Genomic DNA, 57,671 nt, shown 5'->3' with positions numbered 1-57,671 from the left:
ATAAAAATTCTTATCACTATCATTATTCATAGCTTCATATAATAAAGGCAATAACTCACCATCAGCACGATAAGATTTCTCATATGATTGTCTAATTCCTGTAAATTTCTTATAATCACAACGATTAGCATAAGCCAGTGCCACGTTTGCCCATTGACCTGAAGTCTCTTGATTAGAAAGCCAATATGTTTTATAACCTGCTTTTTTCATGATATCAAATAAATTATTACATTCATACCATTTATTTGTGGCTTCATAATTGTGAAAAGTAAATACTTCACGAAGTGAACCAATAGTATAAGCATGGGGACTGATTACATCTTTAAAAACATAGAGCTCATTATTTTTAGCCATCTTCTCCATCTTTGGCGTTGTTTCTAATGGATAACCATATAAACTCATATGACCTTTTGATGTTGACTCACCTAAAATAAATACAATATTTGGTATATCTCTGCCCTTATCCACTATCTGCACATTATTTTGCATATTTGTATAAATTTCACGAAAAGCTATCGCATCCTCTACAGCTTGCTCTACAGGTGCTATAAGCCTTGTAAAAGTCAAACATTCTGTGAGATTTTTCCCAGGTATGATTACATAAAATAAACTATATAAACAAAAATAAGGTAAAAATAAAATAACTAATTTATTATTTAAGTTTACTTTTCTACTTATATAATTTAATAAATAAATGATTAAAGCTAAAGCAAATATAAAAATCAAATAGCTCCAGGAAAAATACATAGTGATAAATTCTATCGTTTCATGAAGATTTGTACCAATGATTACACTTATTATCCCTGCTGTAGTAAAAGTATAATATTTACCAATTATAAATAATTCCATCAAAGATAAAATCATGCTTATACTTAAAATAAAATACTTCAAGCATTTTTTCAATTTACCATGTAGAAAATTTATAATTAATCCCATGAAAATAATCACGCTAAAAGGCTTAAATAAACCACCTATGGCATTTTCATATTGATTATATAAACAAAACAAATATAAATATGGCATAAAATTGAATATCATCATTAAACTAATAAAGAAAAACTCTTGTTCTATGACTTTAAATATTTTTTGCCAACATAAATCTATTATTTTTGCAGGGTTTAATATTATATTTTTTAAACCATTATATATTTTTTTCAAATTTAATTTAAATTTATCTATTAAAATCAATTATAACGTCCTCTTATAAAAATCAAAAAATCCTTAGTATACTGTTTTATTATACTAAGGATTTTAGATTTTGCTATATATTTTTTAGTTTTTTATTATTTATTATTAAGAAATTCTGCTACTTTTTTCATTGCAACTTCTGCAGCATCAATAGTTTTTACAATATCATCATCACTATGAGCGCCAGACATAAACAATGTTTCAAATTGAGATGGAGCAAGATATATTCCCTGTTCAAGCATAGACATGAACCATACGCCAAAAGCTTCTTGATCAGAGCTTTCAGATGTAGCATAGTCATATACATCATTTTCATTGAAGAATACACCAAACATTGAACCTGCTTGATGAAGTTGTACTTTTACACCTGCATCTTTAGCTGCTTTGGCAAAACCTTGTAAAACATGTTTTGTTTTAATAGATAATTCACGTGTATAATCAGCTTTACCCCATGCTGGGTCAGCAGAAATTATATCAAGTGTAGCAATACCAGCAGTCATAGCAAGTGGATTTCCACTCAATGTACCAGCCTGATAAACTGGGCCTTTTGGTGATACACAATCCATGATTTCACGTTTACCACCATAAGCTGCTACAGGAAGACCGCCACCTATAATTTTACCTAAGCAAGTCAAATCAGGTCTAATTCCATAAGCTGCTTGAGCACCATTTAACGCTACTCTAAAGCCACACATTACTTCATCAAAGATGAGTACAGTGCCATGTTTTTCTGTTTCTTTGCGAAGTGTAGATAAAAAGCCTTGTTTTGGAAGTACAAGACCCATATTACCTGCAACTGGTTCAACGATTACAGCTGCAATTTCATCGCCTTGTTCATTCATCAAATTAACAAAAGCTTCGATATCATTATATGGAACTGTAATTGTATCTTTAGCTGTCCCTTTTGTTACCCCTGGGCTATCTGGTTGACCAAAAGTAGCTGCACCAGAACCAGCTTTTACAAGTAAGCTATCAGCATGACCATGATAACAACCGATGAATTTTACAATTTTATCACGACCAGTATAACCACGAGCCACACGAAGAGCGCTCATTGTAGCTTCTGTACCTGAATTTACCATGCGAATTTTTTCAATAGAAGGCATTAATTCTATTACTTTTTTAGCAAGTTGTGTTTCTAATAATGTAGGTGCACCGTAACTTGTACCACGAGTTGTTGCTTCTTGAATTGCTTTCACTACATTTGGATGAGCATGACCAACTATCATTGGACCCCAAGAACCTACATAATCAATATATTCATTACCATCAATATCATAAATTTTACTGCCACTAGCCTTAGCTATAAAAGGTGGATCACATTTCACTCTAGCAAAAGAGCGTACAGGACTATTTACCCCACCTGGCATAACTTCTTTAGCCTGCGCAAAAGCTTGAGAAGATTTTTCTAAATTAAGCATATATTCATCTCCAATACTTATAAAAATTTTATCAAATATAAGCTATTACTAAGCAAATATTATATCATAAAAGCTATAAACTCGCTTTACTTTCTTATCTATCCTCTATTTATAAAAAATTTTCATTCAATCATTTACTTCACGTGCTGTCAAAAAAATCATAACTTCTGTATCACTTTTACTCTTTTGTATATGTTTAAATAAATTGCCTAATATTGGAATATCTCCTAAAAAAGGAATTTTACTCATTTGTTTTGCTTCATCACTGCCAATCAAACCGCCAATTACCATAGTTTGACCATCTTTTAGGCGAACTATCGTATCTGCTGAACGCTTTTGAAAACGATATGCTTTCATATCTTCTACATACATTGGTGAACTTACTTCTGTATGTACTTTTACTGTGATTATGCCATCTTCATTTACTCTTGGTGTACATTTTAAAATAATACCAGCTTCACGATATTTTATCGAAGTTGTAGTCGTTGAATTTGTCGTTGATACAGTAGGCACAGGAACTTCACTACCTATATTTATAACAGCTTCTTTTCCCTGTATTGTAGTAATATTTGGACGTGCTAAAATATTCGCCTTGCCATCACTTATCAAAGCATCAATCTTAGCAGCATAATAAAATTCATAAGGATAGCCATCTACACCTTTGCCAAAGCGAATCACCCCAGGAGTATTTTCATCATCATTCCATTTACGCGTTACTTCATCTACAGGTAAATAATCTGTTATTTCTTCTTTTGTACCATCTTCATTTATTACTGTATGCTTTACTGTATCATAAGTTATTTCATGCTCTGGTGATTGAGGAAGTTTTGACCATTCCCAGCTCACACCTAAATCTTTAGCAGCATCTTTTTGAATAGCAGTTACTTTTGCTTCTAATGAAACTTGTTTTTGCGGTTTGTCTTGTTCTTGTAAAAAATTTTTTATCTGTTCATATTGTTTCAAGGTTCCATAAAAACTTATTGTATTTTCGCTTTCATCAATCATCACTTTATTATTTATGGCTGTTTTTTTATCTTTATCATCTATTTTATCAGGCAAATTACCTGTTAACATCAAATTTATAGTTTGTGCTATTTTATCTAATTCTAAATAATTTACCTGCACTGTATATAAATTTATATCTTTATCTCCCTTACTTATATAAATGACATTATCTTTAAATTGATACGTATAATTATTATTTTCCGCGATAATCTTTATCATATCTTGAGCATTTATATTACTCAATTTTACAGATACATTTCCTTGTACTTCATCACTTATTACTATATTTAAATTATTTGTTAAAGCTATACTTGTGAGTAAATTTCTAATATCTACATCTACTGCTTCTAATTCATTAGCACTTACAGATATTATATTGCTACAAATTATCCCTAAAATTACAGTCAATAGTATCAAATATTTTTTAATTAAGTTTTTCATCATTAACTCCTAAGCTATTACACTAAACTCTTTAGCTTTAAGTTAAAGGGCATTTTACTTCTTTTCCTGTGTTTTCTTGCAAAATTAAATTATTTTGTCCAATCGCTAAAATTTTTATATCATTTACCATATCACCTTGTCGCACTCTATATATTTTGTCATTTATACTAAATAAAGCTACTTTCTCTTGATTAAAATCCAAAATAGCTTTTAATTTATATACATTTTGCTCATTTTCTATTGATTTTTTTACCTTCTTTTCATTTTTATTTATCGTTGATATTTGCTGTTGCTGTGTTTTCATTTCTATATTTTCATTATTTGTATTTACTTTATCTTTATTTTTTTGTTTTTCTTCAATTGTCATTATTTTACTATCTGATTTTTCTTCATGTTCAAATGAAAAAGGATTTTTTATTACTGATATATCTTTATCCATGCTATAAATCATCTTACTATTTTTATTTTTTTCCTCATCTTCACCATTTGCTGAAATAATCGTATTTCCATTTTCTACTTTTTCACTTACAGCTATTTTTGTTTTTTCTCCACCACTAAAACAATAAATAATAGCTACTATTATTACTAATATACATATTATTACCTGTTGCCATTTCTTTGGTAAATTATTCAATTTTTGAAGTTTTTCTCGTATAAATTCTTTATATTTCACCATAATAAACCTCTTTAAAAATGACAAAAAGAGGATACAAATGTATCCTCTTTCTAAAATCAACTGCAAAAATTAAAAATTATTGTTTAGCTTTTAATTCTTGAAGTTTAGGTCCCATTATGCGTTTATAAGCTTCTACACCTGGTTGGTCAAATGCGTCAACATTTGCAAATTCACCTTCGTAAGCAACGGACATAGCAAGCATGTATAAGAGTTCACCTAAATGATAAGCATTCATTTCAGGTAAGCTGAATAATGCATTGAAACGTTTGTTAGAAGCAAGAGCATCAGCATTGGACTGACGAGCAACTTCTAAAGCGTCACCCATTGTTACGCCAGAGATATCAGCAAGTTTTTTAACTTCTGGGAATACGTTAGGAATTACTAAATCATTTTCCCATTTTTCTACACGAATAAACTGAACAACTTTATCAAGCATACCTTCTTGATGTTGTTGAGTCTGAGAGTGCATGTCACGTGTACCAAGAGCAACAACTGGAGTACGACCATAGCATACTTCATTGCCTTCTTTGTCGAATTGTTTTCCTAAGGATTCAGCTAATAACTGAATGTACCACATGGATAAGGATTCAAGATAATCGCCATATGGCATCATAACTTCAATATGACGACCATATTTTTCAGAAGCGATGTATTTTAAAGCAGCATTTAACATTGCTGGGTTTTCCCAAACATCGTCAGATTTACAAGCTTCGTCCATATCTCTTGCACCGCGTAAGAATTCATCAATATCAAAGCCAATGCAAGCAGCTGTTGTAAGACCTACATCTGTAAATACAGTGAAACGTCCGCCAACTCCGTCTGGTACAGAGAATTGTGGCCAGTTATGGTCAATAGCCATCTGTTTTAATAATGTTGGTTTTTCAAGATTAGGGTCAGTTACTGCTACAACTTCTACTTCAATCTGTGGATTTTTCTTCAATGCATCATAAACTACCATGAAGTTAGACATAGTGTCGAGTGTTCCACCAGATTTAGAAATTACGATGAGCATTACTTTATAGTTGCGTTTGTAATGAGTTTTTGTAATTTCTGCACAATCTTCAAGATTATCAATTAAATCTTTTGTACGACGTGGGTCAATATTGTTACCGCTGAAATAGAATTTTGGATAACCATTTCTTTCTTCAGTGGATTTGCTATTCCAGAATTCACCACATTGAATATCGAATAACACTTTGTTACCAAGATAAGAACCACCGATACCTAAAGAAACAACTGCATCTACACGATTTCTTACAGATTCACGTAAATCTTGAAGACGTTTCATAGATTCAGGAGAATTCAAAGGTCCTTCTTGAATATATGGGCACTGGCTGAATAATACTTTTTCAGGTTCACCATCTTTGGATAAATGACCTTTGATTACGCCAGTTTCACGCATTACATTCATTGCTTTATGAGCTTCTTTTAATTTTTCACCAAAAGCTTCAATATCAGCTTTAGTTACTTTACCTTCGCCAAATAAGTTATCATAGTCAAAAGTAAAGCCAGATTTCAATTTGATACTCATGTTTTTATTTCCCCCTTAACTAAAACATATAGCCTATCATAAAATAGAACTATCCAAAATATCAAAAAAAATATATTTGAATAGTCCTATTATATCATATTTAGTTTTTATTGACGATTAATTATGCACTTATAAATATCAAATATACTTTATATATTTATTAGCCACGAATAACTGCTAAAACTTCTGCTGTTTTTTCTTCAAGAAGTTTTTTATCGCCACGAGTTTCTACATTAAGACGAACAACTGGTTCAGTATTGGAAATACGAACATTGAATCTCCATTCAGGATAATCTACACTGAAACCGTCCATTTTGCAAACTTCGCCAGTAGAACCATATTTTTCTTCAATTGCAGCCATAACAGCTTTTGCATCTGCTACTGTGCTATTGATTTCACCGCTGATTGGATAACGTTCCATGCGTTCTTTGAGCATTTCAGACATTTTGCCTTCAGCCTGGCATAATAATTCAGCAACTAAAAGCCATGTAATCATACCGCTATCGCAGAAAGAGAAATCTTTGAAGTAGTTATGTGCAGACATTTCGCCGCCATAAACAGCATCTTCTTTACGCATGCAATCTTTAATAAATGCATGACCGCTCTTACACATAACAGGTACACCGCCAGCTTCTTCAACAAGTTCAATTGTGTTCCAAGTGAGGCGTGGGTCATAGATGATTTTAGCACCAGGATTTTTATTTAAAAATGCTTTTGCTAAGAAACCAACGATATAGTAACCTTCAATCATGTCGCCATTTTCATCAAAAATAAAGCAACGGTCAAAGTCACCATCAAAAGCAACACCTAAATCTGCTTTTTCTTCACGAACAACTTTTGCAGTAGCTTCGCGGTTTTCCATTAATAATGGATTTGGTACGCCATTAGGGAATGTACCATCTGGATTGTTATTTACTTTTACAAAGTTGAATGGTAAGCGTTTTTCGAGTTCATCGATAGCTGGGCCAGCTGCACCATTACCAGAGTTTACAACAATTTTTAATGGTTTTAAAGCACTCATATCTACATAAGTTAATAAATGGTCGATATAATCTTTCATAATATCAACTTCGATAACTTTTGCAGGTACTTCAGCAGGTGTACCTAAATCGCCAGCCATAACTTTAGCTTCAATATCTTTAAGACCAGTATCACCACTGATAGGACGAGCTTCTTTACGAACTAATTTTAAACCATTGTATTCTTTTGGATTATGACTAGCAGTAATCATGATACCGCCATCTAAACCAAGATGAGCTGTTGCAAAATAAATCATTTCAGTACCACACTGACCGATATCTACAACTTCACAACCCATTTCAGTAAGACCGAGTTCTAAAGCTTTTTGAATATCTGGACCAGAAAGTCTGATGTCATGACCTACTGCAACTCTTTTAGCATTAAATAATGTTGGAAATACACGACCAATTCTATAAGCTAATTCTTCATTAACTTCTTCTGGGAATTTTCCACGAATATCATATGCTTTGAATGCTGATGATTTTAATTCCATATTCTTCACCTCAATAAATTTATAAATCTATAAATATAATATTATTATTTATCAAAATTGGCAATCTATTTTTATTTTTTTTCAGTTTATATAAATATAAAAAAATATAGAAAACTTTTTCCTATGCAAATCAAACTGATAATTTGTGTTCATAATACTTTTTCAATAAAGATTTTCTTGTAATATAAAAAGTTATCATAAGTGGCACACAAGAGCCAATCCATGCCATAGGATTTGCCCAACATGCACCGATATAACCAAATGCATCAACTAAAAATAGACCAGCTGCCGCTCTCATCACCAATTCCATGATACCTGCAAAAGTAGGAATAATGCTTTGTCCCAAACCTTGCAATGTATAACGATAAATAAATAATAAAGATAAAATTAAATAGCATGAACCATTTACAATCAAATAAATATGACCATATTCCACTACTTGTTCTTGCCCATCACCCACAAATAATCTAATTAAGATTGGACCTAAACAAATATTCATCATTCCTGCTAAAATACTAAAACCACCTGACATTAAAATACATTTATTAACGCCAGTCTTTATTCTATCCATACGACCTGCACCATAATTTTGAGCTGTATAAGCTGCCATTGCCATGCCAAAAGACATAAGTGGCATAACAGCTATCATATCTATTTTTTGAGCTGCTGCATATGCTGCTACAGCGACTTCACCTAAATTATTCAAAGGGACTTGCAAAATAATAGCACCGATAGCGATGATTGAAGCTTGAAATCCCATAGGAAGAGCTACTTTTAAATGTTGTATAGCTATTTCTCTAGAAATCTTTAAATCTTTTAATTCAAAATGTAATAGAGGTATTTTCTTTTTAATATAATATACACAACAACCACCATTGATTAATTGTGCTAATACAGTTGCAAAACCTGCACCTTGAATACCCCAGTTAAATACACCGATAAAAACTACTTCTAAAATGATGTTTAATACACAACCTAAGATTAAAAAATAAAGTGGTGTTTTACTATCTCCTAAAGCGCGAATTAAATTAGAAGACATATTAAACATCATTGTAGCTACAATTCCTAAAAAAATTACAGTTAAAAAAGTACATGCCATATCCAATACTTCTGGTGGTGTCTGTAAAAAAATAAGTGCAGGGCGAACCATTATCACGCCAAAAATAGTTACAATAACAGTTGTAATAGCACTCAAAACTACACAAGCTGCTGCACTTTTTTTCATTCCTTCTTCATCTTTTGCCCCGAAACGCTGTCCTGTGCAAATAGATAATCCAGCTGTAAAACCTATTACAAATCCAATCATAAAGAACATCAAACAGCCACTACAACCTACAGCTGCTAATGCACTTACACCGAGTAAACGACCTACAATTAAAGTATCACTTAATAAATATAATTGTTGAAATACATTACCTACAATAAGTGGCAAAGTAAACATCAAAATTAATTTGGCAGGGCTACCTGTAGTTAAATCTTTTACCATAATATCACCGTCCTTATGTATCAATCCATTTGAAAAATTTCAAATGGATTATAGCTATCTATTCTATATATTTAGTTACAAAAGTTCGTAAATTTTCTTGCAGATAAATTGCTGTAAATTCTAAAGCCTGCGATGATGGTGCTAAGCGATTATAGTGAAAAACTTTTTCTTTATTCACCATATAATCGCAAGGATATGGTATTACATCTACACCTAATTTATTAAAATTAACAACTGCTCTTTCCATATGAAAAGCTGATGTTACAAGTAAAGGCTGTTTATACTTTCTTGATTTTAAAATATTAGTACTATACTCTGCATTTTGTGTTGTATTTAAGCTACGATTTTCTAATAAAATCATATCTTCAGATACACCGAGTTCTTTCAAAATACGTCTGGCAATATCTGCTTCTCTACCACTATCTTCATAAATTTGTCCACCAGATACAATAATTGGTATACCTAATTTCTTCTGTAAGCGAACAGCTGTAAGTAATCGATTTGCTGGTATACTGCATAAAGTCCCTGTTCCAGTAACATCTGGTGTATCGCCTGTAGCTCCACCACCTAAAACAATAATTACATCTGCATTAGGTAAATGTTTTGGTGGGTCATAAGCATCTTCTAATCTACCAATTAACATACTTGCTACATAAGAAGTTGATGCTAAATAAAAAATAAATGTAACAAATGTAATAGCTATTGCTAGTCTTGTTTGTTTTCTTTTTTTACAACAATAAGCTATAAATAAAAATAAAACAAAAAATATACCTGGCGGTAATACCCAACTAGCACCAAATTTTAAAAACTCAATCATAAAATTCCTTTCTTTTCTAATAAATTGTCACAATTTTTTTTAATCTATGATAAAATATTAATAAATAATATTTTATTTTTGGAGGGTTTTACTATGATTTTCACAGAACATGAAATTGTCCGCAAAGAAAAAGCAAATGGTGGTAAAGGTCATATCATTATTGAACATTTACTCACTAAAAACGAATTAAAAGAACAATGCGGTATGTTCGCTCATGTTACTTTAGAGCCAAATTGTTCTTTAGGCTATCATGAACATCACGGTAACGGCGAAGCTTATTATATCACTAAAGGCAGTGGTCTTTACAGTGATAACGGAAATATTATTGAAGTTAAAGCTGGTGATGTTGTCTTCTGTCCAGATGGAGAAGGTCATGGCATCGAAAACACATCTTCTTCTGAAAATCTAGAATTCACAGCTCTTATTATCAATACAGTTAAATAAAAATATTGTAGCTACTAAATTAATCAATTTAGTAGCTACTTTTATTTTAACACAATATTTATTTTCGTACACCAATTTGATAATAATTTAAGCCATGACTTTTTACTGTTTTTGCTTTATAAATATTTCGTCCATCAAAAATATCATTGCCCTTCATTCTTGCAGCAATTTCCATGAAATCTGGACTTTGGAATTCTTTCCATTCAGTGACAATCACTAAAGCATCCACATCATTTAGAGCATCATATTTATTATTTATATACTCTACTTCTACATCTTTAAGATAAAAAGATTTTGCCATATTCATAGCTTGAGGGTCGTATGCTTGTACTTTTGCTCCACGTTGTTTCAATTCTTCAATCAATCTGATTGATGGAGCTTCTCGCATATCATCTGTTCCAGGTTTAAAAGCTAATCCCCAGATTGCAATTTTTTTATCACTTAAATCTTCACCTAAAACTTCTGTGATACTATGCACTAATACCATCTTTTGACGAGAATTTACATTTTCTACAGATGATAATAATTCTGGTTCATAATCATGTTCTTTACTTGTTTTAATCAAAGCTTTTACATCTTTAGGGAAACAACTTCCACCATAACCACAACCTGGATTTAAGAAACTATACCCAATGCGAGAATCACTTGCGATGCCACGTCTTACTTTATTGATATCAGCTCCTACGCGTTCACTGATATTAGCGATTTCATTGATAAAAGAAATCTTAGTAGCAAGCATAGCATTTGCAGCGTATTTTGTGAGTTCTGCACTTTTGATATCCATAGTTACGAAAAATTCACTAGAACGAATAAATGGTTCATATAATTCTTGCATAACTTCTATTGATTTTGCATTTTCAGAGCCAATAACCACTCTATCTGGATGCATAAAATCTTGGCAAGCATTACCTTCTTTTAAAAATTCAGGATTAGATATAACATCAAATTTTAAATCACTACCACGTTTATCTAATTCTTCTTGAATTACAGCTTTTACTTTATCTCCAGTTCCCACTGGTACTGTTGATTTATCCACGATATACATATCATGAATCATATATTGACCGATTTCACGTGCTGCATTCATTACATATTGTAAATCAGCACTGCCATCTTCGCCCATAGGTGTTCCCACTGCGATAAAACAAATATCACTTTCTTTTAAAGCTTCTTTTATATCAGTTGTGAATTTCAAATTGCCTCGCTGTTGAGCTGATTTTACCATTTGTTCTAGACCTGGCTCATATATAGGAATTATTCCCTTTTTCAAATTTTCAATTTTTTGCTCTGCCACATCAACGCAAATAACATTATTTCCTGTAGCGGCAAAACAAGTTCCTGTAACAAGTCCTACATAACCTGTTCCTATCATTGCAACTTTCATTAATATTTACACCTCTATATATAAAATCGCTCACAAATTTATTTATACTTAGTATATTTTGCCTTATTTATGTCTAAATATCAAGAAATTATTTACAAATAACGAATTGTCATTTTATAATAGTACAAATAATAATAAACAATATATATACTATAAAATAAAGGATTGTGATTTTCTATGAAAAAATTTTCTTATACAACTTCTGGTACTTGTTCAAAACTTATAAATTTCAGCCTTGATGAAAACAATATCATTCATGATGTAGAATTCATCGGTGGTTGTAACGGAAATCTTCAAGGTATCAGCAAGTTAATCGAAGGTCAATCTGCTCAAAATGTCATTGATAAATGTCAAGGTATACATTGTGGTATGCGTCCTACTTCTTGCCCTGATCAATTATCTAGAGCTTTAAGTGAAGCTATTCAAAAATAATAAATTATAAAGGGTGATTTTTATGCTTTTTGATACTCATCTGCATACAAAATTTTCTGCTGACTCTAAAATGTCTATCGAAGATGCCATCTTAAGTGCTAAACAACAAAATATAGGCTTAGTACTCACAGAACATTTAGATTATGATTTTCCTGGTGATGATATCTATGAGTTTAACCCCCAACAATATTTTCAAGAATATTCTAGCTACCAATCAAAAACACTCTATTTAGGTGTAGAAGTTGGTATGCAAGAACATACTCTTATTCAAAGTAAAAAATTTGTCGAAAGTGCTCCTTTTGACCAAGTTATTTGCTCATTGCATTTATTAGATGGTAAAGATTTATTTTATGAATCCTGTTATACTGAAGATAAGCATACTGTATATCTAAACTATTTAAACACAATGATAAAATTAATCAAACAACATGATTTTGCTAATATACTAGGTCATGTAGATTATATTTGTCGTTATGCTCCATATGCAAAAAAAGATATTTGCTATGAAGAATTCCATGACACTATTGATATTCTTTGGCAGACAATCATTGACAAAGGTATTGTGCCTGAACTAAATACTAGACGTTTTGATAACTCTAATAATATATCTATTTTATTAAAATTATATGAACGCTATGCTATGCTTGGTGGTAAATATGTAAGTATAGGCTCTGATGCACATAAACCAGAAAATATAGGTTTTGCCTTTAAAGAAGCTTATGCATTACTTGATAAATTAAATTTACAACCAGTATATTTTGTCAATCGTCAAATGCAACTCAGTAAAATTTAAAATAAACATTAGAAAGAAGGGTTTGTATGTCCTTAAAAAAAGCTATTTCTACAGGATTGTGTATTTCTTTACTATTTACATCTGGAACTCCTGCTCTAGCTGGCAGTTTAAATAGTACAAATACAGCTCAGCCTCCATCTTATAATTATAATGTTTTAGACTCTACTAATCTCCAATCAAAATTATTATTAGTTGAGCAATCTGTATATGGACAAGAGCAAACAGGTGCCCTATTAGATAGAATTAGTCGCCTAGAAACAGATTTTTATGGTAAAACATCTAGTTCTAAAACAGCGCTTAGCGACCGTATAAATACATTATATTCCACTATGTTTGATAATAGCGTTCGTCCTTCTGCTATTACACAAATGAATGGTATTGAATGGTTTTTAAGTCGCCATGTTTCCATAAAATCTATTACTGATAGATTAACTACATTAGAAACTCAAATCTATGGTAAACCAATAACTGGCACATTACAAAAACGTATGAATGATTTGGCTATGCTTGCTTATGGCAATTCAGATACTAAAACACCTCTTATAGCCACTACTATTCCTGTAGATACATTAGTTAAAATAAAATTAGTTACACCACTCAATACAGAAACTTCTAAAGTTGGTGATAAAGTAAAATTCCAAGCAGCTGAAGATGTTATTTATAATGGTCAGTTAATCATCGCAGCAGGTGCTCCTGGTGAAGGTGTTGTCACTAAAGTAAAAAGCGCTAGAAACTTCGGTCGCAATGGTGAAATTGATGTAGACTTCCAACAAATTCAAGCATTTGATGGAACATATATTCAAACAACTTTAGGTGATAAAGCAAAAAAAGAAATTGAAAACTTAGCTATGGCTGCTGGTGCAAGTATAGCAGGTATTGCGCTTTTAGGGCCAATAGGTATTGTCGGCGGAATTTTCGTCAATGGTAAAGATATTGACTTACCTACAGGTACAGAATCTTATATTCAAACTAAAACAGCAACTAATATCTATGCTATTCAAACAAATTTAGATGATAATTTCAAAGTAAATACACCGCCAATTACTGAAGAAGAATCCTACTCTAGCTCAACAGATACTTCATCTAATTCAGATGTTAATACTTCTACATCTACAACTACAGAAAATAATTCTTCTTCCAGTAGTACAGATTATAATACAAATACTTCATCTTCAAATAATGATATTTCTGCAGAAAACAATATTTATGATTATGAATATTAATTTTTTATAGAGACCAGATAATATCTGGTCTCTTTTTCTAAGGAGGATTTTATTTTGGACGAGGCTCAACTTCGCTTTCTATTTGTATTTACAGATTTAATTGCTCCACTTGTTGCTGGTTATTTATGTTATCGCTATCAAGTAATCACACAAGATTTTTGTAATAAACTTATAAAAATCAATATTCGTTTAGTCGTTTCCATCTTATCTTTTTTAAGCTTTTGGACTTTAAAAATAAGCACAGATTTATTATGGCTTCCTTTATTTGGTTTTTTAGCCTGCATTATTCCTGGATTGATTGCCAAATATACATTTGCTTCTAGTTATAAAAATCTAAATGACCGCGGTGCTTATATGATGGCATCTATGCTATCTAATATTGGTACTTTATCTGGTCTATGTGCTTTTATAGTTTATGGTATTCAAGGCTTTGCCTATCTCCAAATTGTAGCCATGTTCCAAACTTTATTTACATTAAGCGTATGCTTTCCTTTAGCTAATTATTATCATTCAAAAGCTAGCCGTAGACATCATCAAAAAAATCAAATCAGTATTCGCAAATTATTATTCAATCTCAATCAATTACCAGTTTTAGCAATGATTATCGGTTTTGGTTTAGCTTTAAAAAATATCCCTACACCACAAATTGGTTATGATATTTTTAATTATTTAGTACATATAGGTGCTTGGGCAGGTCTATTTCCTGTTGGTTATATCACTAGATTTGATAAAGCCAAATATTTTTTACGTAAAACAAGTGATATCATTGTAGTAAAATTTATTGTACTTCCTTTAATCGCCTATTTTGTTGTGATTTATCTTTTCAACGACCCTATTTTAATTGGCAGCATGATTATCGCCTTTTCTGCTCCAACTGCAATCAATGCTGTACTTGCTTGTAGCATATATAAATTAAATGTAAACATCGCTATTTCTTCATTTCTTTCCACAACAATCATCTTCTTACTGATAATATTCCCTCTATATTTCTTTGTAATTAAAGATTTAATCATACCTTAATCAATAATAAAAAAGTAAATAAGTAGTTTATAACTACTTATTAAAAATAATTTTAAGAAAATTTATTTTTGTCTTTACATGTACATTGTATACATGATACAATATGCATATAGAGAAGATAAATTTTCGCGGAGGCGATTTAAATGCGTATAGAACATGATTTTTTAGGTGAACTTGAAGTTCCTGATAATGCTTATTATGGTGTACAAAGTCTTAGAGGTTCTCATAATTTTAACATCACTGGACAAAAACTAGATTCCGATTTTATCATCGCACTTGCTATGGTAAAAAAAGCTGCTGCTATGGCAAATTTAAAAACAGCTCGTCTTGATAGTAAAATTGCAAAAGCTTTAATAGCAGCTGCTGATGAAATTATTGCTGGAAAATTACATGATAATTTTATTGTTGATCCTATTCAAGGTGGCGCAGGTACTTCTATCAATATGAATATGAATGAAGTACTTTGTAATCGTGCCTTAGAAATTATCGGAAAGAAAAAAGGCCGTTATGATATTATTTCTCCAAATAATCATGCTAATATGGCTCAATCTACAAATGATGCTTTTCCAACAGCTATAAAATTATGTATTATTTTAAAATCTCGCAAATTAAAAATTGCTTTAAAACGTTTATCTTGGGAATTAGAACGCAAAGCTCAAGAATTTAAAGATGTTCTCAAAATGGGTAGAACACATCTTCAAGATGCCGTGCCTATTACTTTAGGGCAGGAAATGTCTGCTTATGCTTCCGGTGTAAATCGCGGTTTACGTCGCATCGAACATGCTTTAATCAATTTGCACTATATCAACATGGGCGGGACAGCTATCGGCACTGGATTAAATGCTGAACCTAATTACATTCCTGAAGTTGCTAAAATTTTATCTGTATTAGCTGAAGAAGATTTCCATGTAGCTGAAAATTTAATTGATGCTACTAATAATACAGATGGATTTGCTGATATGTCTTCTGCTTTAAAAAATACAGCACTTATGCTCATAAAAATGGCAAATGATTTCCGTTTAATGGCTTCTGGCCCTCGTTGCGGTTTAAATGAATTAAAATTACCAGCTCGTCAACCAGGTTCTTCCATCATGCCAGGAAAAGTAAATCCTGTTATCGCCGAAGTTTTAAATCAGACTTGTTATCAAATCATCGGCAATGATACTGCCATCTGCCTTGCTGTTGAAAATGGTCAATTTGAATTAAATGTTATGGAACCTGTAATTGCATTTAACCTCTTTAATTCCTTAAAATATATGACAAATGCTGTTAATACTTTTGTTGATAATCTCTTAATAGATTTAGAAGCTAATAAAGAACAATGCTACACTTGGCTCAATCATAGTGTAGGTACAATCACAGCATTACTTCCTCATATTGGCTATGAAAATGCTTCTATGATCGCTAAAGAAGCTTATCAAACTAATAAACCTGTACGTGAAATCATCTTAAGTAAAAATCTATTAACTGAAGAAGAATTAGATATTATCTTATCTCCAAGTGAAATGACTCGTCCTGGTATTGCTGGTGATAAATTATTAAAAGAAAATCTTCGCAAAAGAGCTTAATATAAAAATTACCCCTAGTAATAAAATTTACTAGGGGTTTATTTTATTTTGTATTTATTTTTGCCATTAATGCTGGTAATTCTTTAATATCATTGATTATATAAGCTGGATTTTCTACTTTGCCGAAACCATAACTTGCAAAAATCATAGGAATGTTTGCCATTTCGCAAGCTTCAAAATCGCCTTGTGTATCGCCTACATAAATAGCTTCATCTATATTATTTTTTTTCATCAATAATTTAATAGTTTCGCCCTTATGCAATCCTGTATCACCATAACATAAATGGTCTTTTACTTTATTTGTCATATTTGCATATCTTAAAGTTGTTTCAATATAACCTACCTGACAATTACTTACGACATATAAATTATAATCTTTTGCCAATTCGTTTAAAGTATCAATAACACCATCATAAAAAACGCCTGAATTTTTTTCTAAATAAGCATCTTCATAATCATAACAAGCCTGACAAACTTCAGCACGTTTTTCATCATCTAAATCTGGTAACATAAGTCTACCAATTTCATCCATGGTTTTACCGAATAATTTTTTTAATTTATCGCCATCTAAATTTGCTTTAATTCCTGCTTTTTCCCAAATAGCTTCATTCCAACTTTCAGCTACTACATCAGTAGAATCCCACAAAGTACCATCAATATCAAAAATAATATTTTTCATAGAAATCTCCTTATTATAAAAGTATTTATTTTCATTTTAAGAAAAATTTTGAAATTAATCAACAATAATTTATCTAAAAAAGAAGACTTTTATTTTAATTATAAACACGAATAGATAATAAAAAACATACTATTTACAACTATACAATTATAAAATCATATTTATAAAAATAGTATTGACAAAAAAAGATTTTATGTTTATAGTATTAGACAAAGACAAATGCAATGAACAGGAAAAGTATATTTGTGAAGTTTTCAGAGAGTTATGGTTTGGTGCGACATAATAATATAGCAAATAGAAATACACCTGTGAGCTACTGGCTGAACATTTATTTAGTAGGCTTAGTCGGAATGCCACCGTTATCATAGGCTAGGGTATGTTAGTACCTGAATAAAGTGGCTTGCTAATAGCAAGAAGGGTGGTACCACGGGTTAATTACAGCTCGTCCCTATTTTAGGGACGAGCTTTTTTGCATTTATTTTTAAATAATAAAACTACTCAATTACTTAGCAATTTAGGAGGAATATATATTATGATTATCGTTATGAAACCAGAGGCTACAACTGCTGAATTAGAGGCTGTAAAAGATAAAATTACTGATGCAGGTTTAAATTTTCACCTTTCTCAAGGTTCTTCTCGTACTATCGTAGGTGTTATTGGTGATAAGAAAAAAATTGCTACACTACAAATGAATAGTTTCGGTGGTGTAGAAAAAACTGTTTCCATCACTGAAAAATATAAATTAGTAAGCCGTGATTTCAAAAAAGAGGATAGCATTATTGATGTAAATGGTGTTAAAATTGGTGGTGGTCATCTCGCTATCATGTCTGGCCCTTGTGCTGTTGAAAGCAAAGAACAATTGCTTGAAGCTGCTAAATCTGTAAAAGCTTGTGGCGCACAATTTTTACGCGGTGGTGCATTTAAACCTCGTACTTCTCCATATGATTTCCAAGGATTAGCTGAAGAAGGTTTAAAAATGCTTCGTGAAGTAGCTGATGAAGTAGGTCTTAATGTTGTAACTGAAATCGTAAATATCAACGATTTAGATATGATTTGCAAATACGCTGATATGCTTCAAATCGGTGCTCGCAATATGCAAAACTTCCAATTATTAAAAGAAGTCGGTCATACAAATAAACCTGTACTTTTAAAACGCGGTCTTAGTGCTACAATCAGTGAATGGTTAAATGCTGCAGAATACATCGCTAGCGGTGGTAATTACAATATCGTACTTTGCGAACGTGGTATTAGAACATATGAAACATTCACTCGTAATACTTTAGATTTAAGTGCTGTAGCTGCTGTTAAAGAATTATCTCATTTGCCTATCATCGTAGACCCAAGTCATGGTACTGGTCGTTGGCAAATGGTTCGCCCTATGGCTCGTGCTGCTATCGCTGCTGGTGCTGATGGCTTAATGATTGAAGTACATCCACATCCTGAAGTAGCTCTAAGCGATGGCGACCAATCACTTAAACCAGATAATTTTGCAGTTGTTATGCAGGAAGTTCGTCAGATTGCACAAATGATGGGGAAAACATTATGAATACAGAAAAAACACCAAAATTACATTTAGCCATTTTAGGTGTAGGTCTTATCGGTGGTGCTTTCGGTATGGCACTAAAAGATAAATTACAAGATGATATCTTCATCACTGGTAATACTCGCACTGAAAAATCTTTACATGAAGCAAAAGCTCTAAAGGCAATTGATGAAGGTTTTTTAGACCCAATAGAATGTGTACAAGGTGCTGATATTATTTATCTCAGCACTCCTGTATTACAAATTGTGCCTTTAGTAAAAAAAATATTACCATATTTAAAACCAGGTGCAATTTTAACAGATGCAGGCAGTACAAAATCCTTTATTGCCAAACAAATCATGGATTTACTTCCTGAAAATATTTATTATGTAGCTGGTCATCCTATGACAGGACGTGAAAAAAGCGGTGTAACAGCTGCTCATAAGGATTTATTCAATAATAAATGTTATGTAATCGTCAAAGATACAGGTGCTCCAGCCAAAATAGTTGAAAAAATCGTCAATCTAATAAAATTAACTAATGCTAATATTACAACTCTCACTTTAGAAGAACATGACAGATGTGCTTCTATCATCAGTCATATTCCTCATATCACAGCAGCTGCACTAGTTAATCTTTTAGATAAAAACCCTAACGATTTAGAATCTTGCATCACTCTTGCTGGTGGTGGATTTAAAGATACTACGCGCATTGCTTCCTCTAATGCTGATATGTGGGCAGATATATGTATCTCTAACAGTGAGCCTATTATCGAACATCTATCACAACTTCAATCACTACTAAGCGGAGTAATCACTTCTATTGCCAAAAAAGACCGCCAAGCCATTCATGATTATTTTGTTGAATCAAAAACAAGACGCGATATGATACTAGAAGAAACAAAGGACAAATATGATTTAATTTAGGTGAAAAATGCAACACAAAGCTTATAGTTTTCTAATTATCGCTTGTCTTCTATGGGGATTTCAACCTGTTACTATAAAAATAGTAACGCAAGAAATGAATATCTTAACGATAATTCCTCTTAGATTTCTTATTGTCAGTATAATCTTATTCATTATCATGAAAATAACAAATGAAAAAAATTTTTTACCACCAAAAAAATGTCTATTAACTTTATGTTTAATGGGCTTTTTTGGTATTACAGTAAGTAATGGTATTCAATTCACAGGACTGCAATATTCCTCTGTTGGTAATATGACATTAATCAGTACTACAGCTCCTGTCATCACTGTTATTTTAGCTAGAATTTTTCTTAATGAACGCTTAAATTTAATTCAAATAATAGGTATAATAATTTCTTTTTTTGGTACCTTATACCTATTGAGTGGAGGTACGCTTTCCACATTTACCCAAATGAATTTTAACAAAGGAGATATTTATTTCTTCATCGGTGAAGTAGCTTGGGTCATATATATTTTACTTAGTATTCCTATACTCAAAAAAATATCAGTATTATCAGCCACTGCTTGGTCTGGATTGTTCGGCTCTATTTTAACAGCACTATTTGCCCACTATAGTGTAGGCTTACAAATAGTGCCATTATCCACTCTTGGTATTTATTCATTCTTATTTATCATTTTAGGTGGCGGTATAACTGCTATGATTTGCTGGAATTTAGGCACTAAAAAAGTAGGTGCTAGTAATTCTGCTATATTTTTAAATCTATTGCCTGTAATTGGTATTATCTCTGCATATTTTACATTGAATGAACCAATTACCATGCAAAAAATTATAAGTGGCATTTTTATTATATTTGGCGTATATGTAACAACTCACAGTCATAAATTTGTAAAAAATGCTCATTAAAAAAGACGATATCAAGATGATTTTTCATCAAGATATCGTCTTTTTTTATTTAGATTTTATTAAATACCTTTAAATTCAAAGGAGAAGTGTTTATCTTCATTTTTTGTGATATATTCATCAAGAGTAGGTGCACCCCAAGAATCATCACCGCCAACACCGTACATACCAGCAGAAGCTCTGAGAACTGTATGATGTGGTCTAGCTAAATCATAATGATGTCTAGCATTTTCAATTTCATGTGGATTGTATGGAAGAGCAGAAGCTTCAAATGGAGTTGCAGAAGAAATTCTAACACCTCTACCGCGTCTATCTGTTACTTCAAACCAACGAACATCACAATGGTTTCCACATTCTTGTGGTACTAAATATGGCTGAATTTCATCTTGTGTTGTAGTAGTGAAGATGCCTAATTTGCCACCTTCTTTACGGTCGATATAATTATCACATGGACCTAAACCATAGTATTTAATTTGGTCATAATCAACTGGAAGTGTAAAGAGCATACCAAAATCAGGAATAGCAGGAAGACCTTCTACTTTTTTGTAATCCATATCAACTTTAACAACGCCATCACCTGTAACAGTATAAGTTACTACTACATGAGCTACTGGTCTTGTTGCAAGTTCATAAGTGTATTTTACAGTTGCAGATTCATTACCATTTTCAGATACTTGCATATCTACGCATTTAGTGTACATGCTTGCTAATTTCCATTGAGCTGTATCAAATGGCATACCACAACCATTATCATTGTCGATAGGTGCTCTCCAGAAATTCATTTTAGGGAATTCTTCAATGAGTTCTACGCCATTATATTTATAAGAAGTAAGCATTTTTCTATCAGCTGAGAACATAACGCTGAAGCCTTCGCCTTTTACGCCAATATTGAAATCGGATTTAACGACTTTAATTGGAGCTACTGCTTTTTTATCTGCTTTGCCTTCTTTTGTGAATACATATTGACCGAAAGCTACTTCATGACCACAATTTGCCCAAATAGTTGCTTGTTTCAATACTAAAGAAGCTGTAACTACATATTCACCTGCGCCAAATGTAGGTAATGTATAAGCCACTTCACCTGTTTGACCTGCATTGATATCAGCAGTTAATTTTTTCTGCCAAACATTTTTGCCATTTTTAGCTAAAGCAATAATTAAATCATAATCACTTGTATTTGTGAATAAAGATTTATTGATGATTTTTACACCAGTTTCACTTGGAACGAGTGTGAAGTTTTGATAATTGAATTTAACTTCTTGTAATTTAGAAGTTGGTGCATGATCTGCAAATACGATACCATTACCAGAGAAGTTATAATCACATGGTCTATCGCCAAAATCGCCACCATAATTCATTACATCATTGCCATATAAATCTCTAGTCCAGATAGCTTGGTCTGCAAAGTCCCAAATAAATCCGCCTTGATATAATGGTTCTTCATCAGTTAAATCAGTGTATTTATGCATACCACCATTACTGTTACCCATGGAATGAGTATATTCACAGCAAATAAATGGTTTTTCTCTATATTTAGATAAGAATTCTTTTATCTGTGCTACTTTTGTATACATCTGGCTTTCCATGTCGCTTGTACCATCATAACGACGTTCATCAGGCATAGCCAACAATACCATTTTTCCACTTGCTTCATTAACACGGTCCCAGCAAATGCTTTCATAATGAACTAAGCGAGATGGGTCAGCTTTACGGAAGTATTCAGACATATCATAGATATTTTTACCACCATAAGATTCATTACCACAAGACCAAATAATGATACTAGCATGGTTTTTATCGCGTTCAAGCATGGATTTTGCTCTATCCAATACTGCTTCATGCCAATGTGGATGATCATTTGGTACAGTATTTTTATCACAGCGTACACTTCCGCGAATTTGCCAAGAACCATGTGTTTCCATATTTGTTTCATCAATTACATAGAAACCATAGATATCGCAAAGTTCATATAATTTACTGTTATTTGGATAGTGAGATGTTCTGATAGCATTGATATTATTTAATTTCATAATATCTAAATCGTGAGCGATTTTGCTTTCAGGAATAGCACGACCATAGTAACAATCGAATTCATGGCGGTTAACACCTTTAAATACAATGCGTTTGCCATTGATTTTCATGATATTGCCGTCCATTTTAAATTCTCTAAAACCAATGTTTTGTGGAATGATTTCTACTACATTATCATTTTCATCTTTTACAGTGAAAGTAGCTTTATAAAGATTTGGATATTCTGCACTCCAAAGTTTTACGTTTTCAACATCTGCTGTAAATACGCTTGTAGCACCTGTAATTTCTTGAACTGTATCAATTACTACATTTTCTTCATTATCTACTAATTTAACTGCTAATTTTTTAGCATTTTCATTGTTCCATTTGAAATCAATAGATAATTTACCATCTTTATAATCATTGCAAGGAGTTGCATGAATAAATAAATCATCAACATGAACTTGTGGTTTTGTATAAAGATATACATTGCGATAAATACCGCTAAAGCGCCAGAAATCTTGGTCTTCAAGCCAGCTAGCAGAGCTGAAACGATAAACCTGTACTGCTAATTTATTTTCACCTTCAACGAGATAAGGTGTTAAATCAAATTCTGATGGTGTACAGCTATCTTCGCTATAGCCTACAAATTTGCCATTGAGCCATAAAGCCATTGCACTATCTACGCCCTGGAAAGATACAAATACTTCATTCCAGCCTTGTGGCACTGTAAAATATTTTACATAAGATGCGATTGGATTATTTTCTGTAGGAATTTCACCTTCGTTTAATTCTTCATGACCGTCCCAAGGATAAGCTACATTTGTATATTGAGGTTTGCCGTAACCTTCCATTTGAATATGTGCTGGAACACGAATTGTATCCCAAATTTTACAGTTATAATCTGTTTTTTCAAAACCTTCAATACGAGATGCTAAATTTTTTGCATAAGAGAAATACCATAATCCATTTAAAGATTGACGCATGGACATTTCTTCATTGAGCATTTCTTCTTCATTAGCATAATAATGATGGTCGCTATGTGCAGGTAGACGATTATCTGCAAAATATGTTGAGTCTGCCAATTTACTTATGTCGAAAATTTTTTGTTCCATAAAATATCCTCCTAAAAATTCTTATTACTTTGTTATTTCTATATAAGTATTAAAAAACCTTGCATCTAATTTAAATAAATTATTATATTATCTCAATAATTCAAAATACTTTTACTAAATGCTCAGTATGTAAACGTTTGCTTTAAAATATATAAAATATTTCAGAATTATAAAAAATATAATAAATTTCGAATTAGAACTTATTTATATTATATACAAATAGACAGAAAAATATGTAATATGTTAAACTAAATAATATAACATTTTGAAACAGGTGATTTTATGCCTCTAAAAATCAGAAAAACAATTTTACGTGAACCATTTATTTTTGATACTATAGGAAATCATTGGGAACAACCACCTGTCTATCGTCCAAAAGGATATCCATTATATCATTATTTACAGACAGAAACAGGCTGTGGTGTAGTAGATATCCAACAAAAACAATATACATTAAATGAAGGCGAAGGTATTTTAATCGCACCTTTTACACCGCATTCATACAGTGGCAAAACTAAACAATGGATAACATCTTTTATAACTTTCACAGGAATTATTGAAAGCACTATTCCGCAAATATTAGGAAATCACAAAGCTATTTTCATCAACAAAGAACAAGGCATTGCTATCGGAAAATTAATCTGTGATATGACAGATAGATATGAAAATCCTTCTATTGAAGCGAATTCATTTTCCATTGATTGCTATAAATTACTGATGCATTTTATGGATAATGTCAATTTCAACAATTTACTAAATGAGCCTTTATATCAAAAATATGTATTACCTGTAATTAAAGAAATCGAAACTTCCTATGCTAGTGAAATCACAGTGCAAAAATTAAGCCAACAAGTGTATGTTACACCACAATATTTATCGCGCTTATTCTCTAAATTCTTAGGTTGCTCTGTCTATAAATATCTGACAAATTATCGTATCAACAAAGCAAAAGAATTATTACTAACTCATCAACGCATGGAAATTCAACAGATTTCTCAATTAGTAGGCTTTTTAGATACTAGCCATTTTATTGCTATGTTTAAAAAATTTACAGGAATAACACCTCTTGATTTTCGCAAACTCAATTAAAAAAAGCTAAGATTAATGGTTTTTATCATTAATCTTAGCTTTTATTTTTATTATTTACCTGTATCTGCCATGCGTTTTGCTAAACGTTTTTTATCAGAATATCTTCTAAATGTAACCCAAAGTGGGCTGGCAATGAATATAGATGTATATGCACCGCAGAAGAAACCTATCAATAAAGCAAAGGCAAAATCTTTTGTTGTATCTCCGCCAAAGAAATAAAGCGCAAATGTAGCGAATAATACTGTAGATACTGTATAAATAGAACGAGTCATAGTCTGATAAATACTTGTATTTACAAGTTCTACAATATCGCCATTTTTTCTAAAATGCAATTTTAAATTTTCGCGGATACGGTCAAAAATAACGATAGTATCATTTATAGAGTAACCGATAATTGTAAGTAATGCTGCTACAAATGAAGAATCTATTTGACGCTGAGTAAGTGCAAAAGCACCAAGTACAATAATTACATTGTGTACTAAGCCTAATACTGCTGAAATACCGAATTTAAATTCAAAACGATAAGATACATAAGCAATGATCAATAACCATGAAATAATTGTAGCATATATAGCATTCATGATAAGTTCAGTACCCATTGTAGCACCGACTTTTTCTTCACGAAGCACTTGATATGCACCTAGTTTATCAGTTAAACCAGCCATTACTTCTTTACGTTCTTGTTCTTCTAAATCTACAGTTCTTATCATTACATTTTCAGATTCTGTAGATGAACTAGATTCTCCAGAAAGCTGAATTGTACTATTGCTCAAATTATATTCATTTAAAACAGCACGTACATCATTTATATTTACAGCTTTTTCAAAGCGTAAATCCATGATAGTACCACCAGTAAAGTCAATACCCATATTAAAGCCACGAGTTACCATGAAAAACAAGCTGGCAATAATCAATAATGAAGATATTGCATACCATATCTTGCGTTTACCAATAATATCAAATCTAGCCATTATTTCATGTCACCGTCCTTTACTTTATGACCTAAAGATACACCATAAATACGTGGGTCAGTGAATAATCTAGCTGCAATCAAATGTTTAAGCATAAACTGTGTTAATGTAATAGCTGTAAACATACTGATGACAACACCAAGACCTAAGGTAATGGCAAAACCACGAATTGGACCTGTACCAAAGAAGAATAATACTGCTGCTGCAATAATTGTAGTTAAGTTTGAGTCAAAAATTGTAGTAAAGGCACGTTTAAAACCTGAATCCATCGCCATGCGAAGTGTCTTGCCAGCTTTTACTTCTTCTTTGAAATGTTCAAAGATAAGTACGTTGGCATCAACCGCCATACCGATAGACAAGATAATACCCGCCACCCCTGGAAGCGTGAGCGTAGCATCTAATAACTTAAGCACGAATAATAAAATTATTACATAAGCCATCAAGCTTAAATTTGCAATCAAACCAGAAACACGATAGAAAAGTAACATAAATACAAAAATCGCACCTACACCAACAGTGAATGCAAATACGCTTTTATCTTTACTATCTTGACCAAGTGTTGGGCCTACTGTACGAGTTTCTATAATATCAACTTTTACAGGAAGTGCACCAGAACGTAAAAGCACTGCTAAATTATGTGCTTCTTCAAGATTTCTAGAACCTGTTATTACTGCTTTACCACCAGTAATTGGTTCATTAACACGTGGAGCTGTTAAAACTTCACCATCAAGTAAAATAGCAATTGTTCTGCCTACATTCGCAGAAGTTAAATCAGCAAATTTTTGAGCACCTTCATCAGTGAATTCAATAGCTACTTCATTTTGATTATTTTGTGTAGTTTGTTCTCTAGCATCTTTTAAATCTGTACCGCTTAAAACAGTATTGCCTTCTTCATCTTTGAATTCAAGCATAGCTGTTTTACCAAGTACAGCAATAGCTTTATCTGGATCTTTAACACCAGGAAGCTCAATAATAATACGGCGTTCGCCTTCACGCTGAATGATTGGCTCTGTCAAACCAAGTTCATTTACACGTTTTTCCATGATTTTTACTACACGGTTCATAGCATCATCATTAACTTGTGCTTGCTCTGTATCTACACCTTCTAAAACGACATGAGTACCACCTTGAAGGTCTAAACCTTGTCTTATTGAGCCAGCTAGTGGTGCTATAAATGCAGCAAAAACACCAACGATAACAATAATTACCGCTAATAATTTCAATAAAGGATTTTGTTTCAAAATATCTTCCCCCAATATCCTTATAATTATCTGTATTTTATAGTAGTATTTTCTGTCAAAATCATATCTACTTTGATATCGTAATCGTCTTTGATTACTTCATCAACTAATTGACAATCATATACTGCTGCTATTTTTTTAGCGTTGATAGCTTTTACTAAATATCTATCATAATAGCCACCACCCATACCGAGTCGATAACCTTTTTTATCTAGTCCTACAGCAGGCACTAAAATAAAATCTATATCTTGTGGCTTTACAATTTTTAGATTTTCTTCTTTTACTGTCAAAATATTATATGCACCTACAACTAATTCATCTAAAGATTTTATTAAAGTCGCTTGCATTATTTTCATATTTTTATCAGTAATATAAGGCAGGCAAATTTGTTTGCCTGCCTTGAGAGCATTTGTTATTAATTCTTTTGTCTGAAATTCATCAGGCATTGAAGCATATAAAAAACATATCTGAGAATTTTTATATTCCTCAAGTTCTACAATTTTCTTTGTAATTACTGCTGAATACTCATTTTTCTGGATTAATGTTAACGCTCTTCTTTTTGCTAAAAGTTCTTTACGTTGAACCTTTTTATTATTTGTTAGCTGGGTTAGCATTTGTTTTTTCCTGAGTTAAATCTCTAGCTACAGCAGCACTGCTGATTTTAATTTCTACATTATCAGCAATTCTAATTCTAATGAAATCAGATTTTTCTAAATCAATATAAGTAATTTCCCCATGGATACCACCTATAGTTAAAATACGATGACCTACTTTTAAATTGTCCATCATTGTATTGCGTTGTTTTTGTTGTTTTTTCTGTGGACGATAAAGTAAGAAATAGAAAATTATTACCATTAATACTATTGGTCCATAAGAATAAAGACTTGCCATCATTGAATCACTCATAAAAAAATTCTCCTCATCATAAAAAATTATATTAATTTATTTTATATTAGCTATAGTATAGCATAATACCTCTATTTATTTACAAATATTCCTCAAAATTTACACAGATTTTGCATTGAATGAGAAATTAGCTGTAAATTTGCGATAAAATTCTGGGAACCTATCTTCCATGATAGATTGACGCATCTGTCTCATAAAGTCAATTAAGAAATGAAGATTATGGATTGTTAATAAACGTAAACCAAAGATTTCATTTACACGGACTAAATGACGAATATAAGCTCTAGAATAATTTCTGCAAGTATAGCAATTGCAATGTTCATCAATTGGGTGGAAATCATGCTCATACTGTGCATTTTTTATTACTAAACGGCCATTCCATGTCATAGCTGTTCCATTTCTAGCTACACGAGTAGGGTATACACAGTCAAACATATCTATACCTCTCATTACACCTTCAACTAAACAATCTGGCGTACCTACACCCATCAAATAACGTGCTTTATTTTGTGGTAAATGTTCCAAAGTGATATCGAGCATTTCATACATCAATTCTTTTGGTTCACCAACACTTAAACCACCAACAGCATATCCAGGGAAATCCATATCCACTAAACGATTAGCACATTCGATACGTAAATCTTTATACATACCACCTTGTACGATACCGAATAAACCTTGATTTGGATTTGTCATCGTATCTTTACAACGCTGTGCCCAACGAAGTGTAAGCTCCATAGACTCACGAGTATATTTGAAATCAGCAGGATATGGTACACATTCATCAAATGCCATGATTATATCTGCACCTAAATCCATTTGTGATTGTGTAGCAATCTCTGGAGATAAAAACTTTTTAGAACCATCGATATGAGAACGGAAAGTTACACCTTCTTCAGATATTTTACGTAAATCGCCTAAACTAAATACCTGAAATCCGCCACTATCTGTCAAAATAGCTCTATCCCAATTCATAAATTTATGCAAACCGCCAGCTTCTTTCACAAGCTTAGAGCCAGGACGCAAAAATAAATGATAATTGTTACTTAAAATAATTCCAGCACCCATTTCTTTTAATTCTTCCGGTGCTAAAGTCTTAACACTAGCCTGAGTACCAACAGGCATAAAAATAGGTGTATCAAAACTACCATGTGGTGTATGAATACGACCAGCACGTGCTCCAGTATGTGGACACTGCTTTATAAGTTCATAAGTAATTGCAGGTTTCATTATGCCTCCAAGATAAATATATTTATTCGTTTTCCTTTTAAATAAAAGAAAATGAACTAAAAAGAAAATTTTCCTAAAAAGAACTATCTTATTCTATAAACATAGCATCGCCAAAACTAAAGAAACGGTATTTTTCTTTTACTGCTTGTTCATATGCGGAAAGTACATATTCTCTGCCAGCAAAAGCGCTGATTAACATGATTAAAGTTGATTTTGGTAAATGGAAATTAGTGATAATAGAATCTACGATTTTAAATTTATAGCCAGGATAAATAAAAATGCCTGTTTCTTCTGCTATTGGAGAGATAGTGCCATCTTCTTTCGCAGCTGATTCTAAAGTACGGATAGATGTTGTACCTACAGCGATTACTCTACCGCCATTAGCTTTAGTTTGATTGATAATATCTGCTGCTTCTTTTTCAATATGGTAGAATTCTTTATGCATTACATGGTCTTCAATATTATCTACATTTACAGGGCGGAAAGTGCCAAGACCTACATGAAGTGTTACAAAAGCTAAATTTACACCCATTTCTTTTATTTCCGCTAATAATTCTTTTGTAAAATGAAGACCTGCTGTTGGTGCTGCTGCTGAGCCTTCTTCTCTTGCATATACAGTTTGATAGCGATTTTTATCTTCTAATTTTTCATGAATATATGGTGGAAGTGGTGTTTCACCCAATCTATCCAAGATTTCTTCAAAGATACCATCAAATTTAAATTCTACAATACGACCGCCAAAATCTGTATGACCTACAACTTCACAAGCAAGCTCATCACTAAATTCAATGATATTACCTAATTGAGCTTTTTTACCTGGTTTTACTAAAACTTCCCATTGATTAGTATTTGTTAAACGCTTTAATAAAAATACTTCAACTTTACCGCCTGTTTTTGCTCTATGACCAATAAGACGAGCAGGCATTACCTTTGTATCATTAAATACTAAAGTATCACCTTTGCGTAAATACTGTTTAATATCATAAAAATGTTTATGTTCAATAGTTTTTTCTTTGCGATTTAACACCATCAAGCGTGAATGGTCACGTTTAGCACATGGTGTTTGAGCTATTAATTCTTCTGGAAGATTATAGTCAAACTCATTTAATAGCATTAAATATTATCCCCTTTATTTTTATTTATACATATCTTTTATATTTACATCACTATAATAATGATATAAAATTTGCTGATATTTTTTACCTTTATCCGCTAAAGATTTTGCTCCCCATTGAGACATTCCCAAACGATGACCAAAACCACTGCCTTTAAAAATCAATTTTTTATCATCTTTATCAATTTTTAAAGTATCGCCTTTAGCTTTTTTATTACCTTCTAATTCTATAGTAAAATTGCTACTTTTTAAACCCAATAAACTGCGAAGCTGTGTCTTGGTCAATTCCACAGATTTTTTATTACTGCCTATAAATTTTACAACTTGCGGTTTACTTGCTTTATTTGGATTTTTTTTCAATCCACTAAAATCTATTTCTTTTATTGTACCAATATCACTATATGAATTTTTTATAGATTTACTTAAATTATCTACTGTTACAGATACTGCCCAACTTTGATATGGAGATTGTTCTTCTTTATCTTCTACTTCTCTCAAATAAGGCACATTGACATTCCAAACATTGATACTGTCATCAGTTTGACCACCTGAAGCTGCATGAAATACTGAACATATAGGTTGATTTAAATAAACAATGACTTCTCCTTTTGTAGCATCTATAGCTTTATTCGTAGTCGCAGCTTCTGAATCCATACCACCATAAACTTGGCAATCTGTCGTCACGCAGACATCAAAACCTTCTTTTGTATGTTTTCGATCAAGCTTATCGTATAAAGCAAAAGTTCTAGCAGCTACAGCTTGAGCTTTCAAAGCTTCTATATTCCAACTAGCAGGCATTTCTTCTGGTACGACACCATATAAATATTCATCAATTAATAAACGATTTATCACTGTAAGCCCTGCTTTATGCGGTTGAATAATCAAATTTCCTCTATAACGTTTGCCATTGACAATTACAGGAGCATTATCTTTGACTGCCACCACTAAAGTAGTAGTTTCCTTACCCTTTTTATTGACATAAACAGTTCTATCTTTTTGACGAATATTTACTTCATTCATCTTTTTAAATTTATAATTTACTTTATTGTCGACATCTTTGACCACAAAATCATCATTTGCTGTGATTACAACTTCTTGTACACCTTGTAATAATCCCACTCTTACATATGGAGCTGATGATTGTGCTGATATTACTTGCATATTACTTACAAATGCACAACAGCATAATAGACAAATAAGATATAGATATTTTTTCATATTTAATATCCTCTTTTATTTTTTATTCTATTTTTATTTATTTTAGATTTGACTGCTTTCTTCTGTCCAGAATATGTTATCTGACAATAAACAAAGAAAATCAACGCTAAAATAAATGCCACTAAACTAGTTGTCTGTGCAGATGTAAAGCTTAAAAATACAGGAGTAGCATAATCGCCACGCAAAAATTCCAAGCCAAAGCGAGCTAAACTATATAACATTATATATAAAGAAAAAGCTTGACCTTTGGCATGAGGAAAAGCTCTAAAAATCAACAATAGAGCAAAAATCACAAAATCAATTTGACCTTCCCATACTTCAGCAGGCCATAATGGTTGAGCACCATACGTATGGTAAGCAAGCGTTGTTTCTGGATAAATAATACCAAAATTACTACCAGTTGGCGCACCAAAAGCATCGCCATTTAATAAATTAGCACAACGACCAATGGCTTGCCCTAAAATAATTGCAGGAGCTACGATATCAGCCAGTGCTAAGATATCTATTTTATGACGTTTAGCATAAATAATTCCTGCTCCCACGCCAAAAACAATACCACCTTGAATAGCCATACCACCTTGCCATACATAAAAAATTTCACTTAAATGATGACTATAATATGCCCAATCAAAGAAAAATACGTCCCACAATCTAGCGCCCACAATACCAGCGATACCACTATAAATACCGATATCTACAATATGATTATGCCATCTGCCATCTTGTTTTGCTAAGAAATAAGCCACACCTGTTGCCAAAATAATACTCAAAGATAAAATCAGACCATATGCTCTTATCGGAAAATCACCAACAAAAAATAAATATTGGTGCATACTATCACCTCAGTATATTATTTTATATTGGTCAAATCTGTTATCCACATGATTTCAGCATCTTCACCATCTTCATAATATCCACGACGGCGACCTACAGATTTAAAACCTAATGATTCATACAAATGCATTGCTCCTTTATTACTTGGTCGAACTTCTAAAGTCATAGCATTTGCCTTTCTTTCTTGAGAAATCTTGATGATTTCCTTCATCATCAATCGACCTATACCTTTATTCTGATATTCAGGAGTTATAGCTACATTTGTTATTTGAGCTTCATCAAATAATATCCAAACACCTACATAGCCAATGACTCTTTCGCCATCTAAAGCCAACAAATAATAAGCTTTATCATTAGAAGCTTCCTGCCAAAAAGATTGTCTTGACCATGGCATATCAAAACAAGATTTTTCTACAACTTCCACAGCACTTGCATCTTCTGGAGTCATTTTACGAAAATTTATTTGCATATTTTCACCTTATAAATCTGTTAATTTTTCGCCATGACGTTTTTCCCATAAAACTTCAGCTTCTGAACGGCGAATATATACAGGTTCTAAATCCATGATATTATCATAATCTTCATTTTCAAATCTAGCTTTTGCTGCCATAGCCACATTACTTGCTCTAGGCATACAAAGATGTGGTAAACCTAAAGAAACATTTTCATATTGAGCGATTATATCTGCTTTCTTTTGAGCGATATCTCCCACAAATACTACTGGTTTATCCAAAGTAGAACAATATTTTACCACTTCTTCAAAATCCATCACGCAAGTTTGTTTTTTCTCATCAAAGCCCTTGCCATTCCACTCATACAAAGCAAAATAAGCATTGCTTTTTTGTGCATCTAATACACTTGCCACATATACACCTGGCACTGGATAATGATAAGCCATAGCCTCTAATGAAGATACAGCCACTACAGGAATAGATAAAGCATATGATAACATTTTAGCAGTAGCAAGACCTATGCGTAACCCTGTAAAAGAGCCCGGTCCTATGCTTATAGCTACACCTGTTAAATCAGACTTATCCATATGTGCAATTTTTAAAACATCTTGCACATGCCCTAATAAAACTTCTGATTGGGGTAATTTTAATTGCATGATAATCTCTGCAACTAATTTATCTTTTTGCACAATAGCAGCACCTGAAACTATTGTTGAAGTATCAATCGCTAATATTGCCACAGGGCTTCAACTCCTCATAAATATTTTTATATTTTTGACCTTCAAGATTGATAGTAATTATACGCTTTTGTTCACTATCGCCACGCTCGATTTTTAAATGCAAATAATCTTCTGGCATATAGGCAAAAAATCTATCTGGCCACTCAATCAATACTACTTCATCTTCAACATCAGTATACTCGTAAAAACCGATTTCCTCTAAATCTTCTGGTTGCTCTAAACGATATAAATCAAAATGATATATACGCTTTTTACCTTCATATACATTCATTAAATTAAAAGTAGGACTTGTAACGATTTCTTTTACTTTTAATGCCTTACATAAACTTTGTGTAAATAAAGTTTTACCTGCACCTAAATCACCTTCAAGACAAATTATCAAATTATCTTGAATTAAATTTGCTATCTTTTCACCTAAAAGACTTGTTTGTTCAGGTGAATTTGTAGTTATTGTAAACATATTTCACCTCAAAAATTCATTTTAATCATATTATTTAAAATCATCAACTACGCAAATGCTAGCACCTGTTTTTCTTGCAGCTGCCAAGCCTACGTCAGAGTCCTCAAAAATAATGGTATCTTCTGGCTTAACCTTAAAATATTCCATTGCTTTTAAAAATCCTTCTGGGTCTGGCTTACCATTTTTCACATCATCAATAGTAAAAATAACATCAAATAATTCTAATCTGCCAAAATAACGCAAAATATCTTTAGAATTACTTGAACCACTTGTTACTACAGCTGTATGATATTCATTTTTCATAGCTTTAATAATATTAAACAAATGAGTATTTTCTGTAGCATATTTTAGATTTTCTTCATAATATAATTTCTTAGCATCATGAATTTCTTCAAAACGATTTTCAGGAACACCCATTATCGGTAAAAATCCACGATAAGTAGGGCCCCAACATTTTTCAACATATATATCGTAATCAAAAATCACAGGTAATCCAGCTCTTTCAATAGCTTCACGATATGCCATATAATTCACTCTGCGCGTATCAAATAAAGTACCATCTAAATCACAAATAACTAATTTACTTTTTTCCATTAAAAATCCCCTTAGGTTATTTAAAATCTATCATTATTTTTTACAATATCTATGTTATTCTATCACATCTAAAGATACTTGTCTTTTATATCTATGGTTTTTCTTGCAAACAACTTTATTTTCTTACCAAAATAATAAAGCTACTTTCGATTTTATCTCTAAATCAAAAGTAGCTTTATTTTATATTCATACTTAGTCAATTAATTTATTTGCTCTAAGTACAGTTTTTATACTTTCTGCACTAAAATGAAGAGCTTTTAATTCATCTTCTGGTAAATCTATAGCTAATCGTTTTTCTACACCATTTGCACCAATGATACTTGGCAAGCTAAGTGCTACATCTGTTAAGCCATATTCGCCTTCAAGCGGAGTAGAAACTGGTGTTACACAACGTTCATTAAACATAACAGCACGAGCTAATCTACAAGCGCCCATTGCTATACCAGTATTTGTCCAACCTTTAGACAATAATACATCATATGCTGTATTTACTACTTCCTGAGCTATAGCTTTTTTATCAAAATCACTGTTATGATCATAATATTTATCTAAATCAGCTAAACGCACACCACCAATGCTGATTGTAGACCATGCAGGAAAAGCAGAATTACCATGTTCACCAAGCATAAAGCCCTGAACATCTTTAGCATCAACATTATAATGATTTGCTATGATGCGTTTTAAGCGAAGTGTTTCTAAAGTAGTCCCTGTACCGAATAATTTTCCTTTTTCATAACCAAATTTAGTAGCTGCCAAATATGTAGTTACATCAAGCGGATTAGTAATCATGATAAAAGGTGTATTTTTTGTATATTTTGTAACCTCTGTCATGATTTCGCCAATAACTTTTACATTTCGTTCTGCAAGTATTAGTCTGTCTAATTTTTCCCCAGGTAAGATACTAGGGCCACCAGAACAAATAATTATATCAGCATCTTTACACTGACTAAAATCGCCTGAATAAACTTTCATACCTGGTACATACGTACAAGGTGTCGCATGAGTTGCGTCTAAAGCTTCGCCATGAGCTACTTTTTCATTAATATCTATACATACGATTTCAGCAGCTAAATTCATTGCCATTGCTTGTGTTAATACAGCTGAACCTACATGACCAAGACCTATAATTGCCAATTTACTCATTTTCATTCTAATTACCCCCATATCACAAAACCATCAATCTCATTTTATTAAATAAATGGTTCGATTTTTTATGATATAGCAAATAATCATTATTGTCAACATGTAAACCAGTTTATCCTTTTTGCTTTTCAAATATTTTCGCCATCATTTTCTTTACAAGTCTTACACTCTGATCAAATTTTTCCGTATCACTATCTGATAAATCAGTCGTACTTTCCATAAAAATAAGTCTTTGCGATTTTTGATGTTCCTTTAAAAAATTTCTACCTTTTTCACTCAAAGAAATTTGACTATATCTTCTATCCTTACTTAAACAAGTCTTTTTAATAAATTCTTTTTTCACTAATTTATCAATGATAGGACTCATTTGTTGTTTTGATATAGATAAATGTTTTGCTAGCTCTGTTACAGTAGCAAATGTATCCTCTTTTTCAAAAAGATAATACATCACTGCAAAGTGATTGAGTGGTAATGGCAAAGCTGCAGTTCGCCATAATTTGTGATTATAAGTCATCATAATATCAAACAAATCAAAATAAATATCTGATATCTTTCTGCTATTCTTCTCCAAAAATTTCTCTCCCTTTGTCAAAATTTAATAATAAAAAATTTTATTTTTTCAAAGATTAAAACCAGATTAAAAACTGTCTTCAAGAGTGCAAAATTCTTGACTTTTCAATAGATATACTATACTATAGAACACGATAATAGTAAATACTTGTGTACTATCAGCTATTTATAAAAAATCTAAAAAGCTGATTATAAAGCTGTGCTAAAGCACAGCTTTTGAAATTTATCAAAGGAGGTTTAATAATTTTGGCCACACAATCAAAGAAAAAAGCTGTTATCCTAGTTGTAGCCATAGTAGTTATAGCACTTATTGGATATCTTGCATATTCTAAGTTAACAGCTACATCACAGGGCAACAAAACAGCAGGTGGTCCTGCAACTGTAAAAGCAATGCAGGTAATCAAACGTGATACACCACTTAATTATGAATATGCTGGTAATATCAAATCAACAGACGAAGTAAAAATCACTTCTCGTGTTTCAGGCACAATTGTTGAAAAATATATTACAGGTGGCGAATTCGTACAAGCAGGTCAACCACTTTACAAAATTGACAGTCGTCAATATGAAAGTACATTGCTCTCAGCTCAAGCAACATTAGCTCAATCTCAAGCTAATTATCAAAATGCTTTAGCTACATTACAAAATGCTCAAGTAGATAATAACCGTTACCAAACATTATTATCTCAAAACGCAATTTCCGATCAACAAGCTGCAACTCAACAATCTCAAGTAGAAGCTTTAACTGCATCATTGCAAGCTCAGCAAGCAATCATTGATTCCAATGCTGCTCTTGTAAAAAAAGCTCAAGAAGATTTAGATGATACAGTTGTTTATGCCCCAACTTCTGGTAAACTCGATATCAATGATATTGATGTAGGTGCTTATGCTACTGCTGGAAGTACAGTTCTTGTAACAATGGGCTCTGTAGACCAGGTATATGCTCAATTTAATGTAAGTGAAAATGAATATTTAAATCTTGCATCTTTCTTTAATAGTGATACTAACAATGTAACTATCACTTTAAGTGATGGTACAGAATATCCTGTTTCTGGTCACCTTGTGCAAGTAGACCGTTCTTTAACTACAAATACTGGTACACTTGCAATCAATGCTTTATTTGATAATCCAGATGGTCTTTTACTTCCTGGTATGTTCGCTCGTGTAAAAATTTCTGGACAAGTAATTCCAAATGCTACTTTAATTCCACAACGTGCAGTACAACAAGTTCTTGAAAAAACTTTCGTAACTGTAGTAGGTCCAGACAATAAATCTGTAAGTAAAGCTGTTACTTTAGGTGATAAAGTTGGTAGTTATTGGATTGTTAAAGATGGTTTAGATGCTAATGACGTTGTTGTTGTTGAAGGTCTTACTAAATTACAAGAAGGCGTTCCTCTTAACGTCACTATGGTAACTCCTGAAGAATTAGGTTTAACTTTTTAATCAGGGGGTGCTATAATTGTCAAGATTCTTTATAAATCGTCCGATATTTGCTATTGTTATATCTTTAATCATTGTAATCTTAGGTACAATTTCTGCTTTTAACTTACCAATAGCACAATATCCACAGATTTCTCCACCTACAATTACTGTAAGCACAACTTATACAGGTGCCAATGCTGATACCGTAAATGAAACTGTCGCTCAAGTAGTTGAACAGCAAGTAAACGGTGTTGAAGGCATGGACTATATGAGTTCTACTGCTTCAAATGATGGTAGATATAGCTTACAAGTAGTCTTCAAATTAGGTACTGATGGTGATATGGACTCAGTAAAAGTACAAAACAATGCTTCTACTGCTGAACCAAGCTTACCAACTGATGTTCAAACATATGGTCTTACTACTCGTAAAGCCTCTAGTGATATGGCAATGGTATTGACTTTAACATCACCTAATGGTACTTATGATAGTGTTTTCTTAAAAAACTATGCTGATATTTATCTCGTAGATAAAATTAAACGTGTTCCAGGTGTTGGGGACTTAAACGTATTCGGTGCTGACTATGCAATGCGTCTTTGGATCAATCCTGATAAATTAGCGGAACTTGGTCTTACTGTAGCTGATGTTGTCAGTGCAGTAAAAGAACAAAACATTCAGGCTCCTGCTGGTACAATCGGTCAGATGCCTGCACCAAAAGACCAAGAATTCCAATATACAGGTAAAGTTCAAGGTCGTTTAATAACACCTGAAGAATTTGGAAACATCATTATTCGTTCTGATAATAATAGTGGTTCCTTCGTTCGTGTAAAAGATGTTGCTAGAGTAGAAACTGGCGCTCGTACAAATAATATTTCTGCTAAACATAATAATCAAAATTCTGTAGGTTTCGGTGTTCAGCTTACAAGTGATGCTAACGCAATGGAAACTGTAAGCCAAGTAAAAGAAATCCTTGAAGAAGCTAAAGCAGATTTCCCTCCTGATTTAGAATATGAAGCAGTTGTAGATAATACAACATATATCAGCGAATCTATTCAGGAAGTTGTTAAAACATTTGTTGAAGCCCTCTTACTCGTTATGCTCATTGTATATATCTTCTTACAGAGCTGGCGTGCAACTTTAATTCCAATGCTCGCTGTACCAGTTTCCCTTATCGGTACTTTTGCAGCCTTCATTGTATTAGACTTTACTATTAATACACTTACCTTATTCGGTATGGTTCTTGCCATCGGGCTTGTTGTCGATGATGCTATCGTTGTTATCGAAAACGTTGAGCGTCATATGGCAGAAGATGGTCTTGACCCTAAAGAAGCAACAGGTCGTGCTATGGACGAGGTACAAGGTCCAGTTGTCGCTATTGCCTTCACACTTGCCTCTGTATTCGTACCAGTAGCAGGTTTAGGCGGTATGACAGGGGTTTTATATCGTCAGTTCGCTTTGACTATTGCTATTTCTATGGCATTATCTGCCTTTGTGGCTTTAACACTTACACCTGCACTTTGTGCTACTTTGTTAAAACCACATACTCCTAATGAAAATAAAGATTCTACTATAGGCAGTTTCTTTATTAGATTTAATCAATTTATGAATTGGATGACTAGAGGATATGTAAAATGTATTGCTTTCCTCATTGGTAAAGCTAAACTTTGCGTAGTATTCCTTGTAATTATCACAGCTCTCATGGCTGGTTTATTTAGAATATTACCAACTACATTCATTCCTCCGGAAGACCAAGGTTTCTATCTTGGTTCTGTAACATTACCAGAAGGTACTTCTTTAAATCGTACAGAAGAAATAATGGATGCCTTATCCCAAGAACTCAGACAAAATCCAGGTGTTGACCAGGTTATGGGTATTTCTGGTTATGATATTTTATCTGGTGGTGCAAAATCCAGTGCAGCTACTTTCTTCGTTGGTTTAAAACCATGGAGTGAAAGAACTACTCCAGAAACAAGTATCGATGCTGAAGTTGGTATGGCATTTAAACAAGGTATGAATTACCCAGAAGCTTCTATCATCGCTATGAACCCACCATCTCTTCCAGGTCTTGGTATGGTCAGCGGTTTCAATCTTCAATTACAAGATATGAGCGGTCATACTAATGAAGAATTAGATACTATCACTAAAAAAATCGTTGCTGCCGCTAATCAGCGTCCAGAACTTCAAGGTGTATATACTACTTACAGTATAAAATCACCAATATATGAATTTGAAGTAGACCGTGAAAAAGTTAAAAACTTAGGTTTAAATATTTCTGATGTATTCACTGCTCTCCAAGTAAACTTTGGTGGTACAGAAATCAACGATTTCAACCAATTTGGTCGTACTTATAAAGTAGTAATGCAAGCAGACAGCAATTTCCGTAATGAAGCTGATACAACACGTTTCATCTTTATTCGCGGATCTAATGGTCAAATGGTTCCATTAAATACTATAATTAAACCAAAATTAAATTCAGGTCCTGCTATCATCTCTCGTTTCAATGCTAGCAGAAGTGTTACAATTCAAGGTAGCCCAAAAGATGGATATAGCTCTGGTCAAGCCATGGCTGCTATCGAAGAAGTTGTAAAAGAAGTGGCACCTACTGGATTTAATATTGACTGGTCTGGTCAAAGCCGTGAAGAACGTGCTGCAACAAGCTCTACAACTCAAGTTATGGCTCTTGCTCTTGTATTCGTATTCTTATGCCTTGCTGCTTTATACGAAAGCTGGAGCGTACCATATGCTGTATTGTTGACTGTTCCAACCGGTATCTTTGGTGCTTTATTATCTGCATATGTCTTAAATATGCAAATCAGTATCTATATGCAAATCGGTATCATCGTTATCATCGGTTTAGCAGCTAAGAACGCTATTCTTATCGTAGAGTTCGCTAAAGTTCGTGTTGATACTGGTATGAAACCATTAAAAGCTGCTTTAGAAGCGGCAAAACTTCGTCTTCGTCCAATCATAATGACATCTCTTGCATTCATCATCGGCTGTTTACCACTTGCTGTAGCAACTGGTGCTGGTGCTGCTGCTCGTAATAACATGGGTATTGCCGTTGTTGGTGGTATGATTTTTGCCACTATCTTAGGTGTATTCTTAATCCCTGTTATGTATCTTGTTGTTATGAAAATAACTTCTTGGCTCACTGGAGATAAGAAAGTTAAACCAAAATCCGAAGTCGATAAATTTATGTAATTTTTTTGACCAATATTATCTTTTGATATAAAATAAAAATCGCTTTTTATGCTTATCTATGATATAATTGGCTAAATAAATACTATGAATAAGATGCTATAAATTTATAGCATCTTATTCTATAAATTTAAGGAGATATACTTATGATGTTAAAAAGAATGTTTCTGACTTTTATGAGTATTTTTACACTACTAGCTGTAGCAGCTATGCCAGGCACAAGTTTTGCAGCAGACGGATATCTATATACTAGCGAACGCTTTGGTTACAGTATAAAATGTCCTGAAAAACCTCTCGCTGTAATTAATTTGAGCATTCTTTCCCCTCAAGAACAAGGAGATGTTCTCATATTTGAAACAGATGGTCATAACCCTACAAAATACTGGGTTGTTTCCCCAAATGCTTTCAGTAATGATACTTTCCCTGACCTTGATAATTTAACTGATGAAGCTAGACAAGATTTATTTACTCGATTAGCTATTGAACGTGGATATGAAGCGATTTCTCTTGTTCCAATTCAAGGACATAATGCTATTTATGCTGTTACTGCAAAAACTATCCAAATCGATACAGATAAAGATGGTCAAGTAGATAAAACAATTGAACAAGAAGGACAAAATATCGAAACATATTTTAAAGGTGCAAAATCCAATTATTGTATCGTTTTATCATCAAAATCAGCACTAACTGAAGATGATATTAACAATTACCAATATGGTTTATTATCCTTCAATGATAAATAATCTTAAAAATAGAGAAAAAGCCAGTATAACTGGCTTTTTCTTTTATTCTCTATTGACATTTTGACCTATAATTATATAATAATAATTAACGGTTAGCACTCTTTGTATTAGAGTGCTAATAATTCATTTTTAATCTAAATTTAGGAGTGACAAATCTTGGCTAAAGAAACACATCAATTTCAAGCTGAAACTAAAAAATTACTCGATTTAATGATACATTCTATTTATACAAACCGTGAAATATTCCTTCGCGAATTAATTTCCAACGCTTCTGATGCAATCGATAAATTACATTTTGAATCTCTTACAAATCGTGATTTACTCGAAGGCGATAGCGATTATGAAATCTTCTTAATTCCTGATGAAGCTAGCCATACATTGACTATTTCTGATAATGGTCTTGGTATGAATAGAGAAGAACTCATTGAAAACTTAGGTACTATCGCAAAATCCGGTACAAAAGCATTCTTGGAAAAACTTCAACAAGCTAAAGAAGGCGACAATGACACTCAAAAAGATTTAATCGGTCAATTCGGTGTAGGTTTTTACTCCGCTTTCATGGTAGCTGAAAAAATCACTGTAGTTTCCAGAAAAGCTGGCGAAACTCAAGCTTATAAATGGGAATCCACAGCTGATGGTTCTTACACTATTGAAGAATGCACTAAAGATAGCCGTGGTACTAATATCACTATCACACTTTTACCTGAATTCTATGGTGATAAAACTGAAGAAAACTTCACTGACACATATAAATTACAATCTCTTGTAAAAAAATATTCTGATTATGTTCGTTACCCAATCAAAATGAACTTTGTCATTGAAGAACAGCCAAAAGATGCTGATGGTAAACCAATCGAAGGTGCTGGTACTATCAAGAAAAATGAAGTTCGCATCTTAAACTCCATGCAACCACTTTGGGCTAAAAATAAATCTGAAATTAAAGAAGAAGAATACACTGAATTCTATCAAAATCTTTTCCATGACTGGGAAAAACCAATGGAAGTAATGCACAATAAAATCGAAGGTAATATCGAATACACTTCCCTTTTATTCTTCCCTGCACATGCTCCTTACAATCTTTATCATAGCGATTATGAACCAGGCTTACAGCTTTATTCTCGCCATGTATTCATCATGGATAAATGCAAAGACCTCTTACCTGAATATCTCCGCTTCGTTAAAGGTTTAGTTGACTCTCCTGATTTCTCCTTAAATATCTCTCGTGAACTTTTACAACAGAGCCGTGAATTAAAATTAATCGGTAAAAACTTAGAAAAAACTATCTTAAAACAATTAGCAAATACACTCAAAAAAGACCGCAGTAAATATGAACAATTCTGGAAAGAATACGGTAAATCCTTAAAAATCGGTATCTATGGCAGTGTCTATAATGGTGGCAGTGATGTAGTAAATAAATTAAAAGATTTACTCTTATTCACAACTTCCAAAGAAGATAAACTCATCACTTTAAAAGAATATGTAGAAAATATGCCTGAAAGCCAGAAAAAAATCTACTACGCTACAGGTAAAGACCGTGCAAGTATCGATAGCTTACCACAGATGGAAATTCTACGCGATAAAGGTATTGATGTATTATACTTCCTTGATAACGTTGATGAATTCGCTATTGAAGTTATGCGTGAATATGAAGGTAAACCATTCCACTCCATCAGCCGTGGCGATTTAGACCTTGATGATGTTGAATCTCAAGAAGTGAAAAAAGAAACTGAAACAATCGCAAAATCCAATGAAGATTTAATCAAAGATATCAAAGAAACTCTTGGCGATAAAGTTGCTGAAGTAAAAATCAGTAGCCGTTTAAAATCTTCTGCTGTTTGCTTAGTAGCAGACGAACAAGGTCCAAGTTTTGCTATGGAACAAGCTTTTGCTGATGCAAATAATCCAATGTTCAAAGCTAGACGTATCTTAGAAATCAATCCAAAACATGATTTATTTGCTCGTTTACAAAAAGTACATGAACAAGGCAAAGAAAGTACTGCATTCAAAGATTATTGCTCACTTTTATATGCTCAAGCACTTCTCATTGAAGGTATGATGCCAGAAGATCCAGCTGCAATTGCTAATAAAATTGCTGAATTGATGGCAAGATAAAAAATTAAGCCAGCAGATTAGTCTGCTGGCTTTTTCTATAAACATAACTAAACTATTTTTACACCGATGTTACAAAATAACCGATTTTTATAATATGAATTATGATGATATTACAAAATAGCCGATTTTTGTAAAATGAATTATAATGATATTATAAAATAACCAATTTTTATAATATGTATTGAGGTGTTGTCTATGAAATACATAAGTCTAAAAAAAATCTATTATACAGATGCTAATAACTATAATATAGAATATAACAAAAGATTTGAAGCTGTAACAACAAAACACTTTCCTATAGAAATAAAACAATATAATAGAGAAAATGCTTATCCTGCTTTTTTATGCTATACAGAAGAAATTACATTATTAATAGAACGTTTCTATAAAAATTATTTCAATTTATTCAAGATGAAGCAACAAGCTCCACCTATTTTATTAAGACAATTTGTTTTATCTTCGTTAATTGATGAAATAAAATCTACAAATGATATTGAAGGTGTACATAGTACAAAAAAACAAATAAAAGATATTTTAGAAAGCCAGCCTATATCAAAAGATTTTTTACATTTAAAAAGTGTTGTTGATAAATACAATAAAATTATTAACAATGAAAATATTTGTTTTAAATCATGTCAAGATATACGTAAATTTTACGATACATTTGCTCTTGATGAAGTCTTAACAGAACATTCTGATTGGAAACCAGATGGAAAAATATTTAGAAAAGATCCTGTAGAAATAACATCTGCTACAGATAAAATATTACACCAAGGAGTATATCCAGAAGAAAAATTAATAGATAATATGTCTATTGCTTTAAATATATTAAACGATAAAGAGATACCATTTTTAATTAGAGTAATTATTTTTCACTATTTTTTTGGATATCTTCATCCTTTTTATGATGGAAATGGTAGAACAGCAAGATTTATATTTTCATATTATTTAGCAAAAGAATTTGACGAAATAATAGCACTAAGATTATCTGTTATCATAAAAAGATACAAAAAAAAATACTATGAAATCTTTCAAGATACTGATAATGAATATAACAGAGGCGATTTAACTGTATTTGTACAAACCTTCTTAGAAATGTTAAATAAAGCTATAAAAGAAGCTATTGATATCTTACAGAAAAAATTATCTCAATTAAGTACTTATTCAGATAAACTGGATAAAATTATTATAAGTGATGATATTACCAAAAATATTTATTTTATATTATTACAAGCTTCTCTTTTTTTTGGTGAAGGTGCAACTATCTCAGAAATCATGAAAACAACTAAAAAATCTAGGGGTACAATACAAAATCGACTAGATAATATTCCTAAAACACACTTAATTATTAATAATAAAATTAAACCTTATAGATACAAATTAAATATGATGTTATTTAGAGAAAAATAATAAAAGATAGGTAAAACCTATCTTTTATTATTTTTTGACAAAATGTCTATTATTTCATTACTTTTTCATCTACAATATTATAAATAGTGTATTTAACAGGTTTTAAAATTCGGCAAGCTTCACCATCAACTAATTTATATTGAATTTCACAAATGCCACCAGTTGGATTAGCATTTGTATCCTCTTCTAGATAAAGTGGAAATGTTCTTGTAAATACATTGCCTTTTACCTGCATATAATCATGACCGCGATAATATTTTGCTAAAGTTTTCATGTCTTCAATAGGTGATAGTGCTATTTGGCTCATAGATTTACCATTATTAGAAGAATAACCTATTAAATTGCCATAACTACCACTACCATCATTTGTTAAATAAACCAAAACTTCGGGATAACCATCATCGTTTAAATCAGCTATCTGTACATCATTTACAGTATATCCTACGATATCATGAACTTCCTTGCGATTTACAATAGCTAAATTTTTAGGTTTTATTATGAGTTTATCCCCATCTTCTTTGATACTAAAACTATAATTGTCCCAATATAAAACTTGATTGAAATTAGGATTTTGAGCAAAAGATACAGCTAAATTTAACCCACTAATCGCTACAAAACAACATACTATCACTAAGAATTTCACCAATTTAAACATATTATCCCTCTTTTCTAAAAAAATTTATTAATAAAATATATACTCTCTATCTTATTCTAGTTAAATAAAAAAATTCCTATTTATCTAAAATATAGTTTTCAATACCATAAGCTACACCATCTTCAAATACTGATGGAACTACAATTTTAGCACTATTTCTAGCTTTTACACTGCCATTTGCCATTGCCATACCCATTCCCACTGTAGATAAAATTTCAATATCATTATCTCCGTCACCAAAAGCATAGCTATCTTTTATATCTATATTCAATAATTCTAAAACTTTTAATGCTCCTGTAGCTTTGGAATTTTCTTTAGCATAGACTTCTAGATGGCAATAATTATGGTTCATATCCTCTACATAAGTCATATCTTCAGGCAAATTCTCTATGATATATTTTCTATCTTCATGTCTAGGTGAATCTATTTCTAATTTATAAACATCTATAGCTTTTTTATCATAATCGAAAGTCAATTGGTCAGCAAAAATTCCGTATTGCCCTAAACGATAGATTAGATATTCAAATTTTTTATCTACATAAGTATGAAAATCTCCCTGTAAGCTGTATTGCATATCATGTTCATCACAAATAGATGTGATTTTCTCCACAAAAGATTTTTCAAGTGGCGCTCTGTAAATAATCTTATCGTGGAAAAATATAACTGAACCATTGAGCAATACATAGCCATCAAAACCAAAATTTCTTATTTTTTCATCAAGAAAAGCAAGTGAACGACCACTAGCAATAAATACATAATGACCTTGCTCTTGTAATTTACGAATTGCTTTTTGCACGTTTCCACGCATATAACGATAATCTGGATGTGTACCTTCAATCAGTGTTCCATCAACATCAAAAAATACGGCTTTCATAACATACCTCATTACTAAAAAATCTCATTACTAAAAAATTCTGCCTTTATTTTAATAATTTCTTTCAATCAATTCTATTTCTTTCTCTGTAGGATATATTCCATCTTCATAAAGTTTTTCATAAATTCTTGGAATTTTTTTCAATCTATTATTCATATCTTCTATATCAAAGGATACTAAATCTATATCATCATCCAATAACCATTCACAATAATTTTCATATTCTTCACCACTTTTTTCACTATAGGCTTCAGCAATGCTTTTTAATCCATCGACACCACCACAATCTTCAATAATACCATATCCTTTACCTTTTAACACACGTGGTAAACCCTTTTTCGATAATACTTCATCTATGATAATTTTTTCTAATTTTACATTTATTTCCCAATTATCACCAAAATCATATCTAAATTTAATTTTAGGCATATCTGGTGTAATAAGTTGTTTCATCTTCACTTCAAAAATATTAAAGTCATAAATGCTTTCATCTAATTCATTAGTTTGACTATCAGATAATCCTATCTTTATTATCTTTAATAAAGATTTTCTTGATATCTCTATATTTTTTCTTCCTAATTCTTTTATTAATTTAGATTTATTCAAATTAATCCTAATTTCAAAATCAAACAAATGATTAGCTCTCATTTCAAAAAGAGTCATAATAATATATGCTAACCTTGCTAAAGTAATATCTTCTGAAACTTGAAAACGACGCCACATTCTTGGTTTATAACCTTTCACTTCCGCGTTAAGTTGATAAATTGAACAACTTGCCATAATATATCACCATCTCTTAATTATTAATACTTTAAGTTCTTCTTATAATCTATATTTTTACAAAACATTCATCTCATTTCTTATAAAAATAAATCATTCTACTCTATTTTTGATAAGAATATTTATATTATCTATAGGAATATAAACCAAAATTTCTTATCTTTTCATCAAGAAAAGCAAGTGAGCGACCACTAGCAATAAATACATAATGACCTTGCTCTTGCAATTTACGAATTGCTTTTTGCACGTTTTCACGCATATAACGATAATCTGGATGTGTACCTTCAATCAGTGTTCCATCAACATCAAAAAATACTGCTTTCATATCTATTATATTTTATCTCCTTTATAAAAATTATTTGCATTATCCATAAGATTATTGTACCATAAATAAAAAAAACTACATTATTTTTAAGGAGTATTATTTTGCAAAATAAAATTTATCAAATTTACGAAAATATTATATTTTACTGTTTACTTTTATATGGACTAACTTTTTTAATTGATACTAAAATAAACTTTGTTACCACTGCTTTTATTCTTAATATTATATTTCTTTTTTATTTTAGAAAAAATCATCCCTTACAATTAAATTACACAAAAGAATTTAAATATTACATATATATTATTATTTACTTTTTATTAATGATCTTTTTGTCTACTATATTATCTGATGGTTCACTCCATAATTATAAATCTCGTTTTATTAGTCCATTATTAGGATTATTTACAATAATCCTATTTCCAATGAATATCAAACGTATATTTTTATTATTTCTTTCCTTTTCTATTCCATTATTTATTAATGCTTTATTAATTATATATCAATTTTATTTAGGAAACACTGGCAGACCCACTGGTTTTTGTAATAACCATTATATGTTTTTAGCCGTTTCTAATAGTTTAATTTTACCTATCATCCTTACCCTAAGTCTACATAAAAGCCAACTTTCGAAAAAAATACGAATTCTTCTCTTTTTTATAATCTTAATTAATATCCCTGCTGTCATTTTTGAAAACACTCGTATTGTTTGGCTTGAATTAGCAATTATTTTTCCTTTAATTATTTTGTTTTCTATAAAAAGTAAATTAAAAGCTATTTCTCTTATTATTTTATTAGCAGTATATAGTTTATCAATATTTTCCATCTCACCATCTTCAATCAATCGTGTTTCTAGCATTCCTGATACAAATTATGCAAATCAATCTAACTATGAACGTATATTAATGTGGGAATCTGCCACAAAGATGTTTATTGATCATCCCGTCTCTGGTGTGGGTCTTGGTAATTATTATGAAGAATATATGTCTACTTATCGTTCCCCGTTATCTAGAGAAACACAAGGGCATCCTCACAATGTATTATTAGCTTTTTTATCTGAAACAGGTTTATTAGGTACATCTGGTTATATTTTATTATTTATATATCTGTACTATTATACTATAACTAATTATATACGAAATAAAGATGCTTTTTCTTTAGCTTTTTTATCTTGTTTACTAGCATTTACAATAAATTCATTAACCGATTCTATATTTTGTCAATTAGGTTATAAAGGTAATACTGCTTTATTTTGGATATTTACTGGATTATATTTTATATTAAATAAACATTTAACAATTTCTAAAATAAACAATTAAAAATCACTATAATTTGAGGCTATATTATGTATCAACTTGAAGAATCTATTAAAAATATTATTAAATATTCTTTTTCATCTAGTATTAACAATACAATTCATATAGGCTATGGTATTGATAATAATTATGTTCGTTGTTGTTCTACATCCATTGTATCTTTTTGTGAAAATAATCCTCATCAAAATTTTCATTTTCATATTGTTTCATCTTCTCTTACTAAAGATTCTATTAACAAATTAAAAGCTCTAGCACAACAACACAATATAAATATTAATATTTATATTATAGACAATACTTACTTTAATAAATTACCTACCCAAAAAGCATTTCCTATTTCTATGTATTTTAGATTTTTACTACCTGTACTAAATAAAAATCTGTCAAAAATAATCTATGTAGACGCAGACATTATTTGTTTAAATAATATACAAGAATTATTATCTATTAATCTAGAAAATAATATCATTGCAGCTGTTCCTGACACAAAAGATATGAATCAATCTCGCAATAATGCTTTAAATTTAAAAAATCATATATATTTTAATTCAGGAATGTTACTTATTAATATCCAAGAATGGAATAAATATAATATATCTAATAAACTTATAGAAATTTTATCAACCACTTCATATGATTTTAAATTTCCCGATCAAGATGCTTTAAATTTAATATTAACACAAAAAATAGCATATCTACCTAAAAAATTCAACTATTTTAATGGTTTTTATCCTTGGCATAAAGACAGTATTACTAATAAAGAAATCATTCTATTACATTTTACATCTTCTCCAAAGCCATGGGATTTAGGCTGGGAAGTAAGTTCTATGTCAAATGATTATAACAGAGATTTATACAAAACGTATGAAAATCAAACACCTTGGAAAAATGCTTCTCCTGTATATCCAAAACACTATCGTCGTTTACGAATTTATTCTCAAGATTTATATCATCATGGTTATTATTTATCAAGTATTAAATACTATATATTATATTTATTAACTAAATTAAAAAAGTAGAAGATACTAATCTTCTACTTTTTTGTTTTAATAAAAAATTATACCTGATTTCTCCATAATATTTCTATATACTAGATGAATATCTACATTTAAAGAATCCGCTAAACTTATAGCTTTTATATTAGTTTTTGCAAACTTATCTACATTCATCAATGCTGATGATTGATAACTTATTACTGCTTTTAATTTAGGATTAGATGCAAATATTAACTCTGCAGGCTCAGACCCCTTATATATTTTTATCCATTTGAAATGTTCTTTATAATATTTTATCTTATCTGGATTATCATGTGGATGTGGTTTATAATATAGTATTACTTTATCTTTATATAAATTTCTAATTTTTTCTAAACATTGTGCTTCTTCTTCTAATGTAAATTTTCCCATCTCAACCATAGGCTGACTTAAATATAATATGCTATCTTCTTCAAAAGTTTCTTTTAATAATTGTCGTGATTTTAAATCTTTTATAGCTTCATTTATCATTTCAACAGTTATTTCTTTTGTAGATAGGGATTTTCTATGTATAAGCCATGGCTTATACATAATATCTAATTTACCTGCTGGACTTTCGCCCTCAGCTTCTGTATTAAGATACATATTTCCTTCTATACCCGAAATCCATTTTAATAAATAAGCTTTTATTTTATGAAAAATAGCATGACTTTTTTTTCGTCTGCGTGTTCCATTAAAATATGAATACATGCCATCTTCTATTCTATAAAAAGAATTTTTTCCTATAGCTTCAACAAATAGTTGATTAGGTATAGATGTATCCACACCTATAAATACATTATCTATATCTAAAATTCTAATATTTTCTTTCACATATTTTACTTGCTGTCTATACGATGTAGTTCTGTTTTTACTCATCAACCAATCTAATAATACAAATACATTTTTATATCCACATTCTTTTGAAGAAATATACTTCAATATTTCATTTTTCTTCCATGTTTCATATTTAGGTGGACGCATTATAACTAAATAATTTTCATCATTTTTTAATATACTATGTGTCAATATAAATGCTGTAAGTGCATGATATATTGAATTTACTACAAATATATTCTTCATCTAATCATCACCTAATAAATTTATCTTTGATTTTATAAATAGTATATTTTATATACCAATATATACCTTTCAAATATTTTCCATATTGAATAAATGATCTCCCCATCATTTTCATATGTTTATAATTAATCGGTTTATTTAATGGCATATTTCCCCATAAAGATATTTTTTCTACATCTAAAAAATATTTTCTTAAAGGATGCATACACCATTTATTCCATGGTTTATATCTACCAACATAATGTACAAATATAACATCATTTGGCATATAAGCACTTTTATGTTTCATATTTAAAAGATAATCATACTTTTTATCAATATATAAACATTTTCCGTCCAATACTATATTCAAAGCATCTTGATCAAGCCAAGCAAATTTTCCTAAATTATCAAATGATAATTTTATTGCTTTTTCTGAAATATTATTATCATTCCATTTTTTTACGTCTATAAACATAAATCCTGCATTAAAATATTTATTATTTTTTATATTTAATTTTTTTATTTGTTTTTCTCTAACATAAGGCAAATCATTTACAACAGCAACAATATTATCTTTAAAATCTAATTGCATTAATGACTTCAAATTACCAAAACATTGTACATCTGCATCAATATAAATTAATTTATTCACAATACCGTCCAAAATTTGTGGCATTAAAAATCTATTATATGTAGCTTTCGCAAAATGTTTAGTATAAGGTAATTGATCAAAAACTTCTGTATTTATTTTATAAATAATAACAATAACTTTATTATCCTTAGCAAATTTTTCTAATAAATTCAATGACATATCATCTATATAATCTATAAATATATGAAAAATAATATTTATATCCATATTATTTTTTATTATCGATGTCATTGATACTCCCATAGGTCTTATAAAATTGTTATCTACACCATATCCTATATTTATTGATTTTTTATAATTAATATCTTCAATATTTAAGCCATTAAATATTAATTTATTTTCCACTATATTATTTAAATACAATTTATTTCTCCTCAATTAAAATGTAAATATTTCTCTTTATAATACTTTATATAATATCTTATAGCTTTTTTATAACTACCATTAAATTTATATGCCTTTGCCTTTTTTTTATATAATTTATATTTCTTATTCTTTTTATATTCCTTTTTTCTTTCTATAAAATGTTCTCCACCAAATAATTTTAATCCATCATACCATGTATCTACATCATGTATTTCAAATAATTCAGGTCTTTCATAATATGCCATAAGTTCTATAGTTTGATCATCATCGCATAATCCACATCTTAATAAACTTAACATAGACTCTTTTGCTAATAATATAAAATCTCTCCATAAATCAACATAAGCAACCATTATATTGCCTCTAATATATACATCCATATTTCTCACAATTTCAAAAATAGGTATATTTACATCTATTTTTTGATGTGTAAATAAATGTATTTTATTAGAAAAATTATACTCCCATAAGAAATTAAAATCTTCTTCATTAATTAATCCATCTTTACCCCCATGGTTAAATCCAAAATCTAACCATGCTATCATTGAATTATTATTTATATACTTTTTACTAATAACATCTTCTATACAATACCATTTTAGCATTACAACATAATTATAATCTACATTCCATGATTCTGGTCTCTTTATATCCTTATGAAAAGTTTTTGATATATCATTATTCATTACTTTTTCTATTCTATTATATAAATCTCTATCAAAAGCTCTATAATCATCTACTATTATAACTTTAGTTTTTTCCTCTAATCCAAAATCTTTTCTTATAGATAAAATTTCATTAGCAAATTCTTTTGTAGTATATACAATTAAATTATTTTTTATTCTAGCCCAAAATTTAAAATAATTAATATATTTATTATTTCCTCTTTCACTATTATTCCAATTTCCTCTGCCTATATCAAAATATGCTGTTACTATTGTTATATCACTCATTATAAATCATTTCCTTGATGCTATTTTCATAGTTTTTATACATAAGTTCTAAACTAAATTTTTCATTAATAAATTCATATGCTTCTTTACTCAAAGACTCTCTTAACTCTTTACTATTTTTCATTTTTAATATATTATTAGCCAAATCTAACACATTATTATCTTCTACTAACAGACCTGTTTTATTATTCAAAACTACTTCATTTGCTCCTGACACATCTGTAGATATTACAGGGGTTTTTGCTGCTATAGCTTCACATAATACCAAACCAAAACCTTCATAATGTGTAGCCAATACAAATAAATCTGTTTTTACTATTAAATCTTTAAAATTACCTTCTATTATTTTTATATTATTATCTAAATTATGTTCATAAATATACTTTTCACATTTTTTTCTAGTCTTTCCTATGCCCATTAATAACAAATTAATTTTTTCATTTTTTTCTTTAATCAAATACTCTATCGCTTTAATCAAAGTCATTTGATCTTTTTGTTTACTGAAACGAGCAACCATTCCTACTGTGAAAATGTCGTGCTTTTCCTTTGGTAAATCAAAACTTTGTATATCAATACCATTATAAATTACTTCTACTTTTGATTTATCTATGCCTTGCTTAATCAAGTGATTAGCTACACCTTTTGATACACAAATATATTTATCTGTATACTTATCTAATTTTCGTGTTAAATAACGTCTAAATGGTGTATACTTCTCCGTATTATGTTCTACATGTATTAATTTTACTGGTATTTTAGCATATACTAAGGCTAATTTAGTCCAAATATGTGTACTATATCCATGAACGATAATTAAATCTGGTTTACTATGTCTAATAAACTCACCTAAAGATAATATATAGTCTATAGTAAATTTATCTTTTATAACAATAATACCTTTTAAATCTGTATTATTATATTTACGAAAAATATCAATAATTTCATAACCTCTAGTTTTTAAATAATTACTTATATCTATTGCAATATTAAGTGAACCTGATGGATTTCCAGATACAATACTTAAAATCTTTTTCACTAAATTCACATCCCATGAAATTTATCTATTATCACAAATATTATTATATATTTCTATAATCTTTTTTATCATTATTTGATTAGCAAAATCTTTTTCTACTTTTTTCCTTGCATTTATTCCCATTTTGCTACATAAATCTTTATCTTGAGCTAATATATTTATCTTATTTAATAAATCATCATCATTATTATATTTTACAATAAATCCTGTTTCTTTATCACTTATAACTTCACCAATACCACCAACATTAAAAGCTATAGCTGGCTTTTGCATTGCCATCCCTTCAGCTAAAACCAATCCAAATGTTTCAAAATATGATGGTAAAACCATAACATCTGCTATATCTATATAATTTTCTACATCTGTCTTATGACCTAATAAATGTACTCTATCTTGTAAATGATATTCTTTTATTTTTTTCTTTAAATCACTGAAACCTTTTCCTTTACCAATTACTACAAGATGCCATTTTTTACTAACTTCATAAATTTTCAATACATCAAGTAAATGCTGATGTCCTTTATTTCGCAAATTTTTAATACGCGAAACTATAATCATAGTAAAAGCCTCTTGTGGTATATTATATTTTTTTCGTAATAAATTTTTATTTTGTCTATTTGGCTTAAATTTTTCAATATCTACACCATTATAAACAACTTGTATTTTTTCAGCTAAAAAGCCTTCTTTTATTGCAGATTTCCTAGAAAACTCACTTACAGCAATAATCTTATCCACTTGATTTATAATGTCTTTCACTTTTGCTGGTAATACACCATGAGCTGTATATACTATAGGAATATCTAATTTATACTTATTTCGTGTCTTTACGGCTACAATACCTGCTGCTTCCGAATTGGCATGTATTAAGTCTATATTATATTTTTCTACAATACGTTTTAATAATAATCCTGATATAAACTTACTCAATCTAATCGGTAAAAAAAAATGTTTTATTCCTTCTTTTTGTAATTCAACCGCCAACGCTCCACCAGCAGAAGCAATAAATACATTGTAGCCTAATGATTTTAAACTACGAGCTACTAATGCTACATATGATTCAGCACCACCTATATTCATACGAGGTACTAATAATAAAATTTTTTTCATAAAAAATTACTCCATAATTTTTCTTAAAGAATTAACAATATTTTCTACCTTTATATTTTCTGTTAAAACCTCGCAACGATATAATGATTTTTCAGGAGCCCATGCGTCTAGATGTGCTTTTGTATGAATATAAAATAAACAAACTGTAGGTACATCTACTGCCAAACCTAAATGCATAGTCCCTGTATCCACACTAATTAAAGCTTTACAATTAGCTAGTAGCGCTCCAAGTTGAGCAATAGTTGTCTTATCTACTAAATTTATAAAATCATCTTTAGCTATTTTAGACAATTCTTCTCCATATTCTTTTGCTACATTCCCTGCACCTAATAGTAATAAAGTATAACCTTTACTTTTTAATGTTTGTATTAATTCTTTACAATCTTTTAAAGGCATATCTTTTTCTTTCTTTTTAGATGTAGTACATATTGCTACTAATTTATTATCTTGTATATTTAAACCTTCTAATAACACTTCAATATCATCATATGATGATTCTGGTGGTATAAATTTCATTGGTAATTCTCTTATAGCTTTTTTACTATATTGTTCTAATAAAATACTATTTTTAGTCTGTACTTTTGTCTTACCATGATAATCTATTTCTCTAGGATTATCTAATAAAAAATTTATTATACCTTTATTTTCAGCATATACTTTTTTAGCCCCAAATAATTTTGCTAAAACAATACCTCTTTCATTACCATAGATAACAAAAGCTGCTTCAAAGCCTAATTTAAATTTTTCTTTATATTCTTGATAAAAATTCCATGCTCCCTTTACACCATGATGTTTACCCTTTTTATCATAAGCTACTACTTCATCTACTCCATCACAGTAGGTTGCTACTTCTACAAATGACTTATTAACAATAAAAGTTATATGTGAATCTGGATATAATATTTTTATATTTCTACATAAAGGATTAGTAAGTAAAGTATCTCCAAAAAAAGATGTATTAATAACTAAAAATTTTTTCATAAAATCTTTCCTTAAAAATTTATTGAATATCTTCTTCATATTCGTATAATATATTATTATACACTATATCTAAGGTTAGGAAAAATTATTATGTTTATACTATTATTGATTATTTTATGTATATTTTTTATCTTATATTTAAAATTTAAAAATTATGTACCAATTTTAATGTATCATCGTATAGCCGATATTCCTGGTGATAGAAATGCTCTACCTAAAGAAAAATTTGCCGAGCAACTAGAATATTTATCCACGCATAACTATCATACTATTACACCAGAACAATTATATAATCACTTCGTAAATAAGACTAAATTACCTAAAAATCCTGTTCTACTAACTTTTGATGATGGCTATCAGGATAATTATCTTGAAGTCTTACCGCTATTAAAAAAATACAATATGACTGCTGTTGTTTTTCCTATTTACAATTGGATTGGTAAACCTAACAAATGGGAAAATTTCGGTAAACAAGAAACTACTACCATGAATTTAGCAGAATTAAAATCTTGGCTTCATCATGGTCTAGATATCCAACCTCATACTGCCGACCATCCTTTCTTAACTCAATGTAATGAGGAAAAATTAAATTTAGAAATTATTGATACTAAAACAAAATTTGAAAAATTACTTGATAAACCTATGGATTATCTTTGTTACCCATATGGTTTTTTCAATCAACAAGTAATAAATATAGTAAAAAAAGCAAATTATAAAATGGCATTTGCTATCTTTGAAAATGTTCCACTTTGGCATATTAATCTTTTTGCTCTTCCACGCATTCCTATACCTTCACACCAAAAAATGTGGGAATTCAAATTAAAAGTAAGCTCTATTCATATTATTTTCGTTGCAATGCGAAAATGGGAACGACAATTTAAACAACTAAAAAATAAATTTAAATAAATAAAAAGCTTCAAGAATATAATGATATGCACCCAAAATATTGGACATATTAATTAAGCTACTAATTGAGACTTAGTTCTGTATTCTACGGGACTAAGTCCTTTT

At 30.8% G+C, this 57,671-nt stretch carries 53 protein-coding genes and 1 other annotated feature (1 of these 54 running past the window's edge); of the genes, 18 read left to right on the top strand and 35 right to left on the bottom strand.

What is annotated here, in order from left to right; translation table 11 throughout:
* From AC5LAX_RS06410 to AC5LAX_RS06375, 8 genes are all read right to left on the bottom strand, one after another.
* Window positions 1-1,188, bottom strand: partial view of a phosphoethanolamine transferase gene (locus AC5LAX_RS06410; RefSeq protein WP_167625057.1) — the 5' portion only. 534 nt of this gene lie to the left of the window's left edge; only the first 1,188 of its 1,722 coding nucleotides appear in the window; it begins with the start codon at window positions 1,186-1,188; its stop codon lies beyond the left edge, outside the window.
* A 95-nt stretch (window positions 1,189-1,283) separates the two neighbouring features.
* Window positions 1,284-2,609 carry a glutamate-1-semialdehyde 2,1-aminomutase gene (gene hemL / locus AC5LAX_RS06405; RefSeq protein WP_008539699.1) on the bottom strand — a complete coding sequence of 442 codons (1,326 nt, stop codon included), beginning with the start codon at window positions 2,607-2,609 and terminating at the stop codon, window positions 1,284-1,286.
* Window positions 2,610-2,735: 126 nt separating this feature from the next.
* Window positions 2,736-4,055, bottom strand: a complete 1,320-nt coding sequence (locus AC5LAX_RS06400; RefSeq protein WP_288909437.1) for a type II secretion system protein GspD — start codon at window positions 4,053-4,055, stop codon at window positions 2,736-2,738.
* 37 nt (window positions 4,056-4,092) lie between these two features.
* Window positions 4,093-4,731: a hypothetical protein gene (locus tag AC5LAX_RS06395; RefSeq protein WP_288909436.1), complete on the bottom strand. Its 639-nt coding sequence runs from the start codon at window positions 4,729-4,731 to the stop codon at window positions 4,093-4,095.
* A 76-nt stretch (window positions 4,732-4,807) separates the two neighbouring features.
* A complete protein-coding gene (locus tag AC5LAX_RS06390; protein ID WP_288909435.1) occupies window positions 4,808-6,262 on the bottom strand; it encodes a phosphoglucose isomerase-related protein in 1,455 nt (484 codons plus the stop codon).
* A gap of 160 nt (window positions 6,263-6,422) precedes the next feature.
* Window positions 6,423-7,775 (bottom strand): phosphohexomutase domain-containing protein, encoded by a 1,353-nt coding sequence (locus AC5LAX_RS06385; RefSeq protein ID WP_117976340.1) that lies wholly within the window; start codon window positions 7,773-7,775, stop codon window positions 6,423-6,425.
* A 130-nt stretch (window positions 7,776-7,905) separates the two neighbouring features.
* A complete protein-coding gene (locus AC5LAX_RS06380) occupies window positions 7,906-9,261 on the bottom strand; it encodes an MATE family efflux transporter (protein ID WP_117464241.1) in 1,356 nt (451 codons plus the stop codon).
* A 58-nt stretch (window positions 9,262-9,319) separates the two neighbouring features.
* The gene (locus AC5LAX_RS06375; RefSeq protein WP_008539691.1) at window positions 9,320-10,078 is read right to left on the bottom strand and encodes a YdcF family protein; all 759 of its coding nucleotides are present in this window, start codon (window positions 10,076-10,078) and stop codon (window positions 9,320-9,322) included.
* A gap of 93 nt (window positions 10,079-10,171) precedes the next feature.
* Here AC5LAX_RS06375 and AC5LAX_RS06370 point away from each other — a divergent pair, with 93 nt between their 5' ends.
* Entirely contained in the window at window positions 10,172-10,522 is a 351-nt protein-coding gene (locus AC5LAX_RS06370) for a cupin domain-containing protein (protein ID WP_008539690.1), read from the top strand.
* A gap of 58 nt (window positions 10,523-10,580) precedes the next feature.
* Here the strand turns inward: AC5LAX_RS06370 and AC5LAX_RS06365 are convergent, their stop codons facing one another.
* Entirely contained in the window at window positions 10,581-11,906 is a 1,326-nt protein-coding gene (locus AC5LAX_RS06365) for a UDP-glucose dehydrogenase family protein (RefSeq protein ID WP_008539688.1), read from the bottom strand.
* Between the two features lie 177 nt (window positions 11,907-12,083).
* Here AC5LAX_RS06365 and AC5LAX_RS06360 point away from each other — a divergent pair, with 177 nt between their 5' ends.
* From AC5LAX_RS06360 to AC5LAX_RS06340, 5 genes are all read left to right on the top strand, one after another.
* Entirely contained in the window at window positions 12,084-12,338 is a 255-nt protein-coding gene (locus AC5LAX_RS06360) for a TIGR03905 family TSCPD domain-containing protein (RefSeq protein WP_008539685.1), read from the top strand.
* Between the two features lie 22 nt (window positions 12,339-12,360).
* Entirely contained in the window at window positions 12,361-13,131 is a 771-nt protein-coding gene (locus tag AC5LAX_RS06355) for a histidinol-phosphatase HisJ family protein (RefSeq protein WP_115152123.1), read from the top strand.
* 26 nt (window positions 13,132-13,157) lie between these two features.
* Window positions 13,158-14,354, top strand: a complete 1,197-nt coding sequence (locus tag AC5LAX_RS06350) for a hypothetical protein (protein WP_288909434.1) — start codon at window positions 13,158-13,160, stop codon at window positions 14,352-14,354.
* 54 nt (window positions 14,355-14,408) lie between these two features.
* Entirely contained in the window at window positions 14,409-15,374 is a 966-nt protein-coding gene (locus AC5LAX_RS06345) for an AEC family transporter (RefSeq protein WP_288909433.1), read from the top strand.
* Window positions 15,375-15,517: 143 nt separating this feature from the next.
* Window positions 15,518-16,942 (top strand): aspartate ammonia-lyase, encoded by a 1,425-nt coding sequence (locus tag AC5LAX_RS06340; RefSeq protein ID WP_117585562.1) that lies wholly within the window; start codon window positions 15,518-15,520, stop codon window positions 16,940-16,942.
* Window positions 16,943-16,985: 43 nt separating this feature from the next.
* Here the strand turns inward: AC5LAX_RS06340 and AC5LAX_RS06335 are convergent, their stop codons facing one another.
* Window positions 16,986-17,621 carry an HAD family hydrolase gene (locus AC5LAX_RS06335; protein WP_204922252.1) on the bottom strand — a complete coding sequence of 212 codons (636 nt, stop codon included), beginning with the start codon at window positions 17,619-17,621 and terminating at the stop codon, window positions 16,986-16,988.
* A 215-nt stretch (window positions 17,622-17,836) separates the two neighbouring features.
* Window positions 17,837-18,074, top strand: a binding site (T-box leader).
* Between the two features lie 79 nt (window positions 18,075-18,153).
* Between AC5LAX_RS06335 and aroF the strand changes: the two genes are divergently transcribed.
* From aroF to AC5LAX_RS06320, 3 genes are read left to right on the top strand one after another with little or no spacing between them, the layout of a single operon-like run.
* Window positions 18,154-19,167 carry a 3-deoxy-7-phosphoheptulonate synthase gene (aroF, locus tag AC5LAX_RS06330; RefSeq protein ID WP_288909432.1) on the top strand — a complete coding sequence of 338 codons (1,014 nt, stop codon included), beginning with the start codon at window positions 18,154-18,156 and terminating at the stop codon, window positions 19,165-19,167.
* Complete coding sequence (locus tag AC5LAX_RS06325; RefSeq protein ID WP_288909431.1) at window positions 19,164-20,069, top strand: prephenate dehydrogenase; 906 nt, start codon at window positions 19,164-19,166, stop codon at window positions 20,067-20,069. The genes aroF and AC5LAX_RS06325 overlap by 4 nt, the downstream gene beginning before the upstream one ends.
* A 7-nt stretch (window positions 20,070-20,076) precedes the next feature.
* Entirely contained in the window at window positions 20,077-20,973 is an 897-nt protein-coding gene (locus tag AC5LAX_RS06320; protein WP_075554805.1) for a DMT family transporter, read from the top strand.
* A gap of 59 nt (window positions 20,974-21,032) precedes the next feature.
* Here AC5LAX_RS06320 and lacZ read toward each other — a convergent pair whose 3' ends face one another.
* A complete protein-coding gene (lacZ, locus tag AC5LAX_RS06315; protein WP_288909430.1) occupies window positions 21,033-24,095 on the bottom strand; it encodes a beta-galactosidase, LacZ type in 3,063 nt (1,020 codons plus the stop codon).
* A 282-nt stretch (window positions 24,096-24,377) separates the two neighbouring features.
* Here lacZ and AC5LAX_RS06310 point away from each other — a divergent pair, with 282 nt between their 5' ends.
* Window positions 24,378-25,184: an AraC family transcriptional regulator gene (locus AC5LAX_RS06310; RefSeq protein ID WP_018998744.1), complete on the top strand. Its 807-nt coding sequence runs from the start codon at window positions 24,378-24,380 to the stop codon at window positions 25,182-25,184.
* 50 nt (window positions 25,185-25,234) lie between these two features.
* Here AC5LAX_RS06310 and secF read toward each other — a convergent pair whose 3' ends face one another.
* The 14 genes from secF to AC5LAX_RS06240 form a co-directional block, all read right to left on the bottom strand.
* Window positions 25,235-26,155, bottom strand: coding sequence for a protein translocase subunit SecF (gene secF, locus AC5LAX_RS06305; protein ID WP_018998743.1), 921 nt, complete (start codon window positions 26,153-26,155; stop codon window positions 25,235-25,237).
* Window positions 26,155-27,396, bottom strand: a complete 1,242-nt coding sequence (gene secD / locus AC5LAX_RS06300) for a protein translocase subunit SecD (RefSeq protein WP_008539663.1) — start codon at window positions 27,394-27,396, stop codon at window positions 26,155-26,157. Before secD ends, secF begins: the two co-directional genes overlap by 1 nt.
* Window positions 27,397-27,422: 26 nt before the next feature.
* Window positions 27,423-28,010: a 5-formyltetrahydrofolate cyclo-ligase gene (locus AC5LAX_RS06295; protein ID WP_018998742.1), complete on the bottom strand. Its 588-nt coding sequence runs from the start codon at window positions 28,008-28,010 to the stop codon at window positions 27,423-27,425.
* Complete coding sequence (gene yajC, locus AC5LAX_RS06290; protein ID WP_008539659.1) at window positions 27,988-28,302, bottom strand: preprotein translocase subunit YajC; 315 nt, start codon at window positions 28,300-28,302, stop codon at window positions 27,988-27,990. The genes AC5LAX_RS06295 and yajC overlap by 23 nt, the downstream gene beginning before the upstream one ends.
* A gap of 99 nt (window positions 28,303-28,401) precedes the next feature.
* Window positions 28,402-29,532 carry a tRNA guanosine(34) transglycosylase Tgt gene (tgt, locus tag AC5LAX_RS06285; RefSeq protein WP_008539658.1) on the bottom strand — a complete coding sequence of 377 codons (1,131 nt, stop codon included), beginning with the start codon at window positions 29,530-29,532 and terminating at the stop codon, window positions 28,402-28,404.
* Window positions 29,533-29,620: 88 nt separating this feature from the next.
* Window positions 29,621-30,646, bottom strand: a complete 1,026-nt coding sequence (queA, locus tag AC5LAX_RS06280; RefSeq protein ID WP_282927130.1) for a tRNA preQ1(34) S-adenosylmethionine ribosyltransferase-isomerase QueA — start codon at window positions 30,644-30,646, stop codon at window positions 29,621-29,623.
* 21 nt (window positions 30,647-30,667) lie between these two features.
* Window positions 30,668-31,864, bottom strand: a complete 1,197-nt coding sequence (locus AC5LAX_RS06275; protein ID WP_288909429.1) for a SpoIID/LytB domain-containing protein — start codon at window positions 31,862-31,864, stop codon at window positions 30,668-30,670.
* 2 nt (window positions 31,865-31,866) lie between these two features.
* Window positions 31,867-32,697 carry a prolipoprotein diacylglyceryl transferase gene (gene lgt / locus AC5LAX_RS06270; protein WP_288909428.1) on the bottom strand — a complete coding sequence of 277 codons (831 nt, stop codon included), beginning with the start codon at window positions 32,695-32,697 and terminating at the stop codon, window positions 31,867-31,869.
* 17 nt (window positions 32,698-32,714) lie between these two features.
* Window positions 32,715-33,167 (bottom strand): ribosomal protein S18-alanine N-acetyltransferase, encoded by a 453-nt coding sequence (gene rimI / locus AC5LAX_RS06265; RefSeq protein WP_118204943.1) that lies wholly within the window; start codon window positions 33,165-33,167, stop codon window positions 32,715-32,717.
* Window positions 33,168-33,176: 9 nt separating this feature from the next.
* A complete protein-coding gene (gene tsaB, locus AC5LAX_RS06260; protein ID WP_117585683.1) occupies window positions 33,177-33,890 on the bottom strand; it encodes a tRNA (adenosine(37)-N6)-threonylcarbamoyltransferase complex dimerization subunit type 1 TsaB in 714 nt (237 codons plus the stop codon).
* Window positions 33,871-34,350, bottom strand: coding sequence for a tRNA (adenosine(37)-N6)-threonylcarbamoyltransferase complex ATPase subunit type 1 TsaE (tsaE, locus tag AC5LAX_RS06255; protein WP_266287063.1), 480 nt, complete (start codon window positions 34,348-34,350; stop codon window positions 33,871-33,873). Before tsaE ends, tsaB begins: the two co-directional genes overlap by 20 nt.
* A 30-nt stretch (window positions 34,351-34,380) precedes the next feature.
* Entirely contained in the window at window positions 34,381-34,944 is a 564-nt protein-coding gene (locus AC5LAX_RS06250; RefSeq protein WP_091693107.1) for an HAD family hydrolase, read from the bottom strand.
* Between the two features lie 192 nt (window positions 34,945-35,136).
* On the bottom strand, window positions 35,137-36,093 hold the full coding sequence (locus tag AC5LAX_RS06245) for an L-lactate dehydrogenase (protein WP_018998735.1): 957 nt from the start codon (window positions 36,091-36,093) through the stop codon (window positions 35,137-35,139).
* Window positions 36,094-36,199: 106 nt separating this feature from the next.
* On the bottom strand, window positions 36,200-36,658 hold the full coding sequence (locus AC5LAX_RS06240; RefSeq protein WP_018998734.1) for a MarR family winged helix-turn-helix transcriptional regulator: 459 nt from the start codon (window positions 36,656-36,658) through the stop codon (window positions 36,200-36,202).
* A 245-nt stretch (window positions 36,659-36,903) separates the two neighbouring features.
* On the opposite strand from AC5LAX_RS06240, the gene AC5LAX_RS06235 reads away from it, so the two are divergent.
* From AC5LAX_RS06235 to AC5LAX_RS06215, 5 genes are all read left to right on the top strand, one after another.
* Window positions 36,904-38,100, top strand: a complete 1,197-nt coding sequence (locus AC5LAX_RS06235; RefSeq protein ID WP_018998733.1) for an efflux RND transporter periplasmic adaptor subunit — start codon at window positions 36,904-36,906, stop codon at window positions 38,098-38,100.
* A gap of 16 nt (window positions 38,101-38,116) precedes the next feature.
* Window positions 38,117-41,278 carry an efflux RND transporter permease subunit gene (locus tag AC5LAX_RS06230; RefSeq protein ID WP_018998732.1) on the top strand — a complete coding sequence of 1,054 codons (3,162 nt, stop codon included), beginning with the start codon at window positions 38,117-38,119 and terminating at the stop codon, window positions 41,276-41,278.
* Between the two features lie 143 nt (window positions 41,279-41,421).
* Window positions 41,422-42,018 (top strand): hypothetical protein, encoded by a 597-nt coding sequence (locus AC5LAX_RS06225; RefSeq protein WP_018998731.1) that lies wholly within the window; start codon window positions 41,422-41,424, stop codon window positions 42,016-42,018.
* A gap of 156 nt (window positions 42,019-42,174) precedes the next feature.
* Entirely contained in the window at window positions 42,175-44,130 is a 1,956-nt protein-coding gene (htpG, locus tag AC5LAX_RS06220) for a molecular chaperone HtpG (protein ID WP_288909427.1), read from the top strand.
* A 195-nt stretch (window positions 44,131-44,325) separates the two neighbouring features.
* A complete protein-coding gene (locus AC5LAX_RS06215; protein ID WP_288909426.1) occupies window positions 44,326-45,540 on the top strand; it encodes a Fic family protein in 1,215 nt (404 codons plus the stop codon).
* Window positions 45,541-45,589: 49 nt separating this feature from the next.
* Here AC5LAX_RS06215 and AC5LAX_RS06210 read toward each other — a convergent pair whose 3' ends face one another.
* The 4 genes from AC5LAX_RS06210 to AC5LAX_RS06195 form a co-directional block, all read right to left on the bottom strand.
* Entirely contained in the window at window positions 45,590-46,195 is a 606-nt protein-coding gene (locus tag AC5LAX_RS06210) for a hypothetical protein (protein ID WP_288909425.1), read from the bottom strand.
* A gap of 76 nt (window positions 46,196-46,271) precedes the next feature.
* Complete coding sequence (locus tag AC5LAX_RS06205; RefSeq protein ID WP_288909424.1) at window positions 46,272-47,069, bottom strand: Cof-type HAD-IIB family hydrolase; 798 nt, start codon at window positions 47,067-47,069, stop codon at window positions 46,272-46,274.
* A gap of 51 nt (window positions 47,070-47,120) precedes the next feature.
* Complete coding sequence (locus tag AC5LAX_RS06200) at window positions 47,121-47,849, bottom strand: plasmid pRiA4b ORF-3 family protein (protein WP_288909423.1); 729 nt, start codon at window positions 47,847-47,849, stop codon at window positions 47,121-47,123.
* A gap of 127 nt (window positions 47,850-47,976) precedes the next feature.
* On the bottom strand, window positions 47,977-48,174 hold the full coding sequence (locus tag AC5LAX_RS06195; protein ID WP_259318821.1) for an HAD hydrolase family protein: 198 nt from the start codon (window positions 48,172-48,174) through the stop codon (window positions 47,977-47,979).
* A gap of 101 nt (window positions 48,175-48,275) precedes the next feature.
* On the opposite strand from AC5LAX_RS06195, the gene AC5LAX_RS06190 reads away from it, so the two are divergent.
* Both AC5LAX_RS06190 and AC5LAX_RS06185 read left to right on the top strand, forming a co-directional pair.
* On the top strand, window positions 48,276-49,490 hold the full coding sequence (locus tag AC5LAX_RS06190; RefSeq protein ID WP_288909422.1) for an O-antigen ligase family protein: 1,215 nt from the start codon (window positions 48,276-48,278) through the stop codon (window positions 49,488-49,490).
* Between the two features lie 26 nt (window positions 49,491-49,516).
* The gene (locus AC5LAX_RS06185; RefSeq protein ID WP_288909421.1) at window positions 49,517-50,506 is read left to right on the top strand and encodes a glycosyltransferase family 8 protein; all 990 of its coding nucleotides are present in this window, start codon (window positions 49,517-49,519) and stop codon (window positions 50,504-50,506) included.
* Between the two features lie 27 nt (window positions 50,507-50,533).
* Here AC5LAX_RS06185 and AC5LAX_RS06180 read toward each other — a convergent pair whose 3' ends face one another.
* From AC5LAX_RS06180 to AC5LAX_RS06155, 6 genes are read right to left on the bottom strand one after another with little or no spacing between them, the layout of a single operon-like run.
* The gene (locus AC5LAX_RS06180) at window positions 50,534-51,583 is read right to left on the bottom strand and encodes a glycosyltransferase family 52 (RefSeq protein WP_288909420.1); all 1,050 of its coding nucleotides are present in this window, start codon (window positions 51,581-51,583) and stop codon (window positions 50,534-50,536) included.
* A gap of 7 nt (window positions 51,584-51,590) precedes the next feature.
* On the bottom strand, window positions 51,591-52,580 hold the full coding sequence (locus AC5LAX_RS06175) for a glycosyltransferase family 8 protein (protein ID WP_288909419.1): 990 nt from the start codon (window positions 52,578-52,580) through the stop codon (window positions 51,591-51,593).
* A gap of 11 nt (window positions 52,581-52,591) precedes the next feature.
* The gene (locus AC5LAX_RS06170) at window positions 52,592-53,536 is read right to left on the bottom strand and encodes a WlaTC/HtrL family glycosyltransferase (RefSeq protein ID WP_288909418.1); all 945 of its coding nucleotides are present in this window, start codon (window positions 53,534-53,536) and stop codon (window positions 52,592-52,594) included.
* Entirely contained in the window at window positions 53,529-54,572 is a 1,044-nt protein-coding gene (locus AC5LAX_RS06165; protein WP_288909417.1) for a glycosyltransferase family 4 protein, read from the bottom strand. Before AC5LAX_RS06165 ends, AC5LAX_RS06170 begins: the two co-directional genes overlap by 8 nt.
* Window positions 54,573-54,593: 21 nt before the next feature.
* Complete coding sequence (locus AC5LAX_RS06160; RefSeq protein ID WP_288909416.1) at window positions 54,594-55,679, bottom strand: glycosyltransferase family 4 protein; 1,086 nt, start codon at window positions 55,677-55,679, stop codon at window positions 54,594-54,596.
* 6 nt (window positions 55,680-55,685) lie between these two features.
* Window positions 55,686-56,660, bottom strand: a complete 975-nt coding sequence (locus AC5LAX_RS06155) for a glycosyltransferase family 9 protein (RefSeq protein WP_204921740.1) — start codon at window positions 56,658-56,660, stop codon at window positions 55,686-55,688.
* 90 nt (window positions 56,661-56,750) lie between these two features.
* Here AC5LAX_RS06155 and AC5LAX_RS06150 point away from each other — a divergent pair, with 90 nt between their 5' ends.
* Window positions 56,751-57,566 (top strand): polysaccharide deacetylase family protein, encoded by an 816-nt coding sequence (locus AC5LAX_RS06150; RefSeq protein ID WP_288909415.1) that lies wholly within the window; start codon window positions 56,751-56,753, stop codon window positions 57,564-57,566.
* Window positions 57,567-57,671 lie beyond the last annotated feature (105 nt).

The organism is Megamonas sp. (assembly GCF_986095205.1).
This window is presented reverse-complemented; position numbering and strand designations above follow the sequence as displayed.

Bases quoted from the DNA above. Each gene is read 5' to 3' on its own strand.
- hemL (WP_008539699.1), bottom strand. From the start codon at position 2,609: ATGCTTAATTTAGAAAAATCTTCTCAAGCTTTTGCGCAGGCTAAAGAA.
- AC5LAX_RS06400 (WP_288909437.1), bottom strand. From the start codon at position 4,055: ATGAAAAACTTAATTAAAAAATATTTGATACTATTGACTGTAATTTTA.
- AC5LAX_RS06395 (WP_288909436.1), bottom strand. From the start codon at position 4,731: ATGGTGAAATATAAAGAATTTATACGAGAAAAACTTCAAAAATTGAAT.
- AC5LAX_RS06390 (WP_288909435.1), bottom strand. From the start codon at position 6,262: ATGAGTATCAAATTGAAATCTGGCTTTACTTTTGACTATGATAACTTA.
- AC5LAX_RS06385 (WP_117976340.1), bottom strand. From the start codon at position 7,775: ATGGAATTAAAATCATCAGCATTCAAAGCATATGATATTCGTGGAAAA.
- AC5LAX_RS06380 (WP_117464241.1), bottom strand. From the start codon at position 9,261: ATGGTAAAAGATTTAACTACAGGTAGCCCTGCCAAATTAATTTTGATG.
- AC5LAX_RS06375 (WP_008539691.1), bottom strand. From the start codon at position 10,078: ATGATTGAGTTTTTAAAATTTGGTGCTAGTTGGGTATTACCGCCAGGT.
- AC5LAX_RS06370 (WP_008539690.1), top strand. From the start codon at position 10,172: ATGATTTTCACAGAACATGAAATTGTCCGCAAAGAAAAAGCAAATGGT.
- AC5LAX_RS06365 (WP_008539688.1), bottom strand. From the start codon at position 11,906: ATGAAAGTTGCAATGATAGGAACAGGTTATGTAGGACTTGTTACAGGA.
- AC5LAX_RS06360 (WP_008539685.1), top strand. From the start codon at position 12,084: ATGAAAAAATTTTCTTATACAACTTCTGGTACTTGTTCAAAACTTATA.
- AC5LAX_RS06355 (WP_115152123.1), top strand. From the start codon at position 12,361: ATGCTTTTTGATACTCATCTGCATACAAAATTTTCTGCTGACTCTAAA.
- AC5LAX_RS06350 (WP_288909434.1), top strand. From the start codon at position 13,158: ATGTCCTTAAAAAAAGCTATTTCTACAGGATTGTGTATTTCTTTACTA.
- AC5LAX_RS06340 (WP_117585562.1), top strand. From the start codon at position 15,518: ATGCGTATAGAACATGATTTTTTAGGTGAACTTGAAGTTCCTGATAAT.
- AC5LAX_RS06335 (WP_204922252.1), bottom strand. From the start codon at position 17,621: ATGAAAAATATTATTTTTGATATTGATGGTACTTTGTGGGATTCTACT.
- aroF (WP_288909432.1), top strand. From the start codon at position 18,154: ATGATTATCGTTATGAAACCAGAGGCTACAACTGCTGAATTAGAGGCT.
- AC5LAX_RS06325 (WP_288909431.1), top strand. From the start codon at position 19,164: ATGAATACAGAAAAAACACCAAAATTACATTTAGCCATTTTAGGTGTA.
- AC5LAX_RS06320 (WP_075554805.1), top strand. From the start codon at position 20,077: ATGCAACACAAAGCTTATAGTTTTCTAATTATCGCTTGTCTTCTATGG.
- lacZ (WP_288909430.1), bottom strand. From the start codon at position 24,095: ATGGAACAAAAAATTTTCGACATAAGTAAATTGGCAGACTCAACATAT.
- AC5LAX_RS06310 (WP_018998744.1), top strand. From the start codon at position 24,378: ATGCCTCTAAAAATCAGAAAAACAATTTTACGTGAACCATTTATTTTT.
- secF (WP_018998743.1), bottom strand. From the start codon at position 26,155: ATGGCTAGATTTGATATTATTGGTAAACGCAAGATATGGTATGCAATA.
- AC5LAX_RS06295 (WP_018998742.1), bottom strand. From the start codon at position 28,010: ATGCTAACCCAGCTAACAAATAATAAAAAGGTTCAACGTAAAGAACTT.
- yajC (WP_008539659.1), bottom strand. From the start codon at position 28,302: ATGAGTGATTCAATGATGGCAAGTCTTTATTCTTATGGACCAATAGTA.
- tgt (WP_008539658.1), bottom strand. From the start codon at position 29,532: ATGAAACCTGCAATTACTTATGAACTTATAAAGCAGTGTCCACATACT.
- queA (WP_282927130.1), bottom strand. From the start codon at position 30,646: ATGCTATTAAATGAGTTTGACTATAATCTTCCAGAAGAATTAATAGCT.
- AC5LAX_RS06275 (WP_288909429.1), bottom strand. From the start codon at position 31,864: ATGAAAAAATATCTATATCTTATTTGTCTATTATGCTGTTGTGCATTT.
- lgt (WP_288909428.1), bottom strand. From the start codon at position 32,697: ATGCACCAATATTTATTTTTTGTTGGTGATTTTCCGATAAGAGCATAT.
- rimI (WP_118204943.1), bottom strand. From the start codon at position 33,167: ATGCAAATAAATTTTCGTAAAATGACTCCAGAAGATGCAAGTGCTGTG.
- tsaE (WP_266287063.1), bottom strand. From the start codon at position 34,350: ATGTTTACAATAACTACAAATTCACCTGAACAAACAAGTCTTTTAGGT.
- AC5LAX_RS06250 (WP_091693107.1), bottom strand. From the start codon at position 34,944: ATGGAAAAAAGTAAATTAGTTATTTGTGATTTAGATGGTACTTTATTT.
- AC5LAX_RS06245 (WP_018998735.1), bottom strand. From the start codon at position 36,093: ATGAAAATGAGTAAATTGGCAATTATAGGTCTTGGTCATGTAGGTTCA.
- AC5LAX_RS06225 (WP_018998731.1), top strand. From the start codon at position 41,422: ATGATGTTAAAAAGAATGTTTCTGACTTTTATGAGTATTTTTACACTA.
- AC5LAX_RS06215 (WP_288909426.1), top strand. From the start codon at position 44,326: ATGAAATACATAAGTCTAAAAAAAATCTATTATACAGATGCTAATAAC.
- AC5LAX_RS06210 (WP_288909425.1), bottom strand. From the start codon at position 46,195: ATGTTTAAATTGGTGAAATTCTTAGTGATAGTATGTTGTTTTGTAGCG.
- AC5LAX_RS06205 (WP_288909424.1), bottom strand. From the start codon at position 47,069: ATGAAAGCCGTATTTTTTGATGTTGATGGAACACTGATTGAAGGTACA.
- AC5LAX_RS06200 (WP_288909423.1), bottom strand. From the start codon at position 47,849: ATGGCAAGTTGTTCAATTTATCAACTTAACGCGGAAGTGAAAGGTTAT.
- AC5LAX_RS06195 (WP_259318821.1), bottom strand. From the start codon at position 48,174: ATGAAAGCAGTATTTTTTGATGTTGATGGAACACTGATTGAAGGTACA.
- AC5LAX_RS06185 (WP_288909421.1), top strand. From the start codon at position 49,517: ATGTATCAACTTGAAGAATCTATTAAAAATATTATTAAATATTCTTTT.
- AC5LAX_RS06180 (WP_288909420.1), bottom strand. From the start codon at position 51,583: ATGAAGAATATATTTGTAGTAAATTCAATATATCATGCACTTACAGCA.
- AC5LAX_RS06170 (WP_288909418.1), bottom strand. From the start codon at position 53,536: ATGAGTGATATAACAATAGTAACAGCATATTTTGATATAGGCAGAGGA.
- AC5LAX_RS06160 (WP_288909416.1), bottom strand. From the start codon at position 55,679: ATGAAAAAAATTTTATTATTAGTACCTCGTATGAATATAGGTGGTGCT.
- AC5LAX_RS06155 (WP_204921740.1), bottom strand. From the start codon at position 56,660: ATGAAAAAATTTTTAGTTATTAATACATCTTTTTTTGGAGATACTTTA.
- AC5LAX_RS06150 (WP_288909415.1), top strand. From the start codon at position 56,751: ATGTTTATACTATTATTGATTATTTTATGTATATTTTTTATCTTATAT.